Source organism: Salinarimonas soli (assembly GCF_008386575.1).
Taxonomy (GTDB): Bacteria; Pseudomonadota; Alphaproteobacteria; order Rhizobiales; family Beijerinckiaceae; genus Salinarimonas_A; species Salinarimonas_A soli.
This window is the reverse complement of sequence record NZ_VUOA01000034.1, coordinates 113,780-169,022: the sequence shown is the minus strand read 5'-3', so window position 1 is coordinate 169,022 and position 55,243 is coordinate 113,780. Positions and strand designations below refer to the sequence as shown.

Sequence of the window (55,243 nt, the reverse complement as noted above, 5' to 3'; positions counted from 1 at the left end):
ATCTCCGGGGCGCTTGCCGGCCTTGCCGGCGTGATCATCGCGGCCCGCAACGTGAACGTGAAGTGGGACTATGGCGGCTCCTACCTCCTGATCGCGATCCTGATCGCGGTGATGGCGGGCGTGAAGCCGGAGGGCGGACACGGCCGGATGATCTGCCTCCTGCTGTCGGCAACGGCCCTGCAACTTCTATCCAGCTTCCTCAACTTCCTCGACGTCTCGAACTTCTTCCGCGACCTCGCCTGGGGGCTCCTGCTGCTCTTCTTCCTTGCGATCATCCGCTACGACGCGCTCGGCGCCCTCACCTCTCGGATTGGCTGGCGCGCTCGGCCTGAGGGAGCGCCCGCCGCGGGTGATGCGGCTACGAAGGGGTGACGGCCGCAAAGGCGACCTGAGGCAGGTTCAACGATAGTCCGGCCCGTAATCCCTCCGGCGCCGCGACACCTAGCTACGAGAGGGAAACGCTTAGGGAGTGAGCATGAAAAAGTTTCTTCTTGCCGCCTCGGTCGCGGGCGTGGCCCTCGCCGGAGCCGCCGTCGAACTCTCGGCCCAGACGAAGCCGACCATCGCCACAGTGGTGAAGATCAGCGGGATCCCGTGGTTCAGCCGCATGGAGGTGGGGGTGAAGGCGTTCGGCAGCGCGAACCCGGACGTCCAAGCGTCACAAAGCGGCCCGGCGACCGCGGATGCCGCCCAACAGCTTAAGATCATTGAGGATCTCACGGCCCGCCGGGTGAACGCCCTCGCCGTCGTCCCGATGGATCCCTCCGTCGTCGAGGGCGCCCTCAAGCGCGCCATGGACCGCGGCATCATCGTGGTCACCCATGAGGCTGACAACCAGCGCAACACCAATGCGGACGTCGAGGCCTTCGACAACGCCGCGTACGGGGCTGCGTTGAACGAGCGGCTCGCGAAGTGCATGGGCGGGCAAGGCAAGTGGACCTCGTTCGTCGGCTCGCTTGGCAGCCGCACGCATATCCAGTGGGTCGATGCCGGCGCCGCGAACGCAAAGAAGTACTCGGGCATGACGCTCGTCGACGAGAAGAACGAGTCCTTCGACGACGCCAACAAGACCTACGAAAAGGCCAAGGAGATCCTGCGCAAGCACCCCGACATCCGCGGGTTCCAGGGCTCGGCGGGCAACGACGTGCTCGGCATCGGGCGCGCCATCGAAGAAGCCGGGCTCCAGGACAAGGTTTGCCTCGTCGGCACAGGCCTGCCGAACCCCTCGGCCCAGTACCTCGAATCGGGCGCGATCGACGCAATCGGCTTCTGGGATCCGCGGGATGCCGGAATGGCGATGAACAGCGTCGCCAAGATCCTGCTTGAGAAGAAGCCCCTCGCCGACGGAATGGATCTCGGGGTGAAGGGCTACGAGAAGGTCACGGTGAAGAAGGGGCCGGGCCAGGGTCAGCTCATCATCGGCAATGCGATGGTGATCGCAGACAAGGCGACCTACAAGGACCACCTCTTCTAGGATCGATCCCGGACAGGCCGGCACGGCCGGCCTGTCCCCGCATGCCGCTCGAACCCGCGGCCGTTAGGGACATCCATGGATCACATCGTCGAGAAGACCCGCTCGCGGGCGGACGGGGCCGGCGTCGCCCCTTTCCTCGCCGTCAAGGACATCCACAAGCGCTTCGGCGGGGTGCACGCCCTACGCGGTGTCTCCGTGACGATCACGCCGGGCCAAGTCTACCACCTTCTCGGCGAGAACGGCTGCGGGAAGAGCACGCTCATCAAGATCCTCTCGGGCGTGCACCGCCCAGACGAGGGCGTGATCGAGCTCGCGGGGCGGGAGCATCGGTCCCTGAGCGCGATCGAGGCCCTCGAGGCTGGCGTCGAGACCGTCTACCAGGATCTCTCCCTGCTGCCGAACCTCTCGGTGGCTGAGAACGTCGGACTGTCCCAACAGCTCGTGCGGGCGCACGGCCGGCTCGCCACGGTGCTCGACCGAGGTCTTCTGGCCGATACGGCCCGCCGGGCCTTGAGCGCCGTCAACCTGCCGACCAGCGAAGATTTCCTCTCGACCGCCGTAGGCGACCTCCCGCTCGCCATTCGCCAGCTTGTCGCAATCGCACGGGCGATCGCGGTGAAGGCTCGGCTCGTGATCATGGACGAGCCGACGACCTCGCTGACGCGGCGCGAGGTCGACAACCTCATCGACGTGGTGCGCAGCCTGCAGCAAGACGGCGTCGCGGTGCTCTTCGTCACCCACAAGCTCGACGAGTGCTACCAGATCGGCGGAGAGGCCATCATCTTCCGCGATGGCCGATGCGTCGCCCAGGGGCCGATGAGCTCGTTCTCCAAGGAGGAGCTCTCCCGCCTGATGACCGGGCGCGTCGTCGACGGGGCCCGCTACCGGCAGGCGAAGCCCGCCGGCGCGACGGTCCTTCGCGCCACCGGTCTGACCTCGGGAGAGCGCCTGCGCGAGGCTTCGTTCTCGCTTGCCGCGGGCGAGATCCTCGGCATCACGGGCCTCCTCGACTCGGGCCGCAACGAGCTTGCCCGCGTGCTCGCCGGGGTGCAGCGGAGCACCGCAGGATCGATCGAAATCGACGGCGCGGCGGCCCGGATCGAGTCCCCGCGCGACGCCCAGGCGCACGGCGTCGCCTACGTCCCCGAGGACCGGCTCACGGAGGGCCTGTTCCTCGACAAGCCGATCGAGACGAATCTCGTTGCCCTCGTCCTCGACCGGCTCAGGGGGGCCTTCGGCGGCGTCGACCGCAAGCGGGCCCGAATGCTCGGCGCGCGCTTCGTCGCGGACCTGAAGATCGCGACGCCCGACCTCGACAGGGCCGTGAGCGCGCTGTCCGGCGGCAATCAGCAGCGGGTCGTCATCGGCCGCGCGCTGAGCAATCAGCCGAGGATCCTCGTCCTGCACGGGCCGACCGTCGGGGTCGATGTGGGCTCGAAGGACAGCATCTACCGTGTGGTCCAGTCGCTCGCCGAAGATGGCATGGCCGTCGTCATCGTGAGCGACGACCTGCCCGAACTCCTGCAGAACTGCGACCGCATTCTCGTCCTGCGCGCGGGACGGGTCGTTTCGGACCTCCCGGCGGACACCGCCGACGAGGACGCCATTCTCAAGGTCATGGTCGCGACCGACGACGCCGTGGCCCATGCCGGTGAAGCCCCATGAGCACCCTCGCCAGCGCCTACACGCCCTCAACCACGGGCCATCCCGTGCGCCAGGTTCTCGCACGCCGGCCGGAGCTCTTCACGCTCATGCTGCTCGTCGCCCTGTGCGCGTTCGTGGCGGCCGCGAATCCAGACTTCCTCCGCCTCGCCACCCTTTTCGATCTCGCCCGGGCGAGCGTCGTGATCGGGCTGTTCGCGCTCGGCGTATTCGTGATCCTCGCCGCCGGCGGCATCGATGTCTCGTTCACGGCGATCGCGGCGCTCTGCATGTACGGCGTGACGAAGGGCGTCGTGGAGTTCGCCCCGGGCCTGCCGCTGCCGGTCGTGTTCACGCTCTCGATCGCGATCGGCCTAGGGTTGGGCCTGGTCAACGGCTTCCTCGTGCATCACCTGCGCGTCCCGTCGCTCATCGTCACGATTGGAACGCAATACACCTTCCGTGGCCTTCTGCTCACCTTCATCGGCACGATCTGGATCACCACCCTGCCGCCGCAGATGGACGACTTCGGCAAGGTCGCGCTCCTCACGACGACGTCGAGCCAGGGCGCGACGATCATCCTCCCGCTGTTCGTGCTCATCCTGCCCGCGGTGGCGGTCCTGACCTGGTGGATCCTCAGGCGCACCCTGCTCGGGCGGGCGATCTTCGCGGTCGGGGGCAGCCCTGCGGTCGCGGAGCGGCTCGGTTACGATCTTCGCTCGATCCACCTCTTCATCTTCGGCTATGCGGGCGCCCTGGCGGGGCTCGCCGGCATCATCCACGCCTGCAGCAACCGGCAGGCCAATCCCTTCGACCTCGTCGGCTCGGAGATCGACGTGATCGCCGCCGTGGTGCTCGGGGGAGCCCGGATCACGGGGGGCACTGGCACGGTCGTCGGGGTCGTTCTGGGGACGCTGCTCGTGGTGGTCATCAACAACGTCCTGATCATGGCCGGCGTGCCGAGCACGTGGCAGCGTGTCGTGGTCGGCGCCTTCATCCTCATCGCCGGAGCCTTCATGGTGAACCGGCGCCGGGCTTGAGCGATGCCGTCAAAGGTGGGAGAGCGATGCACATGAAGAAGTTTCTGAACAAGGCCGAGGACTTCGTCGACGAAATGCTCGACGGGATCTACGCAGCCCATCCCGACAAGCTCCGCTTCGTGGCCGACGACCGGCGCTGCCTTGTCACGGCCCGGCCGGTATCCGGGAAAGTCGGGCTCGTGACGGGAGGCGGATCCGGACACCTGCCGCTGTTCCTGGGCTATGTCGGGACCGGGCTCCTCGACGGCGCGGCGGTGGGCGGGGTGTTCCAGTCGCCCAGCGCCGATCAGGCCTTCGAGGTGACGCGGGCCGCCGACCAGGGAGCGGGCGTTCTTTACATCTACGGCAACTACACCGGCGACATCCTCACCTTCGACATGGCCGCCGAGATGGCCGACGCCGAGGGCATTCGCGTCCTCTCGCTCGTGGGCAACGACGACGTGGCCTCCTCGCCGGCAGGCGAGGAGCACAAGCGGCGGGGTGTGGCCGGGATCCTGTTCATCTACAAGGCCGCCGGTGCCGCTGCCGCCGAAGGCATGAACCTCGACGAGGTGCTGCGCGTCGCCGAGAAGGCACGGGCGAACACCCGCACCATGGGCGTGGCGCTCTCGAGTTGCATCGTTCCCGAGGTCGGCCGCGCCACGTTCTCCATCGGGGAGAGCGACATGGAGATCGGCATGGGCATCCATGGCGAGCCGGGCATCCGGCGTGGGCCGCTCCGGCCGGCCGACGAGGTCGTGGACGAGATGCTCGGACCGATTCTCGGCGAGCTCTCCCTGGCCAAGGGTGACTCGGTGGCCGTCCTCATGAACGGGCTCGGGGGAACCCCGCAAGAAGAGCTCTACATCCTCTACCGCCGGGTCGCCGGCGTGCTCGCCGAACGGGGTGTCTCCGTTCGCAAGACCTATGTCGGGGAGTTCGCGACGTCGATGGAGATGGCGGGTTTCTCCATCTCGATCATGCGCCTCGACGACGAGCTGGCGCGCCTCGTCGCGGCGCAGGCCGACTCCCCCTTCTTCGCGCAGCATCAGGGGTGAGGTCAGGCATGGATAAGGTCCGAAAGGCTGATCTCGTCGGGCTGTTCGCGCATCTGAGGGACGTGTTCACGGAACAGCGCGAGGCCCTCATCACCCTTGATGGCCGGCTCGGCGACAGCGATCTCGGCATCACGATGAACAAGGGCTTCAACGCGGCGCACGGCGCCGTGGAGGCGAACGCCGCCGACGACCTCGGCAAGACGCTGAACGGAGCGGGTCTTGCCTTCGCCAAGGCCGCTCCGTCGACGATGGGAACGCTCACCGGGACGGGCCTCATGCGGGGTGGCAAGGCGCTGCTCGGTCGCGAGAGCCTCGGGACCGGGGAGTTCGCCCTCTTCTGGCGCGCCTTCCGCGACGGTGTCGCCGAGCGCGGCAAGGCCAAGCTTGGAGACAAGACGGTGCTCGACGTGCTCGACCCGATCGCCGCCACCCTCGAAGCCGCGGCCCGGGAGGAGGCGTCCCTCTCCGCGGCCCTGGAGCTTGCCGCGCAAGCTGCCGCGACGGCGCTCGATGCAACCAAGGCGATGAAGGCCCAGCACGGGAAAGCGGCCGTCTACCAGGACGGCTCGATCGGCGTGCCGGATGCGGGCGGGACCGTAGCCCACCTCATGATCGACGCGATGCGAGCCTTCGTGACCCGATGAACCGCCCACCCGAGCGCCCGGCCGTTGTCCGACGGCCGCCCCGCATGCGGCTTGCCCGCCGCGCTGAACCCTCCAGGCCATAAGCCGAAATGTCCGCCACCCTCAAAGACGTCGCCCGGGCCGCGCAGGTCTCCCCCGCGACCGCGTCCCTGGTGCTCAACGGCAAGGGCGTGATCTCCGATGAGACCCGGGCGAGGGTGCTCGCCGAGGCGACCCGGCTCAAGTACGGGATCCGCTCCCGGCGGGCGCCCCGGAGTGGAGACGCCCGCACGCTGCTGTTCCTGAAGATCGCGAAGCACGGCCACACCGTGAACCGGGACCACAGCACCTTCATCGCCGACTACATCGACGGCATGTCCGAGGAGGCGCACCGCCGCGGCTATACCCTTGAGGTCGTGAGCCACGAGGGCAACAGCATCGAGCGGATCGCCGCCTCGCTCGGGCAGCGCTCGGCCAACGGCATCATCGTGCTCGGCACGGAGCTCTCCGAGGCGGATGTGCGACGGCTCCAGGCCACCGATCGCCCGACCGTGTTCATCGATACCCACTTCGATCGCCTCGACGCGAATTTCGTCAACATGAACAACCGCGATGCCATCCAGCTCATCGTCGCCCATCTCCACGATCGGGGCTTCCGCCGGATCGGCTTCGTCGGCAGCCCCGTCGAGACCGTGAACTTCCGGCTGCGCCTCGAGGCATTCATCGAGGGTATGCGGCTCCTGCAGCTGGCAGCGGACCCGGACGATGTCCTGATGGTGGACTCCACGTTCGAAGGCGCAGCGCGCGATATGGCGGACCACCTCCGGCGCGGCATCACGCTGCCGGAGTGCCTCGTCTGCACGAACGACATCGTCGCCTACGGGTGCATCAAGGCTCTGCGGGAGGCGAATGTCCGCCTCCCCGAGGACCTCTCCGTGGTGGGCTTCGACAATCTCCCGTTGGCCGAGGCGCTCGATCCGCCGCTGACGACCATCGACGTCTCGAAGCGCCGGATCGGATCGCTCGCCATCAGCATCCTCGACGACGAATTGCGTGCGGCCGAGCCGCAGCCCACGGTCAAAGCGCTTGTCGGCGCCAGCCTCATCGTGCGCGGCAGCGTCCTTGGACCCGGTACGCGGGCCGACCGAGCCCACCTTCTCACCGCTTGAGCCCCATTGAGGGCCGAACACCACGCTGACCCCGGTAAGGAGAACATCATGAGGAAAGCCGCCGTCCTCGGCCTCGGCATCATCGGCACCGGTCTCGTTCGCAACCTCGTCAGGTCAGGCCACGAGGTCACGGTATGGAACAGGAGCGAGCGCACCCTGCCGCGAGAGGTTGGCGCCGCTCGCCGGGCACCCACGATCCGGGACGCGGTCGCGGGCCAGGATCGGGTGCTCGTCTGCCTCACGGGACCCGACGCCCAACGTGAGGTCTACTGGGGCGAGAACGGCGTTCTCGCCTCGGTCGCTCCCGGGACGATCGTCGCCGACGTGACGACGACCGACCCTGGCGTTTCGCGCGAGGTGGCCGAGGCCATGGCCGAACGTGGTGCGAGCGCCCTGGACGCTCCCGTCTTCGGCAGCCGGAACGAGGCTTGGGAGGGCCAGCTCGACTTCTGCTGCGGCGGCTCCCGCGAGGCATTCACGGCGATGAAGCCGACACTTGAACCCTTGGCTGCGACGATCCACTACATGGGCGATCATGGATCAGGCTCCGCCATGAAGCTCGTTGGCAACCTCCTCGTGGCGGCGCAGATGGCGTCGCTCGGGGAAGCCCTGTCGCTGGCTCAGAAGGCCGGGCTGCAGTCCGAGGCGGTGATGGGAGTTTTGGAGGTGACCGATTACAGCTCGGCACTCATCCGAGGTGTCGGCAAAGCGAGCCTAGCCCGTGACTTCGCCCCCAACTTCTACCTGCGCCACATGCTCAAGGACGCTCGCTTGATCCGAGACTTCGCTCGGGACGAGTCCGTGCCCCTGCCCGTCACGTCGGTGATCGAGGCTCTATACCAGGCGGCGCTCAACGCCGGCCTGGGAGATCTCAACGCGTCGGCGCTTCATGAGATGATGTTCGCGCAGGCCGGGCTCGGATCCAAGAAGCAATAGGCAAGGGCTGCACGAGAGGATCAGGGCCGTGGACGTCTTTCTCGGGGTCGACGTGGGGACGGGAAGCGCGCGGGCGGCGCTGTTCACCGTAGACGGCCGCATGGTGGCCCACGCCGCGGAGCCGATCCGGACCTGGCGATCCGGCACCGTCGAGGTGGAGCAGTCCTCCCGCGACATTTGGCGGGCCGTCTGCGGGGCGACTCGGGCCGCCCTCTTGTCGGGCGGATCGGAGGTTCGCGTACGAGGCGTCGGCTTCACGGCAACCTGCTCCCTCGTGCTCGTGGACCGCGACGGCCATCCGGTCACGGTGAGCCAGAGCGGTGACGCGGAGCGGGACGTCGTGGTCTGGATGGACCACCGGGCGACGGCCGAGACGGATTTCGTCAACGGCACCCGGGCGGAGGTTCTGCGCTATGTCGGTGGCCGGATCTCGTCCGAGATGCAGGTTCCAAAGCTCCTCTGGCTGAAGCGGAACCTGCCGGGCTCCTGGGCCGCGACGGGCCACTTCCTCGACCTGCCGGATTTCCTGACCTGGCGGGCGACCGGGAGTCTTTCGCGCTCGATGTGCTCGCTCGCGTGCAAGTGGACCTATCTTGGGCACGAGCGCCGCTGGGACGACGGGTTCCTGCGCCAGGTCGGCCTGGAGGACCTCGTCGCGGACGGTCACGCGCGGATCGGCACGGAGGTGCGTGACATCGGAGCTGTTGCCGGACGGGTGACGGAGGCCGCCGCGCGGGAGCTTGGCATTCCGGCGGGCGTCCCGGTCGGCACGTCGATCATCGATGCCCATGCGGGAGCCCTGGGGCTTCTCGGGCTCCGAACCGACGAGGAGGCCGTGGATTTCCGGCGACGCCTCGCTCTCATCGCAGGCACCTCGAGCTGCCACCTCGCGGTGAGCGCCGAGCCGACCTTCGTGCCGGGCGTCTGGGGCCCTTATCAATCGGCGCTCCTGCCCGGAGCTTGGCTGACCGAAGGCGGGCAGACGGCGACCGGAGCCCTCGTCGACGCCGTCATCGGCTCAAGCGCGATCGGGGCGGAGCTGGCCGGGAGGGCGCAAGCAGCGGGTCTAGCGCCCCAGGCGTTGCTCAACCAGCGCTTGGAGGCTCTCGCTGGAATGGAAGGGTGCCCCGTCAGCCGGTTGACTCGCGACCTCCACGTCTATCCCGACTTCCACGGCAACCGGTCCCCGAGGGCGGATGCGTCTCTGCGCGGGATGATGAGCGGCTTGCCGCTCGTCCAGACGGAGGACGAGCTCGCGCGCCTCTATCTCGCGACCGTTCAGGCCCTTGCCTATGGCACCCGGCACATCGTGGAGACCATGAACCGGAACGGCTTCGCCATCGACATGCTTCTCGGCACCGGAGGCGGCACGAAGAACGAACTCTTCCTCCGCCAGCACGCCGACGCCCTCGGGATGAGGATCGTCCTCGGGGAGGAAGAGGAAGCGGTTCTGCTGGGCGCGGGCATCCTCGCCGCGGTCGCCGGCGGCAGCTACGCGACGCTGCCGGAGGCCATGGCTGCCATGACCCGGCCGGCCCGGGTGATCGAGCCGAACCCTGAGGACGCGCCTTTTCACGACGCCAAGTACCGCGTCTTCGGGGAGATGTATGGCGACCAAGGGAAGTACCGGAGGGCTATGGAGGCGATCTGATCCATCGAGTGTCCGAGAGCCATGATTGGCTTTGGCGAGTCGATGGAAGGATCAACGTCATCGACCATGGCACCCAGGAACTTCGGCCGGCGGAGAGCCCAACGTGGGCGCTTACTGGATCCCGTCCGAGTGGTACACCGTCGGGGTCGGCAGCGGGTCAAAAAGGCCAGTCCGATCTATGCCCGTCTCTAGCGCTCTACGTGCTTACGACAGCTCCCAGAACTAGGCCTCCATCCGGCTTACCGTTCGGCGTGACCGAACCAGCTCCGGACATCGTCATCGAGAAGTGAACAGAGCGCGTCCCAAGCCATAATGGACGGACAGTGCTGCATCTGCAAAGGCGCGGACGGTGTCAAAACGATTTCGTCGACGAATGCAACCGTTGTGCAGCCCGCACTGTCGAAATGCGACTTGAGCTCTCCAGCCCTCCCTGCTGGATGAGACGACCTGCAACGGCCAAGAGGCCCAGGTGACAATCCTCGGCATGCAGGTAGGCAGACAGCTCCTAGCGGGCGTGCAGCCGGTCGAGCCGTACCATCTTGTTGAGAACCAGAAGGGCAGCAACCGTCGCGACGATGAGGATCGCCGAGACCGCATGCACGGTGGGCTCGAGGCTGAAGGTCGACTCGGCGTAGATCCGCACCGGAAGCGTCGTCATGCGGGCCGTGGTCAGGAAGCTCGTCACCGTGACCTCGCCGAAGGACAGAAGGAAGCTCATGATGGCTGCGGCCGTGAGCCCCGGCGCCAGCCCCGGCAGGACGATGAAGACGAACCGCCGGACCGCGTCCGCCCCGAGGGTCGCCGCCGCCTCCTCCTGCGCCCGGTCGAGCTGACCGACGGAGGCATGCAGCAGGCTGATCGCAAAAGGTAGGATCAGAACCACGTGCACGGCCACCAGCCCGAGGAAGGGCGGAACGACGGTATAGATCTGCAGGAGGCGCAGCATGCCGACGCCGATCGCCACGTGCGGCAACGAAAGAGGCAGCATCCAGAAGGCCGCGAGGATCGAGAGCCCCGGGAAGGGCCGCCGTGCGAGGGCGAAAGCCGCCGGCACCGCGAGCGCCAGCGAGATCGCGGCCGAGGCGAGCGCCAACTGCACCGAGACCAGGAACGAATCGCCGTAGACCCCGCCCGTCAGGACCCGCTCATACCATTTGAAGGTGAAGGCGCGGAAACCCGCCACCGTGGCCTGCGGCACGTCGTTGAAGCTCTGGATGCACACGAGCACGAGCGGCAGCAGGAGGAGGCCCAGCGACACCACGAGGAGCAGGATGCCAAGCGGGCGTCCGACAATGTCGACCGCTCGCGCCAGCCAGGCCGGGATCGTAACCGCGCCGGCCGGCCGGCCGGTCGCCCATGGCATCAGGCGCTTCGCCAGAGTGAAGACCGCCACCGCAAACAGCGTGCTCAGCGCGGTCATGACAATCGCGAGCGCCGCCGCCAGGGGACCGTTCAGGTTTTGCAGCGCCTCCTGCCAGACCAGCATGCCCGTGGTCCAGACCTTCTTGCCGCCCAGCAGGGTCGCCGAGACGTAGGCCGTGGACGACATCAGGAACACGATCACGATGCCGGCCCGCAGGCCCGGAAGCGACAGAGGCAGGTCGACGACAAGGGTGCGCAACGTCCGCGAGGCACCGAGCGTCTCGGCCGCCTCCTGCACCTTCGGCGAGATGCCCTGCAGCACGTCGTACAGCGCCAGGACCAGAAACGGCATGAACACCTGTGCCAGGGCGAGCGCCACGGCGCCGTGGGTGTAGAGCATGGTGCGGGCCGGCGGCAGGCCAAAGAAGCCGAGCAGCTGATTGATGAGCCCGTCCGGCGCCAACAGCAGCACGATACCGAGGGATCGCACGACCACGTTGGTCAGGAGCGGGACCAGGATGACCGCAAAGGCCAGGGGGCGCCAACGAGCCGGCATCCGCGCCAGCCACAGGGCGAGGGGATAGCCTAGGATCACGGTGAGAGCCGTGACACCCGCGGCGAGGGCGAGGGTTTCGCCGACGACCCGCAGATAGAAGGAGTCGTCGAAAATCGTCTGGAACTGGGCGCCGCTCGGGACGAGGCTGAGCGGCGCGAAGGGATCCGCGAACTCCTGCAAGGACAGGAGCACCACGACGGAAAGCGGTGCCGCGAAGGCAAGGAGGAGCCACAGGGTGACCGGCGCCGCCAGCACCGGTCCGATCAGGCGCGGCGCCCGCAGGCGCAGCGGCCAGCGCAGGGCTGGGGCGGAGACCGTGTCGGCCCGCGAGGCGAGAGGTCCCATCAGCCGGCGATCTCACGGTTGAAGCGGCTCGACCAAGCCGCCTGATTGCGGGTTACCGTATCCCAATCGAAGTCGACGAGCTTGGCGACGTCCTCGCCGACGAGGAGCTTCGCCCTAAGGTCCGCCGGCAGGGTGACGTCCTTGACGGTCGGCGAGTAATAGATCTCGCGGGCATAGGCCAGCATGCAGGGCTCGGAGAGGTGCAGGTTGATCCACTCCTCGGCGAGCTTCTGATTCCTGCTTCCGGTCGTGATGCAGGCTACGTTCATCGCGACCGCCTGCCCCTCGACCGGGTTCGCGATCTCGATGTTCGGATTGCGGGTCTCGGCGTATTTGCGGGTGAAGCTGCCGAACTCGACGGACAGGTCCGCCACGCCCTGGTCGAACATCTGGAAGAGCTGATCCTGGCTCCCCTGGATCGCCGCGAAGGGGCGCAGTTCCTTGATCTTCTCGAAGGCGACTCCGATGTTCTTCTCATCGCCGCCCCAGATCTTCGCGGCCATCAGCAGAGCGGCGGTGCCTTCCGCGCCGGGATAGGACGGCCAGGCGATGCGGCCCTTCCATTCGGGGTTCCAGATGTCCTTCCAGGAGGTCACCGGCTTCGACGCCTTACGCTTGTCGTAGACGACCGTGCACGGATTGAACGCGACACCGTAGCCGCCGATCTTGGCTATGTCGTAGAGGTTCGCGGCCTGGGGCACCGCATCCGTCGGGGCCTGCGTGACCCCGTCTTTGACGGCCTGCCGGCTCTCGAAGATGTTGAGATAGATCACGTCGAAGCTTGGACGGCCGCGCTCCGCATAGGCCCGCGCGCGGCGCTCCGGCGTACCACCCAGAACGTAGGAGACCTTGCAGCCGAACTTCTCCACGAGGGGCTTTTCGACATGCTCCTTGACGATGCGCTCCTGCGCGCCGCCCCAGATGCCCACCACGAGCTCGTCGCCGGGCTTGGGCTGCGCGACCGCAGGCCGAATGAAGTGGTAGGGAGCGAGAGTGCCTGCTCCGAGGACGAGCTTGCCAAACGTGCGCCGTGTGATGGTCATGGGAGCAGTCCTTGTCTGAAGGGGTAAGCCTTGTCTCGGGCGGGTGCGGGGAGGCGTGTCTCAAGGGGCCGTGATGAAGCTCAGGCCGCCGGGCAGGGTCTCGACGCCGCAGCGGCTCCCGACGGGTGGCGGCGGCGTGTCAGAGGGGGTGAGCACGCGGACCAAGCCGGCCGGCGTCTCGACGTCGCTCTCGTAGACGTCTCCGAGATAGGCAGAGGTCGCGACGAGACCTCCGAGGGCGAGCGGGCCCGCGGCAGGTTTGTCCACGAGGCGCAGGCGCGCGGCCCGCAGGACAATGGCGGAGGCGTCGATCGGCGCACCCGTGCAGGAGAGGCCCGGGGCCTGGAAGATCCCGGCGACCGTGCGCCCGGGTATGACCGTGCGGGCCCCCAGGAACGAGGCCGTGAAAGGATGGCTCGGCTTGTCGCAAAGGTCTGCCGGCGTGCCGACCTCCGCGAGCTTGCCCTCGCTCATCACCGCGATCCGGTCCGACATGGCGAGCGCCTCCGCCTGATCGTGGGTCACGAAGAGCGTCGTGATGGCAAGCCGCTGCTGCAGGGTCCGGATCTCGGTGCGCATGTCGGCCCTTAGGTGAGCGTCGAGGTTCGAGAGCGGCTCGTCGAGGAGGAGCACGTTGGGCTCGATCACCAGCGCCCGTGCCAGGGCGACGCGCTGCTGCTGCCCGCCCGAAAGCTGGCCGGGATAGCGGTCGGCGAGATGCGAAAGGGCGACCAGTTCGAGGACCCGGTTCGCCTTGGCGGCGCGCTCGGCGGCGCCGAGATGGCGCATGCGCAGGCCGAAGCCGACATTCTCGATCACGGTCAGGTGCGGGAACAGGGCATAGGACTGGAACACCACGCCCATGCCGCGCCGATGGGTCGGCACGTGCGTGACGTCGCGCCCAGCGAGGAGGATGGCCCCGGAGACGGGCTTCACGAGCCCGGCGACCATGCGCAAGGTGGTGGTCTTGCCGCAGCCCGAGGGGCCGAGCAGGGACACGAGCTCGCCGCGATGGACGTCGAGCGTCAGCGCGTCGACAGCGGGCGCCGCGCCGTCATAGGATGCTGTGAGGTTCCGCAGGACGAGGTGAGAGGATCCAGGCGCGCTCATGCGAGCCCCCAGGCCTGCGGGTCACCGGTTCCCTGGAGGGTGTCAGGCTTTGGCATACATGGTCTCCTGCCGGATTCGGTCGAGGGGGTAGGCCGCCACGTCCCGGGCGAGACGGATCAGCGCTTGCGCGGCCCGGTCGACCAGGATGCCGCCGCGTTGCGCGTCGGCCGCCGCGGCGTTGCCGCACACGCCCGACGGATGGAGGTCTTGGGCTTGCCAGCCGAAGCCGACGCCGCCTTCCGGCGTCAGCACCGTGTCGTCCCGATCGAGTTGCACCGAGAGCGGGACGAAGTCGGCCGCGTGCTCCATATCGACGAGATTGCCGTGGAGGTGGAGCATCACGCTCGTCTCCACCTCGCCCGCATGGATGCCGTGCCGCAGTTCATCTGCGCCGAAGAGATCGCCCTTGGGAATCATCCGCGACCACATGGCGTTCACGGCAAATATGCCGTGCCGCACGCGCAACTCGCGGCAGACGATGTCGATCACCTGCGGCTGGCCGCCATGGGCGTTGAAGATGATGAGGCGGCGCCCTCCGGCCCTATGGACGCTCTCGCCAAGTTCGATCCACATCCTGGCCAGCGTCTCGTATGAAAAGGTCAGCGTGCCCGGATAGGCGAGATGCTCGTTCGACTTGCCGATGGGCATCATGGGCAGCACGAGCACGGGCAGATCCGCGTCCATCAGTTCCACGGCGCGCTGCACGATGCCGGCATTGATCGCGGCATCGACCTTCACGGGCAGATGCGGGCCGTGCTGCTCCACGGCACCGACAGGCAGGATCGTGACGACCCGCTCCATGTCGAACCCGGCGAAGTCCCGGGACGTATGATCCCACCACCAATGCGATTTGAATCTCACGAACGATCTCCGTAAACGGCGGTGGCCTGCGCGATCAGCTCCGCCTGCGGGATCTTGCCCGCAGGCATCATGGGCAGATCGGGAACGACGCGAATGTCCAAGGCCGAAGGGCCGCAGGCGAGGTCCGGCACGCTGGCGGCAAGCAGCGCTAGGCCGTCCAGCGCAGTTCCCGCATCGACGGTCGGGAAGGCAGTCGTCCTGGCGCCGGCCGCAGAGCCGAGCTCGGCAGCGCGGAAGACACTGCACTCCGTCGGCAGGATGTGCGGCGGCCGCATCAGCCGGGCATCGAAGGATCTGCTGATGGATTCCGACGTGGTCATCGCCTCCGGCCCAAGCTGTGCCGACAAACCCAAGCAGATCCTATGCCAACAGCTTCGATTGAGCGAGGGGGGCGCCGACGGGACTCCTTCGCCACCTCGATGACGAGAACAACATGATCGCCCCTCCCCATTCGCGACCGGACTGAGGGTGAGTTGTGGCTGGAGAACCCACGAACCGGAAGACCTTCGATCTCTCGCTCTAGGCCGACTCGCAGATCGGCGTCGGGAAACGCCATGAGGCAGAAGCCACGATGGGTCGCCTGCGCGGTCGCGCTCGGCATCCTCACCGACGCGGCTCCCTTGGCCGTCTCTGCTCCAGCTTGGGCGCAGGCGCTCGCCACCGCTCAGCCCGAAGACGGGAGCATGGCCTCGGAGCGCCTGGGCCGCATCCGGCCTGCTTTCGAGCGGGAGATCGGCGCGGGGAAGATCCCCGGTGCTGGGATCATGATCGCCCGCTGGGGCAAGGTTGCCCATAGCGAGTGCATCGGGGCTCGCCATGCCCAACGACGCGGTTTTTCGCGTCCACTCGATGACGAAGCCCTTCACCTCCGCAGCCGCCATGATGCTCATGGGGGAGGACCGGATCCAGCTCACCGACCCAGTCTCGAAATGTCGGCCGGAGCTGAAAACTCGGCAGGTGAGCGTCCCATCCGCGAACGAGCTGACCCGAATCGTCCATGCGGCCGCGCTGGCGGAGCGCCAGCCGACCATCCAGGACCTCCTCCGCCATACCGCCGGCTTCGCCTACGGCGAGATAACCACGAACCCGCTCGTGAAGCAGGCCTGCACCTGACCAGCCCCCAATTGGTGGTCCGAGCGGAATGTTAGTGGATTGAGGCCTGCTCGACGGTTTCGGTGGCCGGCGGAGCGGGTCGGCGTTGCGCGGCCAGCCGCAGCGTGACCCCTGGGGCAGGTGGCTGGTAGCCCAGAGCCGACTGGGGCCGGACCGTGTTGTAGTGCCGGCGCTAGGGCCTGTTAGCGCCTGATCCAGTCGAGGGCTGCGGCGAGGCCGAGGACGCCCATGAAGGATGCCGCTGTTGTCTCGCAGCGGGTCGCCACCGCGCGCCGCGCCTTCAGTCTCGCCCAGAGGCGCGCGACGAGGTTGCGATCGTTGTCGGCCCAGTCTGGGCAAGCGAGCGGGCCCTCGTTGCGCCTGGCAGGAATAGCAGGGGTCGAGCCTCGTTCACGGATGTGCTCTCGAGAGGTATGGCTCGCGTAGCTCCGGTCGGCCACGATCCGCAGCGGCACGCCCGGCACGGCGTCCAGCAGAGGGATAGCCGTTGGGAGCTCATGAGCCTGCCCCGGTGCGAGCGTGAAGGCGACCGCCGGGCCTGTGCCGTCGGCGATCACGCAAGCCTTGGTTCCAAAGCCGCCACGAGACCGGACAAGCGCTTCACGTACGTTCCGTTGCGCTTGGGGGCCCTCTTTCGGGCGGCTCCACTCGCCTTCTGGTGCGCGCGCACGCTGGTGCCGTCGAGGAACGCCATGCCAAGCGCGCCCCCTCGCTCCTGCACAAGGGCGAGCGCCGCTCCCAGACACCCAGGCGTGCCCACCGGATCTGCGGAGCCCGATCGAGCGCTCGCGCAACCGCAAGGAGGGACCATGACGACCACAGCCCCGCCGGCTGGATCGCCGGCCGACCACATCCTGCTCACGGTCATCCTGCGGCAGGACCAGTCCCGCCCCGTCACCCAGCTGGTCGAGCAAGCGCGGGCGCAGGGCTTCCACAGAAGCTTTCCACCGGAGGGCATCGAGGTCACGTTCCGGACCAACGTGATGGGATTCGGCCAGGTCCTGGTGCTGCAGGTGCCCCCAGCCCGCCTGCGCGAGGTCAGACTCTCGATCGAGCGGACGGCCTGGGGGCTGTTCAGAACGGAAGTTTGCGCCGCCTACGACTTCATGGCAGCGGCCCAGGGCCTCCGGAACCAGCCCTGAGGGCGCTGCCTGGACGTCTTGGCCGCGGGCGCGCTCGCACCGGGACAGCGACGTTCCGAAACCGGGGCGGATCCCTGGTCGTTCGCGGTGGTCGCGTAAAGGGAGCCCACGGCATGCGGTCCGGGCGCCCGGCCGGCGCGATGCCGGGGCGGTCGCGCGGGGGGCGGCACCCACCGATCAGGCCTGCACGCGGGGCGAACCGCTAACCGGGACCGCGATACACCGGGATCCCCGAGGTCGCGGCTAGCACCGTACGTCGCGGAGGTGCCACCTTCGATCGGACGAAGCCGGGACGCCGACCGCCGCGCCGAGGCTCGACGGACCTTCCTCATGCGGTCGGCTCGCCCCCGGTTCCGTTCCGTCGCCGCACCTCGGCGATCGTGCGATCCGGGAGCGGGCTGTTCCTCGTCCGGGCACCCTGTCACATTCTGGACGGGAACAGCTCGCGTTTCGGGAGGAACGGTCATGGACGATAGCGGAGGACGGAGCCGGTCAGCTCCCGAGCAGCCGGCCCCGAAGCGGTTGTACGACGCGGACCTGGTCATGAGGGGCGGCGTCACGAGCGGGATCGTCTACCCGGGCGCGGTGGCCGAGATCGCTACCAGCTTTAGGCTGCGTTCGATCGGCGGCACCTCGGCGGGGGCCATCGCGGCGGCGGTGGCGGCCGCGGCCGAGTTCGGGCGTCGAAGCGGTCGCAATCCCGATGCGTTCGAGAGGGTCGTTACGCGGGATCCCTCCGTACCTCGCCGCCCGGTCCGACGAGGGCCGGCGAACGGCGCTGCCCGACCGGGGTCCCGTGCCCCCTCCTGTGGATTTCAGGGACGCGGACCCGCCGCCCGACGAGGGCATAACGGCGGCCCGTCGTTGTACGACAGACGGGGAGGCTCCCTGCCGCCACCTCAGGAAGTGCAGGCAACCCGTCGTTCTATCTATCAAAAAGTGTTGGAGCGGGTGAAGGGAATCGAACCCTCGTCATCAGCTTGGAAGGCTGTTGCTCTACCATTGAGCTACACCCGCCCGATCCAGACGCAGGTGAAGTGGTGGGGGAAGTAGGACTCGAACCTACGAAGGCTTAGCCAGCGGATTTACAGTCCGCCCCCTTTGCCGCTCGGGACATTCCCCCATTGACGCTTCACACGTCAACGCTGCTTCATCCCGACCGCCCTGTCGGGACGTCGGGTCAGCGGGCGCTCTTATGCTGACCGCCCGCCCGGGTGTCAACCGGAAACCGTCTCGCCCGCTGACCCGCTCCCTCGGGCGTCGCACCAGGACCGCCGCTCGGCGCTCCCCGCTTGACCCGCGCCGCCGTCTGACGCACCCCACGGCGGACAGCAACGGCAAGCATGGGAGGGAGACAGGAATGGGCAAGCCGCCGTCCGGACGGCGCGGGGGCAAGGGCCCCTGGCGACCCGACCACGCCTCGCGGCCTGGCCACCGGCCCGACCGCCGCGGGCCCCGTTCCGAGCTGCCGGGCGGCGTCGCCGTGATCTATGGCTGGCACCCCGTGACGGAAGCCCTGCGCAACGGCTCGCGCACGGTGCGGCGCTTCCTCGCGACGGAGAACTCGGCGCGGCGGCTGGAGGGCGAGCTCGGAGCGCTCGACCCAGCCCCGGAGATCGTGCGCCCCGACGAGATCACCCGCCTGCTCGGGCCCGACGCCGTGCACCAGGGCCTCTACATCGAGGCCGATCCCCTCGCATCGCCCGAGCTCGACACGCTCTCCGACGACGCCCTCGTCCTCGTCCTCGACCAGATCACGGACCCGCACAATGTCGGCGCCATCGTGCGCACGGCCGCGGCCTTCGGGGTCGAGGCGATCGTGACCACGGCGCGCCACAGCCCCGCCGCCACGGGCGTCCTGGCGAAGTCGGCCTCGGGCGGCCTGGAGCACGTGCCCTTCCTCGTCGTGGGCAATCTCGGCAACGCGCTCTTGACCCTCGGCGAGCGGGGCTTCCTGCGGATCGGCCTCGATTCGGAGGGCGAGGCCGACCTCGACGCGGTCGCCGTGCGCCGGCCGGTGGCCCTCGTGCTCGGCGCCGAGGGCAAGGGCCTGCGCCAGCGCAGCCGCGAGACCTGCGACGTGGTCGCCCGGCTCGACATGCCCGGCGCCATCAAGAGCCTCAACGTCTCCAACGCCGCCGCCGTCGTGCTCTACGCCGTCACCAGGAAGCTGAAGGCGTCGTAAGGCTCAGCGACGGACGGCGCGCGGGCGGTCGCGGGGCACCCGCAGATGGACGATCTGCGGCCCGTTCTCCGACAGGAGCGGCGCGTCGACCCGCACGATGCGCGGCCCGCGCCCGGCGCGCGCATCGGGGCGGCGGGGCGTGTCGTTCAGCACGTAGAGCGTCGGCTGGCCGACGGGAGCCGGACGGATGCCGGTCGAGGCCGGGATGGTGGGCACCATGGGCTCTGGGGCGATCTCGCGCGTCTCGACGATCGTGCCCGCCCCGCCGGTCACGAAGGCCGGCGCATAGAACGACCCGTAGCTGTGACTATAGCCATAGCCATAACCCCGGCTCAGGCCGCGCGGCACGCGCTCGCGCCGCAGGACGGCGTCAGGCGGAAGACGGGGATGGGCACCGACTTGGTCGTGCCGGAGGGGACGGTTGTAGCCAAGCCCGGCGCCCGGATAACCTTCGGCGAGGGCGGCCCCCGCCCCGAGTGTCAAGCCGGTGGTGAGAAGGCAAGCGAGTACGCGTCGCATCGGCGACTCCTGTGTCGTACGGCCTCCTCCGGCTCCACCTTAAGCGGGGCCGTGGCCGCTGTCATCACAACGTGCGTGCCCACGAAAAAGCCCCGCTCGACGGCGGGGCTCCTCACGGTTCACTGATGTCGGACGGACGGTCAGCGGCAGATGCTAACCCGCCGCACGATCCAGCCCTCTCCGTCCACCCAGAGGCGCTTGCGCACCTTCGTGCAGGCGGCATCGTCCTCGGCCGCGGCGCGCGTCTCGGTCGCGGCGGTCTGGATCAGGTCGGAGGTCATCATCCGAACCGCCGGACGGGCCGGCTCGGTCTTCACGATCGGAGGCGACGCCTCGGCGGTCGGATAGGACGTGATCGCCACGAATCCACCCAGCGCGAGCGCGGCCATCCAGAGCCCCTTGCTGCGAGTTTTGTTGGTCACCGTCTTGTCCTCGAGATTGTCTGTGAGGGGCCCCGGCGGGGCCGCCTGCTTCTTGACATGACAATGCCCGAGACGCGCTTTTGTTTCGGTGCGAATCCACACCTTAACCGTCGGGATGCACGAAATTCGATATGTTTCGTTAACGCCGACAAAGACGGGCTCCCGCCTTCGTCCGGCGCCTCAACCTTGCGCCCGCGCGCCCGTGCTGTTAACCCGATGAGGCGTTCAGCCGGTTTAGCTCAGCTGGTAGAGCAACCGCCTTGTAAGCGGTAGGTCCTCGGTTCGATTCCGGGAACCGGCACCACCCTCCCCAAACGGCCCGAAGGCCCGGGCGGGCCGCATCTCGATCCCGTCGGCGCGCCTCGGTCGAACCGCCCATTGATACGCGCCGCCCGTCCGCTTAGGGTCGCGCCGGGTTTGATGAGGCGTCGAGATGCGGGTTTCGCTTCTGGTGTTGGGTGCAGCCGTGATGCTGCAGGGCTGCGTGTCGCCCACCTATGGGCCGCGGACGGCGTCGATGCAGCCGGTGTCGCTCGATTGCGGCAGCGCGTTCCTGGTGAACGTCGACGGGACGGCGAAGGACGTGCTCGTCGTACCGTATCCGGCGAGCGAGGCGCGCTACGCCGCCTGCACCCAGGGAGCCGGGGCACCCTTGGCCGACCGGGCGGTGATTGCGGCCGTCCGGCATCTGCGCACCGGCCTCAAGCAGGCATGCGCGCCCACGACCGTGACGCCGGCTGGCACGGGCGCCTTCCTCGTCGGCTATACGGGATGCCGGCCGCTGACGCCGGGCGAGCTGCCCTGACGCACGCCCTGCCATGCGCTGCGGCGGATGAGCGGGTCACAACCCGGCGACCAGACGATTCCCGGGTTGAAATGCATCGCGGCTCGTGCTGCATTTTGGAACACGGCGAAGGATGGCTCGTCGCTCCCATGGTGGAAGCGGCGTACGGCGCGCTTGAGGTCACGGGCGGCATCGATGAGACGCGGGTCGGCATCGTCACGCAGGCATTTCGGCGTCCAGTCCCTTCCGGGTCCGAGCCCGTTCGGATGGACGGGCGTGACGCTGCGCGCCGCCAACGACAACGTCGCGCAGGGGCGCCCCGGCACCGCGATGCGCCGCCTGCTCCTCGCCGCCGCGGGGTTGAGCGCCCTTGTCGTGCTCGGCGCGGCGCTGGGCGTATTCGGCCCCTGAGAGCGCAGCCCTGGCGCGCATTCTCGGCCGAACGGTCAGGAAAGGTGCGCAATCGTCACCGATCCGACGATAGTCGCATGTTCCAGCCGCGAAAATCGGCGATTTTCCCACTCGGAGCCGTTGACGTTGCGTCGCCGGAATGGCTAGCCTCCGCACCAAGAAAAAAGGCCGCACTGATGTGCGGCCCAAGTCTAGGGAGGAAACGCCCAAGGAGGGCATACAGCCTCGCGACGCCATCGCGTTGCTGCAATGCAAAAATATGAAATGCCCTCTCCTGAGGCAAGATCAAAAGGGCAGCATGGCTGCCCATTTTTTTAGCCGATGCATTCGGGCAACACAGACCCCTCCCCGGCCGGGCCCTCCTACTCCGCGACCAGCGCGACCTGAACGACGCCATTGGCGCCGATGGCACGGGCCGAGGCCTGCGACAGGTCGATGATGCGACCGTGCGCATAGGGTCCGCGATCGTTGATCCTCACCACGATCGAGCGGCCGTTCTTGCGGTTCACCACGCGCACCCGCGTACCGAAGGGAAGCGTCCGATGGGCTGCCGTGAGCGAGCCCGCGTTGAAGCGCTCGCCCGAAGCCGTCTTGCGACCGTGAAAACCGGGTCCGTACCAGGAGGCGAGCCCATGCTGCCGCGAGGACGCCGCGCGGGCGGTCTCGGAGGCATTCGCCGCCGTGAGACAAGTCGGAACCGCCGATAGCACAACCACCGCCGCAAGCCATTTCGTACGCTTCATGCCGATGCATTCCCTTGCTGTTTCGTTGGGCGGCACCATAAAGGCCGAGACGGCGAGAATGTGGCGCGGCGAAAAGTTCCGGCTTCTACGTACGTTTTTCGGGACTCATGGCTCGGCCGCACGGCAATACGAGCACTGGCATTTTTTCGTGCTGGAACTCTCCCTTTTTCAGGCCGTTTATTCGCAAACCTCTCTACTGGACATCTCCCATGCACATTCTTGAAACGACTTCCGACGACACGGCCGCGCGCGTTGAGCCCATGTCGTTCGCCAAGGCTTCGATCGGTTTCATCACGTCGACCCTCGCTGTCTCGAGCCTCATGGTCCTGCTCGGATCGCTCTGAAATCCACCTCTCGACGCACGCGAACGGCGCCCCAGCGGGCGCCGTTTTGCTGTGTGCAGCTCCCCACGCGGGCGGGGGCGAGACCGCTTCAGATTGTCGCCGTCACGCTGAAACCTTGGGACTCACACCCCGTTGTTCCCACGAGGCCATCCACGCGAGACGGGTCCGGCTCCACGCCGCCGAGACCCGCATGTTCAGGTGAAGCGATGCGGATTTTTCAAAGGAATTTCGATCCCGCTCCGAGGGACGCGCACCGGCGCGAGCGTACCCCCGAGTCCGCATTGCTGGACCGCGTCGGGCGCGACCTGAAGACCGTCTATGCCCCCGTCGTCCAGGAGCCCCTTCCGGGCCAACTTGCGAGCCTCGTGCGCCGGCTCGACGGCCGCGAGGTCGGCTAGCGCAGACGGACGTGTCGCCTGCGCCTGAAAACGGTCTAGGATCGGCGCCATCCGCACCGCCAGGATGGACGCCGTGACCGATCCAACGCTTCTCGACGGGACCGCTCTTCGCACCGCTTACCGCCTCCGGGAGCTCTCTCCCGTGGAGGTCACGTCGGCCCTCATCCGCCGCATCGAGGCGTTGGAGCCGGTCCTCAACGCCTTCATCATCGTCGACCGGGCCGGCGCGGTGCGGGCCGCGGAGGCTTCGGCCGCCCGCTGGGCCCGGGGGGAGCCGCTCTCGGCGCTCGACGGCGTTCCCGTCACGATCAAGGACAACGTGCTGTGGGCCGGTCACCCCATGCGCCGGGGCAGCCGCACGGCCCCTGAGACCCCCGCGGGCGAGAGCGCGCCGGCGGTCGAGCGGCTGCTCGCAGCGGGGGCGGTCCCGCTCGGCAAGACCACGATGCCGGAATTCGGCTGGAAGGGCATCGGCGACAGCCCCCTCACGGGGATCACCCGCAACCCCTGGAACACGAGCGTCACGACGGGGGGCTCGTCGGCGGGCGCCGCGGCAGCCGCGGCCCTCAATCTCGGCGTCGTTCATCTGGGCACCGACGGCGCGGGCTCGATCCGTATCCCGGCCTCGTTCTGCGGCGTGTTCGGCATCAAGCCGAGCTTCGGCCGTGTCCCGGCCTATCCGCCCTCCGCCTTCGCGGCCGTGTCGCATCTGGGCCCTTTGAGCCGGACGGTGCGCGATGCCGCCGTAATGGTGCAGATTCTCGCCGGCCCCGACCCGCGCGACATCACGGCCTCCCATGCCCCCCTCCCCGATCTCCTGGAGGGCCTGGAGAGCGGCATCCGCGGGCTGCGCGTCGCCTGGAGCCCGCGGCTCGGCTACGTGGAGCGCCTCGACCCCGAGGTGGAAGCCCTCACGGCCGCCGCCGCGCGGCGGTTCGAGGCGCTCGGCGCCCATGTCGAGGAGGCCGATCCCGGCTTCGCCGATCCCACTGGCATCCTCAATCCGCTTTGGTGGACGGGCGCGTGGGCGGCCCTGCGCACGATCCCTGAGGACCGCTGGGGGGAGATGGATCCGGGCTTCGTCCGGGCTGCCCTGCGGGGCCGCGAGGTGACGGGGGCGGACTTCGCGATGGCGCTCAACGCCCGCGGCCCGCTCCATGCCGCCATGGCGCGCTTCCACGAGCGCTACGACCTCCTCCTCACCCCGACCCTCGCGACCCCCGCCTTCGAGACCGGCCATGACACGCCGCCGGACGGGCGCTTCGGCGATGACTGGATCGGCTGGTCGCCCTATTCCTACCCGTTCAACCTGAGTCTCCAGCCCGCGGCGAGCGTTCCCTGCGGCTTGACCGCAGGAGGCCTGCCGGTAGGTCTTCAGATCGTCGGCCCGATGATGCGCGAGGATCTCGTCCTGCGCGCCGCCCGCGCCTTCGAGGAGGCCCATCCCTGGAGCTTCATCGACCGGCCGCGCGGGACGTGAGGCGCGGGGCGGCGCTCATCACGCGCTTGTGAGGATCGCGGCCCGGGGCCCCGCATTGATGGCGGCGGCCCGCGCCCTAGCTGGGCTGCGGCAGCATCCGCCATCACGAGGACCCGAATGACCATCAACCGCCGCACGATCCTGGCCGCCGCTCCGGCCGTCGCGCTCACCGCAGGAGCCCCCGCCATGGCCCAGCAGGCCTCCACCGCCGCTCCGCAGGCGTCCGGAGCCGGCCAGGCGCCGGGCTTCTACCGCTACAAGGTCGGCGACATCGAGGTGACCGCGATCCACGACGGCTTCGCGAGCCGGCCTCTGGAGGGCTTCGTCCGCAACGCCGAGCTGGGCGACGTCCAGAAGGCGATGCAGGAGCGCTTCCTCCCCACGGAGACCCTGCCGATCCCCTTCACCACCCTCGTGCTGCGCTCAGGGGGCCGAACGACCCTGATCGACACCGGCAACGGCGACATGGCCCCGCCGACCGCCGGCCGCTGGATGGCGAACTTCCGCGCCGCCGGCTTCGACCCGGCCAACGTCGACACGGTGGTGATCAGCCACTTCCACGGCGACCACATCAACGGCATGCGGACCAAGGACGGCAACGCCGTGTTCCCGAAGGCCGAGGTGATGGTGCCGTCGGCCGAGTGGGCGTTCTGGATGAGCGACGAGCGGATGAGCCAGGCCCCCGAGGCCATGCGCGGCGCCTTCCAGGGCGTGCGCCGGGTCTTCGCGCCGATCGCCAAGGACGTGAAGCAGTACGAGGCTGGCCGCGAGGTCGTCCCGGGCGTCACCGCCGTCGCGGCGCCGGGGCACACGCCGGGCCACACGGCCTTCGCGATCCAGTCGGGCAACGGGCGCCTCATGGTGATGTCGGACACGACGAACCACCCGGCTCTGTTCGTGCGCAACCCCGATTGGTCGGCCGTGTTCGACATGAACGCCGACGAGGCCCGCGCCACCCGGCGCCGGATGCTCGAGATGGCGGCGAGCGAGCGGATGCAGGTCTCGTTCTATCACGCGCCCTTCCCCGCCACGGGTCACATCGCGAAGTCCGGCAGCAGCTACGAGTTCGTGCCGGTCCAGTGGTCGGTCGCGCTCTGAGTGCCACCGGGGGCAGGGTCTCGGCGCCCTGCCCTGCCCCTCCGGTGACGGGGAGGATCATCCCCGTCACCGGAGGGTGGCGGCTTGGGACCGTCGGCGCTTGGCCGGATTCGGGATACAAGCCCGCCCAGAACGTCGTGTAGACGGTGGGCGCCCGCTCCATGCTATGCCTGTCCTCGAAGAGCCGTCGGCCGCGCGTCCATGCGGCCGGGGCGGAACGGTCGAGGGCGCGCCGCCGATGACGACAGCCTACAAGAGCATCGCCTTCGTCGCGAGCCCGACGCCGGAGGCGCAGGCCGCCCTCCATGCGTTCTCGCGCCGCTACGCGAACGTGCCGCCCGAGGAGGCGGACGTGGTGGTGGCGCTCGGCGGCGACGGGCTGATGCTGCAGACGCTCCACCGCTTCCTGGGCACGCCGAAGCCGATCTACGGCATGAACCGCGGCTCCGTCGGCTTCCTCATGAACGACTTCCAGGCGGAGGACCTGCCGGCGCGGCTCGCGGAGGCGCAGCGCAGCGTCGTGCACCCGCTGCTCATGGTGGCGCACGACCTCGCGGGCGAGACGCACCGGGCGCACGCCATCAACGAGGTGTCGATGCTGCGCCAGACCCACCAGGCGGCGAAGCTCTCGGTCTCGGTCGACGGCCAGGAGCGGCTGAGCGAGCTCATCGCCGACGGCGTCCTCATCGCCACCCCGGCAGGCTCGACGGCCTACAACTTCTCGGTCGGCGGGCCGATCCTTCCCTTGAGCGCCTCGCTGCTCGCCCTGACGCCGATCTCCGCCTTCCGCCCCCGGCGCTGGCGCGGCGCGCTCCTGCCCGACTATGCCCGCGTCGCCATCCAGGTCTCCGAACCGTCGCTGCGCCCGGTCAGCGCCGTCGCCGACCACACGGAATTCCGCAAGGTGACCCGGGTCGAGATCTGCATGGACCGCACGGTGGATCTCTTCCTGCTCCACGATCCGGGCCACAGCCTCGACGAGCGGATCCTGCGCGAGCAGTTCGGGAACTGACCCGATCGCGCTCCCGCGAGGGCGCGCCCTCTCGACATCCCCTGCCCGCTCGGCCAAACCTCTCCCCGTGATCGCGCTTCGGATGCTGCTCCTCGCCCTGCTCCTGGGGCTTGCCGCCTGTCAGGCGTCGGTGGATGCCGAGCAGGCGCGCGTGTGCCGCCAGGCCCTGCCGGCGCTGAACCCGGACGGCGGCCGCATCGGCGTGCAGCGCATCGCCCCCGGCACCCGGCCGCGCGAGATCCGCATCGACTACGAGGTGGTGCCCGCCACAGGGGCGCCTCGCGACCGGTTCGCCTATTGCCTGTTCGCGGCCTCCGGGCTCGACCCCTCGAAATCGGAGCTCATCGGCGTCACCACCGAGACCGGCATAGTGGCGCCGGCCACGGTCTATTTCCTGCGCCGCTTCTATCTCGGATCGCCTGAGGCGCTCGCCGCCGATCCGGGGCTCGGCGAGGGGGCGGCGGGTCTCGTCGAGCTCCCGCCCGCCCTCGCCTACGCCCTCCAGCAGGCGGTGGCGGGCCTGCCGAAGATCGCCACCTTCGGGCTTCTGGCCGGCGCCTACGCCATGGTGTTCGGGCTCGTGGGGCGCATCAACCTCGCCTTCGGCGAGCTCGCGGCGGTGGGCGCCGCGGCCACCACGAGCGGCGTCGCGATCATGACGGCGCTCGGCACCGCCGACCTGCTGGCGGGCTTAGGGCTCGGCCTCGTTCTCGCGGTCTTCGCCGCGGGGCTGCACGGGCTCGTGGGCACGGGCGTCGCCATCGGCTGGGTGAGGAGCAGCCGGGCGGCCCTGATCGCGACGGTGGGGCTCTCCATCGCTCTTATGGAATATCTGCGCCTCGTGCGCGGCCCGATCGAGGTCTGGGTGCCGCCCGTGTTCAACGAGACGATGCCGCTTGCCCGCGCCGGCTCGTTCGTGGTCACCGTCACGCCGATGTCGCTCTTCACCGGCGGCATCGGGCTCCTGGCCGCGACGCTCCTCCTGCGCCTCATGACCGGGAGCGCCTTCGGACGCCAATGGCGCGCCTACGCGGACGATCCGGGTGCCGCCGCCCTGTTCGGCATCGACGGCGGGCGCCTCCTCAACCGGACGCTCGCGCTCGCGAGCGCGCTCGCGGGCCTCGCAGGCTTCCTCACCGTAGTGCAATATGGCTCGCTCGGCTTCGCGGGCGGCTTCCAGCTCGGGTTGAAGGCGCTCGTGGGCGCGGTGCTGGGCGGCATCGGCTCGATCCCGGGAGCGTTGCTCGGCGGGCTCGCCATCGGCATCTTCGAGGTGGCATGGTCGGCCACGATGCCGATCGAGGGGCGCGACATCGCGGTCTATGCCGCTCTCATCGTCTTCCTGGTCTTCCGGCCAGGCGGCCTGCTCGGGTGGAAACATGGAAACCCTCGCCAAGTCTGACCCGCGTGCCGGGCAAGCCCACGCCATCGCGCCGGCCGACGTGCAGCGCGCCGCGGAGGTGATCCGCGGCCACGTCCTGCGCACGCCTCTCGTGCCTTCCCCTTGCCTGTCCGAGCTCACGGGCGCCGAGGTCTGGGTGAAGCACGAGAACATGCAGGCGACCGGCGCCTTCAAGGAGCGCGGCGCGGTCAACAAGCTCGCGGGCCTTGACGCGGACGAGCGCCGGCGCGGCGTCGTTGCCATGTCGGCGGGCAACCACGCCCAGGCCGTGGCCTATCACGCCCGGCGCTTCGGCGTGCCGGCCACCATCGTGATGCCCGTCACCACCCCGCTGGTGAAGGTGGAGAACACCCGCGCCCACGGGGCCCGCGTCGTCCTGCACGGCGACACCCTCGTGGAGGCTGCCGAGGAGGCTCGCCGCCTGGAGCGCGAGGGCTCTCTCGTGCTGGTCCATCCTTACGACGACCCGGCCGTGATGGCGGGCCAGGGCACCGTCGCGTTGGAGATGCTCGACGAGGTGCCCGACCTCGACTGCCTCGTGGTGCCCATCGGCGGCGGCGGGCTCATCTCCGGCATCGCGGTGGCGGCGAAGGCCCGGCGCCCAGGCATCGAGGTGATCGGCGTGGAGGCGGCCCTGTACCCGTCCTTCCACAACGCGATCCACGGCGGCGACCGCCCCATCGGCGGGCCGACGCTGGCGGAGGGCATCGCGGTGAAGACCGTGGGGCGCCTGACGCTGCCGATCGTGCGCGATCTCGTGGGCGCCATCGTGCTCGTCGACGAGCCCGCCATCGAGCGCGCCGTTCATGCCTGCGCCACGCTCCAGCGCACCATGGCGGAGGGCGCCGGCGCGGCGGGCTTGGCCGCGATGCTCGCCGAGCCGGAGCGCTTCCGGGGCAAGCGCGTCGGGCTCGTGCTGTGCGGGGGCAACATCGACGCCCGGCTTCTCGCCTCGGTGATGGTGCGCGAGCTGGAGCGCAAGAACTGCATCGCGTCGCTGCGCATCAAGGCGCAGGACCGTCCGGGGATCCTGGGGCGGGTGGCGAGCCGGCTCGGCGAGCTCGGCGCCAATATCCTGGAGGTGTCCCACAGCCGCCTCTTCCTCGACGTGCCGGCCAAGGGGGTGACCATCGACGTCACGATCGAGACCCGCGACCGGGCTCATACGGCGGAGATCTTCACCGCGCTGGCGGAGGACGGCTACGATCCCCTGCGCGTCGACGCGCAGGGCCTGTCGGAGAGCGCCTATTGAAGGCGGGGGCGTTCACAGCCCCCGCGCATAGGCCCAGGCCCCCTCGACCAGCTCCTCGAGCTCGAGCCGGCCCAGGCCGTCGGACGGCGCCGCGAGGTGCGTGACGCGGGAGGTGGCATCGGGCTTCGAGGGCACGGCGGCACGGGCGAGACGCCGGCTCACGGCGTGCTGCCAGAGGCGTTCGGGCAGGATCACCTCGAGGCCGTCATGATCGGCGTGGCGGCGGGCGAAAGTCCCGTCCGCGAACAGAGCGTCGGGCGGACCCATGGCGTCGCCTTCGCGGAGCCCCAAGGCCGTGACACGGCCGCAGCCGTCGTTGCGGGCGATCACGCCGGGGAGCGCGGCGGCGAAGTCGACGAGCTCGGCCAAGACATCGAGGTCGGGCCGGTCGGCACACGGTCGGAGCAGGCGACGGGATGCGGACAGCATGGTCTTCTCCTCTGATTCTCAGCCCCGTCCGGAAACTGACCTGCCGGACCCGCCTCGCGAGGTGCGGCTGCGCACAGGATCATCCCGCGCGGCCGGTGCAGCGCAGTGCGAACGCGATCTCGCGAGCATGCGCGTCCACGCTCTCCAGCCGCCCGCCCCGGCCCCCGTGCCCCGCCGCCATGTCGGTGTGGAGCAGGAACGGCCCTCCCCCCGTGGCGACCGCCCGCAGCCGCGCGACCCATTTTGCAGGTTCCCAATAGGTGACCCGCGGATCGGCGAGCCCCGCGATCGCGAGGATCGGAGGGTAGGCCTGCGGCCTCACGTTCTCGTAGGGCGAATAGGCAAGGATGGCCCGGAAGGCCTCCGCGTCGCGGATCGGATCGCCCCATTCGCTCCACTCGGTGGGCGTGAGCGGCAGCTCGCCGTCGAGCGTGGTGTTGAGCACGTCGACGAAGGGCACGTCGGCGATGACGCCCGCGAACAGGTCCGGCCGCAGGTTCGCGGCAGCCGCCACGAGCATCCCGCCCGCCGAGCGGCCATGCGCCACGATGCGGCGGGGTGCCGTGTAACCTCCGGCCACGAGCACTTCGGCGCAGGCGATGAAATCCGTGAAGGAGTTCGGCTTTCGCCCGAACTTACCCTTCCGGTACCAGCGCTGCCCGCGCTCGCTCCCGCCCCGGACATGGGCGATGGCGTAGACGAAGCCGCGGTCGAGGAGCGGCAGGCGCTCGGGAGCGAAGGCAGGCTGCACGCTCCAGCCATAGGAGCCGTAGCCGTAGAGAAGACAGGGCGCAGAACCGTCCCGAAGCAGGTCGCGGCGGTGGACGAGTGAGATCGGCACGCTCTCACCGTCGAGCGCCCGGGCGGTGAGGCGGGTGACGGTGTAACGCTCGGGATCGGGGGGCTCTGGCGGGCTCTCCCGCTTGACCAGGGCGCTCACCCGGGTGACCGCATCGTAGTCGTAGGTCTCGCGCGGCCGCACCGGCGTCGAGACCGCGTAGCGCAGCGTGCCGGGCTCCAGGACGGCGTCGAAGCCGAGCGAGGCCACCTCGCCGCCCACCGTGATCCGGTGCTCCTCGCCGCCGGCAAGCGGCGCCACGACGAGCCGCATGGCGGCGTCGACCCGCTCCAGGCGGGCCACGTGATCGCCTAAGCAGCGGTGCGCGGTGAGCGTCACGCCGGGGCGATGGGGCACCAGATCGCGCCAGCCCGCCGCGCCGGGCGCGTCGACGGGCGCCGTCACGAGCCGGAAGTCCTCGGCGCCGCCCGCATTGGTGCGCAGGACGAAGACGTCGCCCGCGTGGTCGAGGTCGTAGCGCAAGCCCTCCCGACGCGGCTCGACGAGGCGGGCGGGAGCGTCCGCACGGGCGAGGTCGACGACGTGGATCTCGCTCTCGTCGCTCCGCCGGGAGGAGACTATCGCGAATGCGCCCGATGACGTTTCGGAGAGCCACAGGAGCCAGGACGGGTCCTGCTCCTCGACGAGGAGCTCGTCGCTCTCGGACGAGGTGCCGAGCCAGTGGCGGCAGACGCGGGCAGGACGGTGGGCGGCGTCGAGGCGAAGATAGAGCAGCGAGCGGCCGTCCCGGCTCCAGACCGGCCGGCCCGTGGTGTCGGGAATGCGGTCGGGGAGATCGGCGCCGGTGCGAACATCGCGGACGCGGATCGTGAACAGCTCCGCGCCGCCCGTGTCCGCCCCATAGGCGAGATGCGCATGGTCGGGCGACGGACGCCAGGCGCCGAGCGCGAAGAAGGGTTGGCCGCGGGCGAGCGCCGTGCCGTCTAGGATCACCGCGTCGGGCCCGCCCGCTCGGGGCCGGCGCACGATCACGGGGTGCTCGGCGCCCTCGGGATGGACCGCCTGGTAGACGAAGGGACCGAGCGGCAGCGGCGCCGCGGTCTCGCGCGCCTCCATTCGGGCCAGGATCTCGCGCCGCAGCGTCTCGCGCAAGGGATCGAGGCCGCCGAGCAGGGCGGCGGAGTAGCGGTTCTCGGCGTCGAGATGCGCCCTGATCTCGGCGGGAAGGCTCGCTGGATCGCGCAGGACCTCGCGCCAATTCGCGGCCCGCAGCCATGCGTAATCGTCGACGAGCGCGGTGCCGTGCACCGTCCGGCGGCTCGGCTCCCGGCGCGCCGGCGGCGGGGCGATCTCGATGGGGCCGCTCACGGCGCGCGCCCGCGCATGAGGGCGAAGACCGGGCCGGCGCCGACCATGACGAGGAAGACGCGAACGACGTGGTGGGCCGCCACGAAGGCGACCTCGATCTGGAGCGCGAGGGCGATGAGGCTCATCTCGGCGAGACCTCCGGGGGAATAGGCGAGCATCAGGGGGACGACGCCGTGGGCGGACACGCGGCTCACCGCGAAGGCGAAGAGCACGGTCGTGGCGAGCAGGATGAGGGTCGAGCCGATCGAAAGCCACAGGATGCGCAGGATCTCGCCGGGCGGCGTGCCGAGGAAGCGGCAGCCGATGGTGGTGCCGAGCACCAGCTGCGCCACGTTCAGCACCTCGCGCGGCGGCACGAAGTCGGTGAGGCCCAGCACGTGGACGGTGGCGCTGACCAGCATGGGCCCGAGGAGATAGGCCGCAGGCAGACGCAGGGCGCGGCCCGCCACCGCGCCGACGAGGGCGGTGACGAGAAGCCAGAGCTCGTTGACGAAGGGCGTATCGAGGACGGACATGCCGGCCTGCGCCCGCGCGCCGAGCGTCACGCCGCCGATCGTCTGGACCACGAAAGGCAGGGTCAGGACGATGAGGAGTATGCGGGCGGAGTGGATGAGCGCGATGGTGCGCGCGTCGCCGCCCTTGTCCTCGCCCACCATCACCATCTCGACGAGGCCGCCGGGCATGCCAGCGAAATAGGCCGTCACGGGGTCGAGGCGGGCGACGCGGCGGAAATAGGCGACGCAGGCCAGGCCGCAGGTCGCGATGAAGGCCACGAGACCGAGGAGGGTCGGCAGCCAGCCCGGCAATTGGCCGATGATGGCAGGCGAGAACCCTGCCCCCAGCATCACCCCGATCACCATGGTCATGGGCGGGCGCACCACGGTCGGCGCCGCGATGGGCGCCTTGAGAAGGGCAGCCAGCGTGCAGGCCGTCATCGAGCCGAGCATCCAGGGCAGCGGCAGGCGCAGCCACGCGAAGAGCCAGCCGCCCGCCGCACCGATGAGGAGCGCGCCGATGAAGCGCCTATAAGGGAACCGCCCGGGCGCGAGCTCGCCGAGCCCCGCGCGGAGATCGTCGAGGAGAGCGCGCATGCCCCGCGATCATGGGCGATTCGGGCGCCCCGCGGGAATCTTTCCCGCGCGGGAGCCCTCGAACGGGCCTGGCGCCCGGGATCAGGCCGCTTCGGCCCGGGTGATGCGGGCGTGGGCCGCCGCCATGGCGAGCACGATCATCGCGAGACCCTGGTGGGCGAGGCCCGCCCAGAGCGGCACGACGAGGACGAGAGTCGCCACGCCGAGCGCGGCCTGCGCCAGCACCAGACCCGCGAGCCCGCGGCTGCGCCGGGCCATGCCGGAGGCGGGTGCCGCGCGGGTCACGGCGAAGGCGTGCCAGAGCGCCAGCGCCACCAGGGCATAGGCGACGAAGCGGTGGTTGAACTGAACGAGGGCGACGTTGTCGACGAAGTTCTCGATGAAGGGGCTCACCGCGAACAGGGTCGAGGCGTCCGGCACCACGCGGCCGTCCATGAGCGGCCAGGTGTTGAAGGTGAGGCCCGCCTTCGAGCCGGCCACGAGGCCGCCGAGCGCGATCTGGGCCAGGACGGCGGCAACGAGCAGCGTCGTTCCCCGGGAGAACCCGCGTGCCGCGGCATCACGGGCGCGCTGCTTCAGGCCCGAGGCGATCCACACGAGGCTCGCCAGGATCACGCTCGCGACCGTCAGATGAAGCATCAGCTTGATCGGCGCGACGGCGGTCATGCCGGGCTTGAGGCCCGACGCCACCATGATCCAGCCGATCCCGGCCTGGAGACCGCCGAGAGCGCCGACGGCGAGGAGCGTCAGCGCGAGGCGCCCCCGCACCTGCCCTTTGGCCCAGAACCAGACGAAGGGCACGAAGAAGGCGAGGCCGATGAACCGCCCGAGCTGGCGGTGGCCCCATTCCCACCAATAGATCGACTGGAACTCGGCGAGCGACATGCCCTTGTTCAGGAGCTGGTACTGGTCGATCTGCCGGTACTTGTCGAACTCCGCGAGCCAGGCGCCCTCCGACAGCGGCGGGATCGCGCCGGTCACGGGACGCCATTCCGTGATCGAGAGGCCCGATCCCGTGAGCCGCGTCGCGCCGCCGACGAGGACCATCGCCACCACGAGGGCCGCGAGCCCGTAGAGCCAGGTGCGGACGGCGGCCGGGTTCTGCGTGCCGGCGCGCTCGACGGCGGGGAGGTCCCGCCCGGTGATTGCCACGGACATGATGTCGCTTTCAGCCCCTTGCGCCCTTGATCGCCGGGCGTCGGCCGTCACATAGGAGCGGCGGCGCGAAACGGCAACGAAGCCCTTCGCCGCACCTGATCGCCCCCGGAGTCCCCATGAAGCGCCGCACGCGAAAGCTCATCGGAACCGTCGTGATGCTCGCCTTCGTGATGCTGTACGGGCCGCTCGCCATGGCGCTGGCCGAGAGCCGCATCCTCGACGCCCCGAAGCTCGTTCAGACGGTCCTCTACCTCGTCCTCGGCCTGGCCTGGGTGCTGCCGATGTTCCCGCTGATCAAGTGGATGCAGCGGCCCGATCCCGACGAGGCGTGAGGGTCCGGTCCCGCACGATCGTTCCTCCGCCCTCATGCTGAGGAGCTCGCGAAGCGGGCGTCTCGAAGCATGCATCACGCTCCACCGCCGTCCGGAGATCCCTGGAGCGCCCTTCGAGGCCCGCCTTCGGCGGGCGCCTCAGGACGAGGTTGGAGGGTTCAGGGAGCTCCCGATGCCGGCTCATCCTCTTGTGATCCGCCTCAAACCTGCCGCAAGTTGCGTCTCTTTCGCGGGCGAACGCGCCGCGCCGCACGGGCCGGCGCGGATTTCGTGCTAGCCTGCTCCCGCAACGACCCGACGGACCCCATGCGACATCTCCTGGCCGCTCTCCTGATCCTTCTGCCCGCCTCGGCCTTCGCTCAAGGGGCGCCGCGCTCGATCGCCGATTGCGAGCGGATCAAGGTCGACATGGCCTACAACCAGTGCCTCGCCGAGTTCGGCCCGAAGCGCGGCGAGCGCCCCCCGCGCGGCGCGCAGGTCTCGGAGTCGGGCGAGGAGGCGGCGCCCGCCGCGGTGCGCTCGTCCCGGCGCGGCCGGGCGTCCTATCAGCGGGGCCGGCGCGGCCGCAAGGCGGCGAGCTTCACGGTCGGCGGCCGCAAGAGCTACACGGGCTACACGCGCAAGAAGCGGCGCCGCTAACTGACGTTGAGGCGCCGCCCGCGGTTCCACAGCCAGAACGGCACGCCCGAGAGCAACACCCGGAGGTCGCCCTCGGTCTGATGCAGGCCGTTGAGCGACACGCGCGGCAGGGCATGAAGGTGCGCGGCGTGCTCCGGGAAGACGTGCCCCGGCCGCGTCGTGACGGCGGTGACGAAACCCGCCTCCCGCGCCAGCGCGAAATCGCGCGGCCCGGCCGATCCGGGGTCGCCCACCGGATAGGCGAAGTGGCGCACGGGCCGGCCGATCCGCGCCTCGACGGCGATCCCCGACGCCGCGATCTCGCGCCGCGCCTCGCTCTCGTCGAGGGTCGCGAGACGCGGGTGTGTCAAGGTGTGAGCCCCGATCGTCACCCCCGGCTCGCGGGACAAGGCGGCGATCTCCTCGAAGGTGAGGCAGTCGGCCTGGACCAAAGCCCCCGCGTCGACGCCCGCCTCCCGGCAGAGCCCCGCGATCGCCGCGCGCAGGGCGTCCTCGGGCAGGGTGCGCAGCGGCCAGTACACGGCCTCGTACGCAGCGGCCTTGGCGGCGTCCGTGCCGGCCGGGAGGTCGAGGCGGCGGCCGCCGACGGTCAGCACGACCCTGTCGAGCCGGCGGATCGCCTCCTCCAGCTCCAGCCACCACAGCCGCCCGCGCCCCTCGGCATAATCGGCCGTGACATAGAACGCCGCCGGCGCGCCGTGGCGGCGCAGCACGGGCAGGGCGTGCTCCACGTTGTCGCGATAGCCGTCGTCGAAGGTGAGCGCCGCGAAGGGCCGCCCCCCGCGAGCCAGCCGGTCGGGCACCTCGTCCATGGAGACGAGCTCGAAGCCCTGCCGCGCCAGGAGCGTCAGGGCGCGGTCGAGGAAATCCGGGGTGATCTCGAGCAGACGGTTCGGCGCGAAACCGGTCTCGCGCCACGGGCGTACATGGTGCCCCGTGAGGATCACGCCGCGGCCGCGAAGGAGCGGCGCGAGCGCCCGGTCGGCCCCGCTCGATCCGATCGCGGTGAGCGCCGCCCCGATCGCGCGGCGTCGCAAGCCCATGTTGCATTCCTTTAGCAGCGACTTAACGGAAGAGCCTTATGGCAGAGAACACTTAAAGGTGCGTTCGACGCATGCGAGCTGGCGGGACTGCGGGATGAGGGCGATGGATCTGGGTTACGCGGGCGGGCCCGTCACGGACGCCGGCAGGGTCGCGCGCCCGGCTCTCGATCTCATGGTGGCCCAGGACGGCGCCCTCATCGAGGGCTGGTGGAAGGCGTTCGAGGGCGAGGCGGCGGGCTCGGCCTACCAGCGCTTCGACTGGGCAGACGCGTATCTCGGCACCCTCGGGCAGGTCGAGGGCGCCGCCCCGCGCATCGTGGTCGGGCGGGACGCCGGGGGCGCGACGGCGTTCATCCTGCCGCTCGTCCTCTGCCACCGGGGGCCGCTGCGGCTCGCGCTTCCCGTAGGCGGCGCCCACGCCAACTACCACGCGGCGCTGTGGCGCCGGGGCGCCCCGCTCGGCGACCCGCGGGCGCTGCTCGCCGCCATCGGCCGCCTCGTCGGCGCCGACGCCGTCGCTCTTGCCGCGATGCCGCGTAGTTGGAACGGCGAACCCAATCCCCTCGTGCCCGCCGGCGCCCCGGCCGCCGCGAGCAACGCCTACCGCCTCGATCTGTCCGGATCAGGCGAGGATGTCCTGAAGCGCGTGCTCAGCCGCGAAGCTCGCAAGAAGCTGCGCCAGAAGGAAGCCCGGCTCGCGGAGCTCGGCCCCGTCGAGCTGCGCCAGGCCGCGACGCCGGAGGAGGTCGAGGCGGTGCTCGCCACGTTCTTCGCCCACAAGGCCGAGCGCCGCCGCACGATCGGGCTGCCCAACCCCTTCGAGGACGCACCCGCCCGCGCCTTCCTGCGCCGGGCCTGCCTCGCAGGGCTCGATCGCGGCGCGCCAGCCGTGGAGCTCTATTCGCTATGCGCCGGAGAGCGGATCGTCGCGACGTTCGCGGGGGCCGCCGACGAGACGCGCCTGTCTGGCATGGTCCTGTCCTTCGACGCGGGCGATTCCGAGATCGCGCGGCGCAGCCCCGGCGACCTTCTCGTCGCCCGCCTCGTCGCCGAGCAATGTCGGCGCGGCCGCAAGGTGCTCGACCTAGGGGTCGGCGAGGCACGCTACAAGAGCACCTTCTGCGACGGCGTCGACGAGATCGCCGACGTCCTGGTGCCCGTCACCCCGCTCGGCCATGCCTACGGGCTCGCGGCCGCGGCGCGCCGGCTCGCCAAGCGGTCCGTCAAGCGCACGCCCTGGGCCTGGTCGCTCGTGACCCGCCTGCGGCGCGGCACGGCCGCGGGCCGCGATTGAGCGCCCGCAGGCGATGTCCCCAAGGAATCCGGGGGTAACCGGCGCATTCGCGCCGGGCGCCCCGTTGCGGACGGGCGGCCGCATCTCTACCTGAGCGGCTATGGACAACAACACGGCCCAGCCCATGGAGCTCCTCAAGCTCATCGCCCTCGACGACGAGGATCTCGCCGTGGTGTCGGCCCACATGCAGGACGCCGTCGTCCGCCTGGAGGACATCGCGTTCCTGCCTGGGGAGCACCGCTTCGCCCTCGTGGCCCGACGCTTCGACTGGGAGGGCGCCAACGGCGAGCCGCCCCGTCGGCGCCTCACGGGCTTGCATTTCGACAGGGTGCTGCGTGCGCGCTGCCGCGGCATCGACCCCGCCCGGCGCGACGAGACCCTCAACCTGCTCGCCATCGCCTTCGAGGAGATGGAGACCCCGTCGGGCCTCGTGACGCTCCACTTCTCCGACGACCGCGCGGTCCAGCTGGAGGTGGAGTGCATCGAGGCTGGCATGAAGGATCTCGGCCCCGTCTGGGAGGCCGAAGGCCGCCCGGATCACGCGACAACGGACGAGCGCGCCTGATGCCGCTTCGCCTCGATGCGCGCGATGCCGGCTTCCCGGCCGCCTTTCGCAGCCTGCTCGGGATGAAGCGGGAGGTCTCGGAGGAGGTGGACGACGCCGTCAAGGCGATCGTCTCCGCCGTGATCGCGGGCGGCGACGCCGCCGTCATCGACTATACGAGCCGCTTCGACGGCCTGTCGCTTACGCCGGACCGGCTGCGGGTCTCGGACGAGGAGATCGACGCCGCCCTGGACCGCTGCGATGCCGAGGCGCTCGCCGCGCTTCGGGTCGCCCGCGAGCGGATCGAGACCTATCACCGAGGCCAGAAACCCACCGACTGGTCCGCCACCGACGCGCTCGGCGTCACGGCGGGCTGGCGCTGGACGGCGCTCGAGTCGGTCGGCTTGTACGTGCCCGGCGGCACCGCGAGCTACCCCTCGTCGGTTCTCATGAACGCCGTGCCCGCGAAGGTCGCGGGCGTGCCGCGCATCGTGATGGTGGCGCCGACCCCTCGCGGCGAGACCAACCCGCTCGTGCTCGCGGCGGCGCGCCTTGCGGGCGTGGACGAGGTCTACCGGATCGGCGGCGCGCAGGCGGTCGCCGCCCTCGCCTACGGCACCGACACGATCGCGCCCGTGGCGAAGATCGTGGGCCCCGGCAACGCCTACGTGGCGGCGGCCAAGCGGCGGGTCTTCGGACAGGTGGGCATCGACATGATCGCGGGCCCCTCCGAGGTGCTGATCCTCGCCGACCGGGACGCCAACCCGGATTGGGTCGCGGCCGATCTCCTGGCCCAGGCCGAGCACGACACGGCCGCCCAGTCGATCCTCGTTACCGACGACCCGGCGCTCGCGGACGCGGTCGAGGCCGCGGTGGAGCGCCATCTCGCGACGCTGCCGCGGGCGGAGATCGCGGCGGCGAGCTGGCGCGATTTCGGCGCGATCATCCTCGTACCCGATCTCGCCTCCAGCATCCCCCTCGTCGACGCGATCGCGCCCGAGCACCTCGAGATCGAGGCGGCGGACGCGGACGGGCTCGCGGCGCGGGTGCGCAACGCGGGCTCGATCTTCCTGGGCTCCCATACGCCCGAGGCCATCGGCGACTATGTGGGCGGGCCCAACCACGTCCTGCCCACGGCCCGCTCGGCCCGGTTCTCGTCGGGGCTCGGGGTGCTTGACTTCATGAAGCGAACCTCGATCCTGAAATGCGACCCGGCGGCCTTGAGGGCGCTGGGGCCCTCGGCCATCGCGCTCGGCCGGGCGGAGGGGCTCGAAGGCCACGCCCGCTCGGTCGCGATCCGCCTCAACCTGTAACGGCCCGATGACCGACAACCGCCACCGCCTGGTCGCCGTCACGCTCGACGAGGAGTCCATCGGCCGCGGCACCCCGGACCAGGAGCACGAGCGCGCGGTCGCGATCTACGACATCCTGGAGACCAACGCCTTCCGCATCCCCGACGAGGACCGCGGGCCCTACGCCCTGCACCTCGCGCTGCGGGACGGGCGCCTCGCCTTCTGCATCCGCTCGCCGGACGGCGACACGCTGATGACGCATCACCTCTCGCTGTCGCCCCTGCGCCGGGTGATCCGCGACTACGAGATGATCTGCGACAGCTATTTCAAGGCGATCCGCTCCGCCTCCCCCGCCCAGATCGAGGCCATCGACATGGGCCGGCGCGGCCTGCACGACGAGGCGGCGAACGTGCTCATGGAGCGCCTCGACGGCAAGGTCGCGGTGGACTTCGACACGGCGCGTCGCCTCTTCACGCTCATCTACGCCCTTCACTGGCGGGGCTGAGGCGCATGGCGGCGCCGGGCAAGCGCGTCCAGTCCGTCCTGTTCGTGTGCGGCTACAACTCGATTCGCTCGCCCATGGCGGAGGCCCTGGCCCGGCACTATTTCGGCAAGTCGACCTATGTGCAGTCGGCGGGCGTGCGCAAAGGCGAGACGGACCCGTTCATGGTGTCGGCGCTCGACGAGATCGGGATCAGCGCCGCCAAGCACAAGCCGCGCACCCTCGTCGAGCTGGAGGAGTGGGAGGGCCTGAACTTCGACCTCATCGTCTCCCTCTCGCCCGAGGCGCACCACGCGGCCCTGGAGCTCACCCGCACGCTCGCGGCGGAAGTCGAGTACTGGCCGACTCCGGACCCCACGGTCGTCCAGGGCACCCGCGAGCAGATGCTGGACGCCTATCGCGACGTGCGCGACGGGCTCGCCTACCGGATCCGGGTGAAGCTGAAGGACTAGGCGTCCCCTACTCCTCCGCCGCCTCGATCTCCCCGCTCACCGTCAGCCATTCCTCCTCGGTCTTCGCCAGCGCGTCCGCGGCCTCGGCCCGCATGCGGGAGAGCTCGGCGGCCTTGGTCGGGTTCTGCTGGAAGGCTGTGCCGTCGCCGAGCGCCGCGTCGACCTTCGCGATCACCTCGCCGAGCTTCGTCATGCGCGCCTCGATGCCCGTGAGGCGCTTGCGCAAGGGGGCGAGCGCGGCCCGGCGCTCGGCGGCGGCGCGGCGGTCGTCCGTGCGGGTCGCCTTCTCGGCCTCGGCGCGGGTGGCGGCTTTCCCGTCGAGGCTGCCGGAGAGGACGAAGCGGCGGTAATCGTCCATGTCGCCGTCGAAGGGCTTCACGGAGCCGTTCGACACGAGCCAGAGCCGGTCGGCGCAGGCCTCGATGAGGAATCGGTCGTGGCTCACCAGGATCACCGCGCCCTCGTAGTCGTTGATCGCCTCCATGAGGGCGGCGCGGCTGTCGATGTCGAGGTGGTTGGTGGGCTCGTCAAGGATGAGGAGGTGGGGCCCGCCGAAGGCCGCGAGCCCCATGAGGAGGCGCGCCTTCTCGCCGCCCGAGAGGTTCGACACGGGCGTGTCGGCCTTCTGGCCGGGGAAGCCGAGCTGGGCGCAGCGGGCGCGCACCTTCGCCTCGGGCACGTCGGGCATCCGCTCGCGCACGTGCTCCACGGGGGTCGCGCCGGGGCGCAATTCGTCGAGCTGGTGCTGGGCGAAATAGGCGACGTCGAGCTTGCCCGAGCGGCGCACCTCGCCTTTGAGCGGCGGCAGGCGCCCGCCGATGAGCTTGCAGAAGGTGGACTTGCCGTTGCCGTTGGAGCCGAGCAGCGCGATGCGGTCGTCGGGCAGGAGCGTCAGGTTGATCCGGTCGAGCACCACCCGCTCGCCGTAGCCCGCGGCGCCCGACTCGATGGCGACGAGGGGCGGGGCAAGCGCCCGCTCGGGGCTCGGCAGGTTGAAGGGCAGCACCTCGTCCTCGACGAGCGCCGCGATGGGCTGGAGCTTCTCGAGGCGCTTCACGCGGGATTGCGCCTGGCGCGCCTTGGAGGCCTTGGCGCGGAAGCGGTCGACGAAGGCCTGGAGGTGCTTGCGCTCGTTCTCCTGCTTCACCCGCGCCTTGGCCTGGAGCGCCTGCTTCTCGGCGCGCTGGCGCTCGAAGGAGGAATAGCCGCCGCGGTAGAGCGTGAGCTTCGCCTCGTCGAGGTGGAGGATGTGGTCGACGCAGGTGTCGAGCAGGTCGCGGTCGTGGCTGATGACCACCACCGTGTGGGGGTAGCGCGCGAGGTAGTCGTAGAGCCAGAGCGTACCCTCGATGTCGAGATAGTTCGTGGGTTCGTCGAGGAGCAGGAGGTCGGGCTCGGCGAAGAGCACGGCGGCGAGCGCCACGCGCATGCGCCAGCCGCCCGAGAAATCCGCGCACGGCCGCCCCTGCGCCGCCTCGTCGAAGCCGAGGCCGTGCAGGATCGCGGCGGCGCGGGCGGGCGCCGAATGGGCGCCGATGTCGGCGAGCCGGGTCTCGATCTCGGCCCGTCGCAGGCCGTCCGCGTGCTCCGCCTCGCGCAGCAAGTCGGCGCGCTCGCGGTCGGCGGCGAGCACGACCTCGACGAGGGTCTCGGGACCGGCGGGTGCCTCCTGGGCCACGGCGCCGATGCGCACGCCCCGGGGCAGGCTCACCGTGCCGGTCTCCGGCGAGATCTCGCCGAGCAGCATGCGGAACAGGGTGGTCTTGCCGGTGCCGTTGCGGCCGACGAGGCCGACGCGGGCGCCCGCCGGAAGCGAGAAGCCCGCCTTCTCGATGAGGAGGCGGGGGCCGATGCGGTAGGTGAGATCGTTGACGCTGAGCATGGCCTCTCAATGCCCCGCCGTTTCGCGGTGGACAACCCGGGTGATCGAACAGGGCTAAGCCTTTAGGGCCGGGTGCGGCCTCGCACGGCGGCCCTGCCCGATTTCGGTCAAGCTTCGGACATGGGCTCGCCGTCGCGGACGCGATGATGGCCCCTGTCACACCCCTCCCGATTCGCCCTCGCGGCGAGAGATCCGATGTCCTCCCACCTCCACCGCCTCTCCCTCCTGGCGCTCCTGCTCGCCCTCGGCTCCCTCGTGCTCGGCATCGCGGCGGCCGTGGAGGCGCTCGCGCACCATCCGGGGAGCCACGCGGTCCGCAAGGGCGGCGCGGTCGCCCTGGAGGCCGTCGCGACCGTGTCGGACGGCTGCACCACGATCGGGTCCGTGGCGCTCGGCGCACCCGCGGGCATCGCGGCACCGGCCGCGGCCGAGCCGGTCACCGTGCGGTTGGCTCGGCCCGAGGGCGCCGTCTGCACCCAGGCGCTCGGCACGGCGCGCCGGGAGATCGACCTCATGGTCCCGGCCGGTCGGGCCATCCTGCATCTCTTCGTCGTCGGCCCGGACGGGGCCGTCGTCTCCACCGAGCGGGTTCCGATCAAGCCCTGAGGGCGGCCGGCGCCGCGGACTGGGCTGCGGCGCTCGATCGCGGCGGTTGAAATCAGGCCGACCTGCCCTGCCCGCCCCTTGACCGGCGGTCAAGCTCGCGCGACACAGGATGGGCATAGGACCGTCCATGGCACGTCTGGCTGGCATTCCCTTCTTCAAGGACCCGGGCATCGACCTCTCGAGCTTCGAGAGCCGCTGCCGCTGGCGCCGCTTCGACACGGACGAGATCCTCGTCGACTTCGACGAGGAATCCACCGACGTCTACTTCCTTGTGGCGGGCGACGTCCGCATCCTCATCCGCACCCCCGCCGGCAAGGAGGTCATCCTCGGCGAGATGCGGGCGGGGCAATATTTCGGCGAGCTGTCGGCCATCGACGGCGTGCGCCGCTCGGCGAACGTCACGGCACTCACGCGCGGCGAGCTCTGCGTGATGCCGGCGGGCGTCTTCCGCGAGCTCGTCAACGCCTCGCCCGTGGTCAACGACCGGCTTCTGCGCCTGCTCACGGCCCGCGTGCGCGAGCTCAACGGCCGCCTCATGGAGCAGGCGGTCCTCGACCTGCGCCACCGGCTCTATGCCGAGCTCCTGCGCATGTCCGTGCCCCGGGCGCAGGGCGGCGTGGAGCGGGTCGTCACGCCCCCGCCCTACCACCACATCTTGGCCGCCCGCATCGGCTGCCGCCGCGAGCAGGTCACCCGCGAGTTCACGAGCATGACCCAGGAGGGCCTGATCGAGCGCACCCGCGGCGCCCTCGTGCTCAAGCGCCCCGACGTGCTCCAGGAGCGCGTCCAGGAGGCGATGCGCGAGGACGCGTGAGGGCGTCCAGCCCCGTGCGCCGTTCCCTGCCTTCGCCTGGACGGAGACGGGTTTGAGCCGCTGCGCGGCCGGTCTATGCTGGCCTGGATCCCGGATCGGCGATCCGTTCCGGCTTTCGCCTCCGCTCCTCTTGTCCGGGAATGTGGGGGTGAGGCTCTGGAGACCTCCGGACCGCCCTCCCCTACTTTCCCGGACAAGCCCCACGCGGTGGGGCGCGGATCCGGGATCCAGCGCAAGAACCCGCGCCGCAGGCGCTCGATCCCGACGGAGCCGCATGCCGCATCCCCGAGCAGCCCCCCATGCACTGGTCCGATGAAGCCCTCGTGCTCGGCGCCCGGCGGCATGGCGAATCCGGCGTCGTGCTGGAGCTGATGACGCGGGAGCACGGGCGCCATCTCGGCCTCGTCCATGGCGGGCGCTCGCACAAGCTCCAGCCGGTCCTCCAGCCCGGCAACTCCGTCCATGCCACCTGGCGGGCGCGCCTCGACGAGCAGCTGGGCACCTACACGATCGAGCCCGCCACCTCGCGCGCCGCGCGGCTGATGACGTCGCCTCTCGCGCTCTACGGCATCGCGACGCTCACCGCCCTCCTGCGGCTTCTGCCCGAACGCGATCCCCATCCCGACCTCCACGCCATGGCCGAGGCGCTCGCCGACCACCTCGACGAGCCGGATCTCGCGGGCCCCCTCTTCGTTCGCTTCGAGCTGGCGCTCCTCACCGAGCTCGGCTTCGGCCTCGACCTCGCCTCCTGCGCCGCCACGGGCGCGACGCGCGACCTTGCCTTCGTGTCGCCGAAGAGCGGGCGCGCCGTCAGCGCCGCCGCGGGCGAGCCCTACCGGGACCGCCTCCTGCCACTGCCGGGCTTCCTCATCGGCCAGCCCCGGGGCAACCGCCCCTCCCCGCAGGAGCTCGACCATGGTTTCGCGCTCACGGGCTACTTCCTCGACCGCTCCCTCTACGACCCGCAGGGACAGCACCTGCCCGACGAGCGCGCGCGCTTCGTCGCACTCGCGATCAAGCAGGCCGAATGATTTGTTCCCGTTTTGTCTTCGCGCTATGATCCGGGCAACCAATTCCTGATATCCCGCCGCTTGCGCGATTCGCGCCGCGGGATCCGATTCGCCTCCAAGGAGACCCCATGGGCAAGCCGGTCGAACCGCCGTCATCGGACGGCGTCGAGAGCATCAACCTGAAGGACGCGCTCGAGGAGCGCTACCTCGCCTATGCCCTCTCGACGATCATGCACCGGGCGCTGCCGGACGCCCGCGACGGCCTCAAGCCCGTCCACCGCCGCATCCTGCACGGCATGAACCTGCTCCGCCTCAACCCGGGCGGACCGTTCAAGAAGTCCGCCAAGGTGGTGGGCGACGTCATGGGCTCGTTCCACCCGCACGGGGACCAGGCGATCTACGACGCCATGGTGCGGCTCGCGCAGGATTTCGCCTCGCGCTACCCGCTCGTGGACGGCCAAGGCAATTTCGGCAACATCGACGGCGACTCGGCCGCCGCGTACCGTTACACGGAGGCCCGCCTCACCGAGGTGGCGCGCCTGATGCTCGCTGGCATCGACGAGGACGCGGTCGACTTCCGGGCCAACTACGACGGCACCACGCAGGAGCCCGTGGTGCTCCCCGCCGCCTTCCCGAACCTGCTCGCCAACGGCGCGCAGGGCATCGCGGTGGGCATGGCGACCTCGATCCCGCCGCACAACGCGTCGGAGCTGTGCGACGCGGCGCTCTACCTCATCGCCCACCCGACCTCCACCTCCGACCAGCTCCTGCACTTCGTGCCGGGCCCCGACTTCCCGACAGGCGGCATCATCGTCGATTCCAAGGAGGCGATCGCCGAGGCCTACCGCACCGGGCGCGGCTCGTTCCGCACCCGCGCGCGCTGGACCAAGGAGGACACCGGGCGGGGCACCTGGTCGATCGTCGTCGACCAGATTCCCTACGGCGTGCCGAAATCCCGGCTCATCGAGAAGATCGCCGAGCTCCTTCAGGAGAAGAAGCTGCCGCTCCTCGCCGATGTGCGCGACGAGTCGGCCGAGGACGTGCGCGTGGTGCTGGAGCCGCGCTCGCGCACGGTGGACCCGACCATCCTCATGGAGTCGCTGTTCAGGCTGACCGAGCTGGAGAGCCGCTTCCCCCTGAACCTGAACGTGCTCGTGGGCGGCACCGTCCCGCGGGTCATCGGCCTCGCCGAGTGCCTCAAGGAGTGGATCGACCACCGCCGCGAGGTGCTGATCCGCCGCTCGCGCTTCCGGCTGGGCCAGATCGACCGGCGGCTGGAGATCCTGCGCGGCCTCCTCATCGTCTATCTGGACCTCGACATGGTCATCAAGATCATCCGCGAGGAGGACGAGCCGAAGGCCGAGCTCATGCGTCATTTCGAGCTCACCGAGATCCAGGCCAACGCCATCCTGGACACGCGCCTGCGCAGCTTGCGCAAGCTCGAGGAGATGGAGCTCAAGCGCGAGCTCGACACGCTCACGATCGAGAAGACCGAGATCGAGGGCCTGCTCGAGTCCGAGCCCAAGCAGTGGAAGAAGGTCGCCTCCGAGATCCGCGAGGTGCGCAAAACTTTCGGCCCCGAGACCCCGCTCGGCCGCCGCCGGACGACCTTCGCCGACGCCCCCGTGACCTCGGACATCGACTTCGCCGAGGCGCTGGTGGAGCGCGAGCCCGTCACCGTGATCGTGTCCGAGAAGGGCTGGATCCGGGCCATGAAGGGCCACGTGGCGGACTTGTCGGGCGTCTCGTTCAAGGGCGACGACAACCTCAAGGTCTCGTTCTTCGCCGAGACCACGTCGAAGATCCTGGTGCTCGCGAGCAACGGCAAGGTCTTCACGATCGAGGCCTCGAAGCTTCCCGGCGGCCGCGGCTTCGGCGACCCGATCCGTCTGCTCGTCGACCTCGACGAGGGTGCCGACGTGGTGCAGGCATTCCCGTTCCGGGGCGGCGTCAAGCTCCTCCTCGTCAGCTCCGACGGGCGCGGCTTCGTCACCACCTCGGACGACCTCGTGGCCACGACCCGCAAGGGCAAGCAGGTCCTCACGCTGGATGCGCCCGCGCGTGCCGTGATGTGCCTGGAGACCCAGGGCGACCACGTGGCCGTCATCGGCGAGAACCGCAAGCTCGTGGTGTTCCCGCTCTCCGAGCTGCCGGAGATGACCCGCGGCAAGGGCGTGCGCCTCCAGCGCTACCGCGACGGCGGCGTCGCCGACGTGAAGGTCTTCCCCGTCGAGGGCGGCCTCACCTGGCGCGACACCTCGGGCCGCACCTGGACCGTCGCGAGGCCCGATCTCGACGAGTGGATCTGCCACCGCGCCGAAGCCGGCCGCCTCCCGCCCAAGGGCTTCCCGAAGAACAACCGCTTCGGGTGAGTGGACCGGCGGGGGCCGGCCTACGGCTCGGGCACGGGACCGCTCGCTCGTTCTGTCGCGCGGCGAGGCTTTCGCATCGCCGACCCCCCTCTGCCCCTGGCGGGGCATCTCTCCCGCAATGGGGGAGAGGACGCGCACGCCCGTCTCGCCAGAACTCCAGAGGTCCGTTTCGCCGAGACCGGTGATCCATCTCTCCCCCCTTCCGTGGGAGAGATGGCGTGGGGGGTGGCGCGACAGCGCCGCCGCCACGGAACGACCGGGTGAGACCGAGGGGTCGCTATCTCGCGGGCGTCTTCCGACGCGGGCTCAACGGCGGCCCCCTTCCCTCATGCCCTGATCCGCTCCACCGCCGCCCCGCACCGTCCGAGCTTCGACTCCAGCGCCTCGAAGCCGCGGTCGAGGTGGTAGACGCGGTTGATGGTGGTCTCGCCCTCGGCAACCAGCCCCGCGATCACGAGGGAGGCGGAGGCGCGCAGGTCGGTCGCCATCACGGGCGCCCCTTTGAGCGTATCGACCCCCGTCACCACCGCCGTGTCGCCCTGGAGGCCGATGCGGGCGCCCAGGCGCGCCAGCTCCTGCACGTGCATGAACCGGTTCTCGAAGATGGTCTCGCGGATGCGCGAGGTGCCCTTGGCCCGGGTCATCAGGGCCATGAACTGGGCCTGGAGGTCCGTGGGAAAGCCCGGGAACGGGTCCGTCGTCACGTCGACCGCCTCAAGGGGCTGGCCATTGCGGCGCACGCGGATGCCGCCGTTCACGCCCGTCACCTCCGTGCCGGTCTGGCGCAGGGTGTCGAGGGCCGATTCCAGGAGCTGCGGGCGGGTGCCGGTGAGCGTCACGTCGCCCCCGGTCATGGCGGCCGCCATGGCGTAGGTGCCGGTCTCGATGCGGTCGGGCACCACCTCGTGGCTCGCGCCGTGCAGGCGCGCCACGCCCTCGATCACGATGCGGGACTCGCCCGCCCCCGTGATCCGGGCGCCCATCTTGTTGAGGCACTCGGCGAGGTCGATCACCTCCGGCTCGCGGGCGGCGTTGTCGATGATCGTGGTGCCGTTGGCCAGGGTCGCCGCCATGAGCGCCGTGTGGGTGCCGCTCACGGTCACCTTCGGGAAATCGATATGGCCGCCGCGCAGGCCCTTGGGCGCCCGTGCGATCACGTAGCCCGCATCGACGTCGATCTCGGCCCCGAGCTTCTCCAGCGCGAAGAGCAGGAGGTCGACGGGCCGGGTGCCGATGGCGCAGCCGCCGGGCATCGAGACGCGGGCCTCGCCTAGGCGCGCCACGAGCGGCCCGATCACCCAGAAGCTCGCCCGCATCCGCGAGACGAGCTCGTAGGGCGCCGTGGTGTCGATGATCGTGCGGGCGGAGAGCCGCATGGTCTGGCCCGTCTCCGCCGTCTCGCCCGGCCGCTTGCCGGCGATCGTGTGGTCGACGCCGTGATTGCCGAGGATGCGCAGGAGGAGCCCGACATCGGCGAGGCGCGGCATGTTGCCGAGCTCCAGCGTCTCGTCGGTGAGCAGGCTCGCCGTCATCAGGGGCAGCGCGGCGTTCTTCGCGCCCGAGATCGGGATCGTGCCCTCGAGCGGGGCGCCGCCCCGGATCAGAATGCGGTCCATCGTCGGTCCTCAGGGTTCTGGTTTATGGGATCGGCCCGTCGAGCGCGGGCCGTTGGAAGGGGAATGGCGATGCCTCAACGCTCCGGCGTCGCGGCGGGATCCGCCGCGGGCTCGGCGGCGTCGGCACGATCGTCCGGTTTGGTTTCCGCGGTGCGGGCGCGGGCCTGCGCCTTGCGACGCTTCAGGTTCTCCCTGAGGGCGGCCTTCAGCCGGTCGGCTCGCTCGTTCATCGCCTCACTGTCCTCGCGACGCATCGTCGCCGCGGCCCTCCGGCATTGGCGGAAAGAGCGGCAACTGATTAAAAGTTGGCCTCGGAGACCTTATTTGATCGGCATCGAGGCGCAAAGGCGCCGACACGGTCATGCAGGGCCATCCGGCTCGCCAGCCGTCGCACTCATCCCCCGGTGAGGTCAATGGACTACACGCCTTTCTTCCAAGCCGCCCTCGATCGCTTGCAGGCCGAGCGCCGCTACCGCGTCTTCGCCGATCTCGAACGCGTGGCTGGCCGCTTTCCGACCGCGATCTGGCATGGTCCGGCAGGCCCCCGCGAGATCGTGGTGTGGTGCTCCAACGACTATCTCGGCATGGGGCAGCACCCCGACGTGATCGGTGCGATGACGCACACGGCCGAGCGCATGGGCACGGGTGCCGGCGGCACCCGCAACATTTCCGGGACGAGCCACCCCGTCGTGGAGCTGGAGGCCGAGCTCGCCGACCTGCACGGCAAGGAGGCCTCGCTCGTCCTCACCTCGGGCTACGTCTCGAACCAGACCGGGATCGCAACGCTTGCCCGGCTCATCCCGAACTGCCTCATCGTCTCCGACGAGCTCAACCACAACTCCATGATCGAGGGGGTGCGCGGGTCGGGCTGCGAGAAGGTGATCTTCCGCCACAACGACCTGGCGCATCTGGAGGAGCTTCTCGCCGCCGCGCCCGAGGGCCGGCCGAAGCTCGTCATGTTCGAGAGCGTCTATTCCATGGACGGCGACGTGGCGCCGATCCACGCCATCTGCGACCTTGCCGAGCGCTACGGCGCCATGACCTATCTCGACGAGGTCCACGCGGTGGGCATGTACGGCCCGCGCGGCGGCGGCATCGCCGAGCGCGAGGCGGCCATGGACCGGGTCGACGTGATCGAGGGGACGCTTGCCAAGGCGTTCGGGGTGCTCGGCGGCTACATCGCTGGCAAGGAGGCCGTCATCGACGCCGTGCGCTCCTTCGCGCCGGGCTTCATCTTCACCACCGCCCTGCCTCCGGCGATCGCCGCCGCGGCGGCGGCCTCGGTTCGCCATCTCAAGCGCTCGGGCGCGGAGCGGGCCGGCCAGGCCCGCCAGGTGGCGCGCACCAAGGCGGCGCTCGCGGCCGCAGGCCTGCCGCTCCTCGACACGCCGACCCACATCGTACCCGTGATGGTGGGCGACGCCGAGGCCTGCAAGGCGGCGAGCGATCGGCTGCTGGCCCGCCACGGCATCTACATCCAGCCTATCAATTTCCCCACCGTGCCGCGCGGCACCGAACGGCTCCGCATCACGCCCACGCCGCTGCACACCGACGCCCACGTCGCGGCCCTTGCCGAGGCCCTCGTCGAGACCTGGACCACGCTCGGCCTGCCCCTCGAGCGGCTCGCGCAGGCGGCGGAGTGAATTCCCGTCCGGAGCGGGTTGCAATGCCCGCCCCGATCCTCTATCCACCCCCCGTCCGACGCGACGCGCTGCCGTAGCTCAGTGGTAGAGCACTCCCTTGGTAAGGGAGAGGTCGAGAGTTCAATCCTCTCCGGCAGCACCATATTTCTCAGACACTTAGCGCTATCGACAGCTTCCGTAGCTTAGTTGAGGGCAGCACCTGGGGAGCACAGCTGCCCGGCATCAACAAGCGCGGTAATGGCTGGCTCACCGCTTCACCATGATCCCACGTTGTACTTGTGGCCATCGGTAACCTTCCGTTAAGCTTTGCCGTATCCCGCCACCCGGATCCGGTCCGCTTCCGACGGAATTTCCATGTTCATTCGTTCGATCATCGCCCTGCTGGCGGCCATGAGCGTGTCGGCCGCGCTCGCCCAAACGTCGGCTGAAGAGCAGCAGCGCCGGCGGGCTCACCTGCCTAGCATCAGAGCGGCAACCGACTGCATTGCTCGCGAAGCGCTGCGCGAGCCGCTGGCCGTCGATGCCGTTCAGCAGAACAGGCTACACGAGATCCTCCGCGACCCGATGCTTCGATGCACCGGGCCGATCGGCTTCATGATCTCGGAACATGATCGCCTCTACGGCTGGGGCACGGGGCGCGCGTTCTTCGACGGGCCCTATCTGCAAGATGTGACCCGTGCGGTGCTGGCTAGGATCAAGCCGGACGTCGATCGACGCGTGACGGAAGCCGGGCGTCTCGAGGCGGAGCGCCAGGCGCAGGTCGCCCGCGCAGAGGCCGAGCGCCGGCAGCGGCTCCAGATAGCTGAGCAGGCGCGCAATCTTCTCCGTGATCGCATGTACGAGTGCACCACCAGGCAACTCGTGGATCTCGTGTCATCCTCCGAGAACGCCAACGTGCTCGCGACCGCGGCCATGACGATATGCCGACGCGAGGTCGACCAAGCGCTTGATGCAGCCCTCGAGGCGTTCACCGTCGAGAATGGCGGGAGCGGCTCGGCCGATCTTGCGCAATTCAGAAATCGGCTGCGCGACGTCGTCCGCGAGAATGTGGTGACCAACGCTGTTCAGGCGCGTGCCGCGAGCTCATCGACGCCCACTCAGCCACGCTCAATGGCTCCAGCGACGCAGCCTGCGAACGCCAACGCAAGCGGCACGGGTCAGACCGCTGTCCGGGACTGCCTTCGAAGCGCCAGCAAGCTTCGGGAGGGAAAACTCGTGGCCCAAGACGAACTCGTCAAGACGATGCTCGAGTTGTGCCGCCCTGAGATCGAGACGGCAGCGCGGAACGTCTTCGCGGCTGACCCGGTCATCACCCTGGACAAGGCGCGGGAGAACACGCTCACGCAGGCCGTAACCGAAGCCAGGACCCTCGCCGGGGTCACTCCGTGAACCGAGCTGCGATCGGCGCGCTTGCGCTCCTGCTGGCCTCTATCAACGCGCCAACGGCCACGCCAGCGCCCGCTCCGCAACCGACCATGCTGACACCCGAGCAGGCCTGCTCCGGCTGCGGCTGTCGCGGCGGCCCGGGCTACCGCGGGCCCAGCGGCCGGTGCGTCGGTTGGGCCGACATAGGCCGGACGTGCGGCACCCCACCAACGACGCGCTGCCGGGCCGAGGGGCCGAACGCGGGCGCGAGCGAAGCCGCTGAGCACGGTGTGAGGGCGCTCAACGCGCGCCGGCCGCGTGAGCAACGGCAAGCCTTCTGAAAGAGGCCGGCGAGCGGTCACACGCGTACCGCCATCTGTCAAAGGACCACCGAGCGAGTTACGCGCTAATCGCTGCAAACATGGAACACGCCGAAGCCAAGCATGAAGGTCTTCCTAGAAAGCGCGAATTCAGGCATCTCGTCGATCCGAGCCCGCAAATATCTACCGCCCTTCCGTACTAACGGCAGCATCATTCTATCAGTGGCTAGTCGAGGGGGTGCCGTCATTTTGGATCTCCTCGTCAGTAACTGCGAGTATGGCGCGCAAGTACACCACACCGACGGCGATTACCAGCCCAGCACCGATCAGCGCCGCTTGCGCGAACTCCGGATCGACGATTATCGAGCGTACTAAATTGCCAACTCCTCCCGATCGCTCGGCGAGTTCCCGGATTGCGGGCGGGCGAATGGCACGGATGGCGGCGTCGCTGTCGGCCATCCATTTCCAAGCGCCGAATACCGTCAGCGAGCAGAGCAGCCAGTATGTTGCAGCTTCGACGAAGCCGATGGCTATCTGAAATATGAATCGCAGCATGTCGCCTTCCTGACCTGCCTACCCCTATGGGTTGCAACTTCAGCTTTGGATAGTGCAGACATCGAATGCCTCGGGCGAAAGGAGGCATTCGTTGCAGTGGGGCACCACAGGTAGCCCGCCTGTCTACCGCCTCCTTCGATCGACTCCTGTGGCCCGACCGGGGTACGCTTCATCGCGATGTCAGACGATCCTCCGGACGATCCACCTCGCTACCTCTACAAGTTCAGATCGCTAGCCGCTGAGAACCCACGCAAGTTCACTCGGGCGATCATCGTCGACGGCGTGCTCTGGCACGCTCAGCCGAGCAGCTTCAACGATCCCTTCGACTGCCTCCCCGTGATCACCGGTCCCGAGGGCGAGGAGAAGCTACGATATCTGAAGAGACTTCACGCCGAGCACCGAGCGCATGAGCCGCGGGCGGTGCGACGCCGGCGGATCAAGCAGATGATGCAGCGGCCACTAAGTGAGTTTCTCACCACCGCTGTCTTGCCGGCTGCCGTCGATCGCGTGGGCGTGGTTTCGCTCTCGGCTGGGTACGAGCAGGTGTTGATGTGGACCCACTATGCCGACGAACATCGGGGCATTTGTCTGCGCTTCTCGACCAAGGGAGCGCCCTTCAAGGATGCGTACCAGGTCATCTACTCGGCCGAGCGGCCGGTGCTCAACGTGGCTCGCGACGGCGGCGTCGAGTACTTCGAGAAGGCCCTCCTCACGAAGGCGGACTTCTGGCGCTACGAGCAGGAGTACCGGACGGTGAACCGGACCCCCGGTGCACAGCCCTACGACCAGGCGCTTCTCACAGGCGTAATCCTGGGTGCTCGGATCACCAGTGAGGATCGCGCGGCCGTGCTCGATTGGCTGCATGACCGGCCGGATGTCGAAATCATCCAAGCTGTCATTCACCCCGGCCTCTTCCGCTTATCGTTCGAGACCGTTCGAGCAACCACCTAATCGTGCTACGGCAGGGTCCAGGATCGGAGGCGGGGCTATCGCTTCCTCCCCCTCTCCCGCGCTTCCTGCCGAGCCTGGCGCGCCACCATGGCATCGAGGCGCTCGGCGGCATGCGCCCGGGTGAAGCCGGCACGCGCGATCTCGTTCAGGAGTCCCACCCGCAGCGTCTCCCAGGCAGCGGGGTTCCGGTCGAGGGCACGCAGCACCACCCGCAGGGCCGCGGCCGCGACGTCGTCGCGCTCGGGGATCCCGTCCACCTTCAGGCGCTCGCGGTAGTCGGCTTGGTATCGGCGCTGGGCACGCTTGCGGGCCCGGTACTGGCGCAGCTCGCTCGGATCGTAGACATCGGTCATGGCATGGATCTCCTGGTCCCCATGCCTCCCCATCATGGGAGCCGGCCAGCAAGGCACAACGAGTGTCGGCTTCACGGTGATCTCACCCGGTTTCCCCCTGGTACCTTATAGGGGGCGCGGGGTGAGGTGACGGGGTGAGCAAACGGGGACGCTGGAGGAGCGCCAGCCGTTCATAAACGAGCGCGAAACCTGCTCCCGTCTATCCTCGCGTGAGTCGCGAGGAAGAGTGGGGGTGATTCGCGCCCGTCGCCCCGCCTCTCAAGCCGCGACGCTCGCCCGTGGCGCGGCGGTGGGCGGCGCGATAGACCTTCATCGCTCGAGCAAAGACCCGAGGCGACGTTCGTGGGGAGCTGACCAACATGCCGGATGTGCCAGAGAGCTTGGACCCGGAAGAGCAGCTGTCCATTGATCTGCCGATAAGCCCCGAGCAGGTTGCCCTGGCCGAGGCGCAGATCGTCGAACAGACGAAACGCATCGAGTTCTATGTCACCGACTACTCGGTGGAGCTTCTGGCGGACAAGATGGCCAACGGCGACTTCCAGATCCCCGGCTACCAGCGCGAGGACACCTGGGAGCCGGAGCGCAAGTCGCGTTTCCTCGAGTCGATCCTCATGGGGCTGCCGATCCCGTTCCTGTTCTTCTGGGAGCACCCGGACACAGGCAGGCTCGAGATCGTCGACGGCTCGCAGAGGCTTCGGACTATCCACGACTTCATCAAGGGCGATCTGCGCCTAGGGGATCTCGACGAGCTCTCCATGGCGAGCGGCCTCCGGTACAGGGACCTTCCCGAGTCCCGCCAGCGCAAGATCAAGAACCGTTCGATCCGCGGCATTATCCTGAACGAACATGCCGACGAGGAGGCACGCTTCGACCTGTTTGAGCGCATCAACACCGGGAGCCTGATCGCGAACAAGGCGGAAGTGCGTCGAGGCGCCCTAGTTGGGCCCTTCCTCGAGCTCGTGATCGAGCTCGCGAAGGACTCCGTCTTCGTTGACCTCGCGCCGGTGCCGCCCCGCAAGCTGAACCTCCGGGAGCGGGAGGAGTTCGTGACCCGCTTCTTCGCCTACGGCCACGGCCTGGAGGGCTACCGGGACCGGGTGGCTCAGTTTCTCTACAACTATGCCAAGAAGGCGAATGCGCGCCTCACCGAGGATCCTGCACAGGCCCAGGTTCTGCGGGAGGACTTCGCACGCACGATGGCGTTCGTCGCGAGGACGTTCCCCTATGGCTTCCGAAGGCAGCCCGCCGGCACCGACACGCCTCGGACCAGGTTCGAGGCGATCGCCGTCGGCAGCTATCTCGCGCTCCAGGAGAGGCCGGATCTCGAGGTCGATCCGGCGGGGGTGCGTCAGTGGCTCGAAGATGACGCCTTCAAGAAGATCGTAGGATCAGATGGAGCCAACGCGATTTCCCGCCTGAAGGGGCGCATCAACTTCGTCCGCAAGCGCCTTCTGGAGGCGTGACGTGCACACGTTCGTGGTCACCTTCCAGGATCGGCTCGCCGAGATCGACGACTACCTGCTTCTGCTCGACGCTATAGAAGACGCGGCGAGGGAAGGGCCACCGCGTCTCGGCGCGGCTGGTCCGGCCATCACGGCGACCCAACAGAAGATGCTCCTTTCGAGCGTCTATCTTCAGCTCTACAACTTGGTGGAGTCGA

At 69.4% G+C, this 55,243-nt stretch carries 55 protein-coding genes, 4 tRNA genes and 2 pseudogenes (2 of these 61 cut by a window edge); 40 read left to right on the top strand and 21 right to left on the bottom strand.

Annotated elements, in window-relative coordinates:
• The 9 genes from F0L46_RS19260 to F0L46_RS19220 all read left to right on the top strand — a co-directional run.
• On the top strand, positions 1-372 hold the end of the coding sequence (locus tag F0L46_RS19260; RefSeq protein WP_149820557.1) for an ABC transporter permease. It extends 669 nt beyond the left edge of the window; 372 of the gene's 1,041 nt are visible here — the last part of the coding sequence; its start codon lies beyond the left edge, outside the window; its stop codon occupies positions 370-372.
• Between the two features lie 97 nt (positions 373-469).
• Positions 470-1,474 carry a substrate-binding domain-containing protein gene (locus F0L46_RS19255; protein ID WP_438646694.1) on the top strand — a complete coding sequence of 335 codons (1,005 nt, stop codon included), beginning with the start codon at positions 470-472 and terminating at the stop codon, positions 1,472-1,474.
• A gap of 75 nt (positions 1,475-1,549) precedes the next feature.
• Positions 1,550-3,139, top strand: a complete 1,590-nt coding sequence (locus F0L46_RS19250; RefSeq protein WP_149820553.1) for a sugar ABC transporter ATP-binding protein — start codon at positions 1,550-1,552, stop codon at positions 3,137-3,139.
• Positions 3,136-4,155, top strand: coding sequence for an ABC transporter permease (locus F0L46_RS19245; protein ID WP_149820551.1), 1,020 nt, complete (start codon positions 3,136-3,138; stop codon positions 4,153-4,155). The genes F0L46_RS19250 and F0L46_RS19245 overlap by 4 nt, the downstream gene beginning before the upstream one ends.
• Positions 4,156-4,187: 32 nt before the next feature.
• Positions 4,188-5,192: a dihydroxyacetone kinase subunit DhaK gene (locus tag F0L46_RS19240; RefSeq protein WP_149820549.1), complete on the top strand. Its 1,005-nt coding sequence runs from the start codon at positions 4,188-4,190 to the stop codon at positions 5,190-5,192.
• Positions 5,193-5,200: 8 nt separating this feature from the next.
• The gene (locus tag F0L46_RS19235; RefSeq protein WP_149820547.1) at positions 5,201-5,836 is read left to right on the top strand and encodes a dihydroxyacetone kinase subunit L; all 636 of its coding nucleotides are present in this window, start codon (positions 5,201-5,203) and stop codon (positions 5,834-5,836) included.
• Between the two features lie 89 nt (positions 5,837-5,925).
• Positions 5,926-6,984, top strand: a complete 1,059-nt coding sequence (locus F0L46_RS19230) for a LacI family DNA-binding transcriptional regulator (RefSeq protein WP_149820545.1) — start codon at positions 5,926-5,928, stop codon at positions 6,982-6,984.
• 6 nt (positions 6,985-6,990) lie between these two features.
• Complete coding sequence (locus F0L46_RS19225; protein ID WP_149820543.1) at positions 6,991-7,920, top strand: NAD(P)-dependent oxidoreductase; 930 nt, start codon at positions 6,991-6,993, stop codon at positions 7,918-7,920.
• Positions 7,921-7,948: 28 nt separating this feature from the next.
• Positions 7,949-9,571, top strand: a complete 1,623-nt coding sequence (locus F0L46_RS19220) for an FGGY-family carbohydrate kinase (RefSeq protein ID WP_149820541.1) — start codon at positions 7,949-7,951, stop codon at positions 9,569-9,571.
• A gap of 505 nt (positions 9,572-10,076) precedes the next feature.
• On the opposite strand, the gene F0L46_RS19215 is transcribed toward F0L46_RS19220, so the two are convergent.
• Genes F0L46_RS19215 through F0L46_RS19195 form a run of 5 tightly spaced genes read right to left on the bottom strand, consistent with a single transcriptional unit; the run spans position 10,077 to position 15,168 of the window.
• Entirely contained in the window at positions 10,077-11,834 is a 1,758-nt protein-coding gene (locus F0L46_RS19215; protein WP_188312045.1) for an ABC transporter permease subunit, read from the bottom strand.
• The gene (locus F0L46_RS19210; protein ID WP_149820539.1) at positions 11,834-12,877 is read right to left on the bottom strand and encodes an ABC transporter substrate-binding protein; all 1,044 of its coding nucleotides are present in this window, start codon (positions 12,875-12,877) and stop codon (positions 11,834-11,836) included. The genes F0L46_RS19215 and F0L46_RS19210 overlap by 1 nt, the downstream gene beginning before the upstream one ends.
• A 60-nt stretch (positions 12,878-12,937) precedes the next feature.
• Entirely contained in the window at positions 12,938-13,987 is a 1,050-nt protein-coding gene (locus tag F0L46_RS19205) for an ABC transporter ATP-binding protein (RefSeq protein ID WP_149820537.1), read from the bottom strand.
• Between the two features lie 42 nt (positions 13,988-14,029).
• Positions 14,030-14,848 (bottom strand): creatininase family protein, encoded by an 819-nt coding sequence (locus tag F0L46_RS19200; RefSeq protein ID WP_149820536.1) that lies wholly within the window; start codon positions 14,846-14,848, stop codon positions 14,030-14,032.
• A complete protein-coding gene (locus F0L46_RS19195) occupies positions 14,845-15,168 on the bottom strand; it encodes a hypothetical protein (RefSeq protein WP_149820534.1) in 324 nt (107 codons plus the stop codon). Before F0L46_RS19195 ends, F0L46_RS19200 begins: the two co-directional genes overlap by 4 nt.
• A gap of 496 nt (positions 15,169-15,664) precedes the next feature.
• Between F0L46_RS19195 and F0L46_RS19190 the strand changes: the two genes are divergently transcribed.
• Positions 15,665-15,961, top strand: a complete 297-nt coding sequence (locus F0L46_RS19190) for a serine hydrolase (protein ID WP_149820532.1) — start codon at positions 15,665-15,667, stop codon at positions 15,959-15,961.
• A gap of 182 nt (positions 15,962-16,143) precedes the next feature.
• On the opposite strand, the pseudogene F0L46_RS26935 reads toward F0L46_RS19190, so the two are convergent.
• Positions 16,144-16,726 (bottom strand): annotated as a pseudogene (locus F0L46_RS26935) (IS5 family transposase); the annotation flags it as partial.
• A gap of 44 nt (positions 16,727-16,770) precedes the next feature.
• Here F0L46_RS26935 and F0L46_RS26270 point away from each other — a divergent pair.
• Together F0L46_RS26270 and F0L46_RS27195 are read left to right on the top strand one after the other, a co-directional pair.
• Positions 16,771-17,103, top strand: a complete 333-nt coding sequence (locus tag F0L46_RS26270) for a hypothetical protein (RefSeq protein WP_188312043.1) — start codon at positions 16,771-16,773, stop codon at positions 17,101-17,103.
• A gap of 330 nt (positions 17,104-17,433) precedes the next feature.
• Positions 17,434-17,784 (top strand): annotated as a pseudogene (locus F0L46_RS27195) (hypothetical protein); the annotation flags it as partial.
• Between the two features lie 262 nt (positions 17,785-18,046).
• On the opposite strand, the gene F0L46_RS19175 reads toward F0L46_RS27195, so the two are convergent.
• Together F0L46_RS19175 and F0L46_RS19170 are read right to left on the bottom strand one after the other, a co-directional pair.
• A tRNA-Gly gene (locus F0L46_RS19175) sits at positions 18,047-18,120 on the bottom strand.
• Between the two features lie 21 nt (positions 18,121-18,141).
• Positions 18,142-18,226 (bottom strand) — tRNA-Tyr (locus F0L46_RS19170).
• Positions 18,227-18,463: 237 nt separating this feature from the next.
• Here F0L46_RS19170 and F0L46_RS19165 point away from each other — a divergent pair.
• Positions 18,464-19,288, top strand: a complete 825-nt coding sequence (locus tag F0L46_RS19165) for a TrmH family RNA methyltransferase (RefSeq protein ID WP_149820528.1) — start codon at positions 18,464-18,466, stop codon at positions 19,286-19,288.
• Between the two features lie 3 nt (positions 19,289-19,291).
• Here the strand turns inward: F0L46_RS19165 and F0L46_RS19160 are convergent, their stop codons facing one another.
• The gene (locus F0L46_RS19160) at positions 19,292-19,807 is read right to left on the bottom strand and encodes a hypothetical protein (RefSeq protein ID WP_149820526.1); all 516 of its coding nucleotides are present in this window, start codon (positions 19,805-19,807) and stop codon (positions 19,292-19,294) included.
• Between the two features lie 140 nt (positions 19,808-19,947).
• Positions 19,948-20,229: a hypothetical protein gene (locus F0L46_RS19155; RefSeq protein WP_240540065.1), complete on the bottom strand. Its 282-nt coding sequence runs from the start codon at positions 20,227-20,229 to the stop codon at positions 19,948-19,950.
• Positions 20,230-20,457: 228 nt separating this feature from the next.
• Here F0L46_RS19155 and F0L46_RS19150 point away from each other — a divergent pair.
• The 3 genes from F0L46_RS19150 (at position 20,458) to F0L46_RS27105 (ending at position 21,424) form a co-directional block, all read left to right on the top strand.
• Positions 20,458-20,533: transfer RNA gene (locus F0L46_RS19150), tRNA-Thr, on the top strand.
• Between the two features lie 129 nt (positions 20,534-20,662).
• A complete protein-coding gene (locus tag F0L46_RS19145) occupies positions 20,663-21,034 on the top strand; it encodes a hypothetical protein (protein WP_149820524.1) in 372 nt (123 codons plus the stop codon).
• Between the two features lie 255 nt (positions 21,035-21,289).
• Complete coding sequence (locus F0L46_RS27105; RefSeq protein WP_276315610.1) at positions 21,290-21,424, top strand: hypothetical protein; 135 nt, start codon at positions 21,290-21,292, stop codon at positions 21,422-21,424.
• A 362-nt stretch (positions 21,425-21,786) separates the two neighbouring features.
• On the opposite strand, the gene F0L46_RS19140 is transcribed toward F0L46_RS27105, so the two are convergent.
• Complete coding sequence (locus tag F0L46_RS19140; RefSeq protein WP_149820522.1) at positions 21,787-22,167, bottom strand: septal ring lytic transglycosylase RlpA family protein; 381 nt, start codon at positions 22,165-22,167, stop codon at positions 21,787-21,789.
• 209 nt (positions 22,168-22,376) lie between these two features.
• On the opposite strand from F0L46_RS19140, the gene F0L46_RS27100 reads away from it, so the two are divergent.
• From F0L46_RS27100 to F0L46_RS19115, 7 genes are all read left to right on the top strand, one after another.
• Entirely contained in the window at positions 22,377-22,511 is a 135-nt protein-coding gene (locus tag F0L46_RS27100) for a hypothetical protein (protein WP_276315609.1), read from the top strand.
• A gap of 281 nt (positions 22,512-22,792) precedes the next feature.
• Positions 22,793-22,909, top strand: a complete 117-nt coding sequence (locus F0L46_RS27095) for a NepR family anti-sigma factor (RefSeq protein ID WP_188312042.1) — start codon at positions 22,793-22,795, stop codon at positions 22,907-22,909.
• Between the two features lie 64 nt (positions 22,910-22,973).
• Positions 22,974-24,389: an amidase gene (locus tag F0L46_RS19135; protein ID WP_149820520.1), complete on the top strand. Its 1,416-nt coding sequence runs from the start codon at positions 22,974-22,976 to the stop codon at positions 24,387-24,389.
• 117 nt (positions 24,390-24,506) lie between these two features.
• Positions 24,507-25,487, top strand: coding sequence for an MBL fold metallo-hydrolase (locus F0L46_RS19130; RefSeq protein WP_149820519.1), 981 nt, complete (start codon positions 24,507-24,509; stop codon positions 25,485-25,487).
• 238 nt (positions 25,488-25,725) lie between these two features.
• Positions 25,726-26,499, top strand: coding sequence for an NAD kinase (locus F0L46_RS19125; RefSeq protein ID WP_149820517.1), 774 nt, complete (start codon positions 25,726-25,728; stop codon positions 26,497-26,499).
• Positions 26,500-26,566: 67 nt separating this feature from the next.
• A complete protein-coding gene (locus tag F0L46_RS19120; RefSeq protein WP_149820515.1) occupies positions 26,567-27,901 on the top strand; it encodes a branched-chain amino acid ABC transporter permease in 1,335 nt (444 codons plus the stop codon).
• Positions 27,879-29,153 carry a threonine ammonia-lyase gene (locus F0L46_RS19115; protein ID WP_149820513.1) on the top strand — a complete coding sequence of 425 codons (1,275 nt, stop codon included), beginning with the start codon at positions 27,879-27,881 and terminating at the stop codon, positions 29,151-29,153. The genes F0L46_RS19120 and F0L46_RS19115 overlap by 23 nt, the downstream gene beginning before the upstream one ends.
• 12 nt (positions 29,154-29,165) lie before the next feature.
• Here F0L46_RS19115 and F0L46_RS19110 read toward each other — a convergent pair whose 3' ends face one another.
• The 4 genes from F0L46_RS19110 to F0L46_RS19095 all read right to left on the bottom strand — a co-directional run bounded on the left by F0L46_RS19110 (position 29,166) and on the right by F0L46_RS19095 (position 33,998).
• The gene (locus F0L46_RS19110; protein WP_149820511.1) at positions 29,166-29,582 is read right to left on the bottom strand and encodes a hypothetical protein; all 417 of its coding nucleotides are present in this window, start codon (positions 29,580-29,582) and stop codon (positions 29,166-29,168) included.
• 79 nt (positions 29,583-29,661) lie between these two features.
• A complete protein-coding gene (locus F0L46_RS19105) occupies positions 29,662-31,749 on the bottom strand; it encodes a S9 family peptidase (protein ID WP_149820509.1) in 2,088 nt (695 codons plus the stop codon).
• A complete protein-coding gene (locus F0L46_RS19100) occupies positions 31,746-32,840 on the bottom strand; it encodes an AbrB family transcriptional regulator (RefSeq protein ID WP_149820507.1) in 1,095 nt (364 codons plus the stop codon). Before F0L46_RS19100 ends, F0L46_RS19105 begins: the two co-directional genes overlap by 4 nt.
• A gap of 81 nt (positions 32,841-32,921) precedes the next feature.
• Positions 32,922-33,998 (bottom strand): COX15/CtaA family protein, encoded by a 1,077-nt coding sequence (locus F0L46_RS19095; protein ID WP_149820505.1) that lies wholly within the window; start codon positions 33,996-33,998, stop codon positions 32,922-32,924.
• A 116-nt stretch (positions 33,999-34,114) separates the two neighbouring features.
• Between F0L46_RS19095 and F0L46_RS19090 the strand changes: the two genes are divergently transcribed.
• Together F0L46_RS19090 and F0L46_RS19085 are read left to right on the top strand one after the other, a co-directional pair.
• Complete coding sequence (locus tag F0L46_RS19090) at positions 34,115-34,330, top strand: DUF2842 domain-containing protein (protein WP_149820503.1); 216 nt, start codon at positions 34,115-34,117, stop codon at positions 34,328-34,330.
• A 306-nt stretch (positions 34,331-34,636) separates the two neighbouring features.
• On the top strand, positions 34,637-34,969 hold the full coding sequence (locus F0L46_RS19085; protein ID WP_149820501.1) for a hypothetical protein: 333 nt from the start codon (positions 34,637-34,639) through the stop codon (positions 34,967-34,969).
• Here the strand turns inward: F0L46_RS19085 and F0L46_RS19080 are convergent.
• Entirely contained in the window at positions 34,966-36,012 is a 1,047-nt protein-coding gene (locus F0L46_RS19080) for a polysaccharide deacetylase family protein (RefSeq protein WP_149820499.1), read from the bottom strand. The genes F0L46_RS19085 and F0L46_RS19080 overlap by 4 nt on opposite strands.
• A 103-nt stretch (positions 36,013-36,115) precedes the next feature.
• Here F0L46_RS19080 and F0L46_RS19075 point away from each other — a divergent pair, with 103 nt between their 5' ends.
• From F0L46_RS19075 to F0L46_RS19055, 5 genes are all read left to right on the top strand, one after another.
• Positions 36,116-37,306 (top strand): GNAT family N-acetyltransferase, encoded by a 1,191-nt coding sequence (locus F0L46_RS19075; RefSeq protein WP_149820497.1) that lies wholly within the window; start codon positions 36,116-36,118, stop codon positions 37,304-37,306.
• 124 nt (positions 37,307-37,430) lie between these two features.
• Complete coding sequence (locus tag F0L46_RS19070) at positions 37,431-37,871, top strand: DUF2948 family protein (protein WP_149820637.1); 441 nt, start codon at positions 37,431-37,433, stop codon at positions 37,869-37,871.
• The gene (gene hisD, locus F0L46_RS19065; RefSeq protein WP_149820495.1) at positions 37,871-39,163 is read left to right on the top strand and encodes a histidinol dehydrogenase; all 1,293 of its coding nucleotides are present in this window, start codon (positions 37,871-37,873) and stop codon (positions 39,161-39,163) included. Before F0L46_RS19070 ends, hisD begins: the two co-directional genes overlap by 1 nt.
• Positions 39,164-39,170: 7 nt before the next feature.
• A complete protein-coding gene (locus F0L46_RS19060; protein ID WP_149820493.1) occupies positions 39,171-39,647 on the top strand; it encodes a UPF0262 family protein in 477 nt (158 codons plus the stop codon).
• Between the two features lie 5 nt (positions 39,648-39,652).
• The gene (locus F0L46_RS19055) at positions 39,653-40,096 is read left to right on the top strand and encodes an arsenate-mycothiol transferase ArsC (RefSeq protein WP_149820491.1); all 444 of its coding nucleotides are present in this window, start codon (positions 39,653-39,655) and stop codon (positions 40,094-40,096) included.
• Between the two features lie 7 nt (positions 40,097-40,103).
• Here the strand turns inward: F0L46_RS19055 and F0L46_RS19050 are convergent, their stop codons facing one another.
• Entirely contained in the window at positions 40,104-41,978 is a 1,875-nt protein-coding gene (locus tag F0L46_RS19050; protein WP_149820489.1) for an ABC-F family ATP-binding cassette domain-containing protein, read from the bottom strand.
• Between the two features lie 195 nt (positions 41,979-42,173).
• On the opposite strand from F0L46_RS19050, the gene F0L46_RS19045 reads away from it, so the two are divergent.
• From F0L46_RS19045 to parC, 4 genes are all read left to right on the top strand, one after another.
• The gene (locus F0L46_RS19045; protein ID WP_149820487.1) at positions 42,174-42,584 is read left to right on the top strand and encodes a hypothetical protein; all 411 of its coding nucleotides are present in this window, start codon (positions 42,174-42,176) and stop codon (positions 42,582-42,584) included.
• 127 nt (positions 42,585-42,711) lie between these two features.
• Positions 42,712-43,398, top strand: a complete 687-nt coding sequence (locus tag F0L46_RS19040; RefSeq protein ID WP_149820485.1) for a Crp/Fnr family transcriptional regulator — start codon at positions 42,712-42,714, stop codon at positions 43,396-43,398.
• A 299-nt stretch (positions 43,399-43,697) separates the two neighbouring features.
• Positions 43,698-44,429, top strand: coding sequence for a DNA repair protein RecO (gene recO / locus F0L46_RS19035; RefSeq protein ID WP_149820483.1), 732 nt, complete (start codon positions 43,698-43,700; stop codon positions 44,427-44,429).
• A gap of 107 nt (positions 44,430-44,536) precedes the next feature.
• A complete protein-coding gene (gene parC, locus F0L46_RS19030) occupies positions 44,537-46,780 on the top strand; it encodes a DNA topoisomerase IV subunit A (RefSeq protein ID WP_149820481.1) in 2,244 nt (747 codons plus the stop codon).
• A gap of 326 nt (positions 46,781-47,106) precedes the next feature.
• Here parC and murA read toward each other — a convergent pair whose 3' ends face one another.
• Both murA and F0L46_RS19020 read right to left on the bottom strand, forming a co-directional pair.
• Positions 47,107-48,396: a UDP-N-acetylglucosamine 1-carboxyvinyltransferase gene (gene murA, locus F0L46_RS19025; protein WP_149820479.1), complete on the bottom strand. Its 1,290-nt coding sequence runs from the start codon at positions 48,394-48,396 to the stop codon at positions 47,107-47,109.
• Positions 48,397-48,470: 74 nt separating this feature from the next.
• Positions 48,471-48,650, bottom strand: coding sequence for a hypothetical protein (locus F0L46_RS19020; RefSeq protein WP_149820478.1), 180 nt, complete (start codon positions 48,648-48,650; stop codon positions 48,471-48,473).
• Between the two features lie 159 nt (positions 48,651-48,809).
• Between F0L46_RS19020 and hemA the strand changes: the two genes are divergently transcribed.
• From hemA to F0L46_RS19005, 3 genes are all read left to right on the top strand, one after another.
• Positions 48,810-50,039 (top strand): 5-aminolevulinate synthase, encoded by a 1,230-nt coding sequence (gene hemA, locus F0L46_RS19015; protein WP_149820476.1) that lies wholly within the window; start codon positions 48,810-48,812, stop codon positions 50,037-50,039.
• A 67-nt stretch (positions 50,040-50,106) separates the two neighbouring features.
• Positions 50,107-50,181 (top strand) — tRNA-Thr (locus tag F0L46_RS19010).
• Positions 50,182-50,393: 212 nt separating this feature from the next.
• Positions 50,394-51,428, top strand: a complete 1,035-nt coding sequence (locus tag F0L46_RS19005) for a hypothetical protein (RefSeq protein ID WP_149820474.1) — start codon at positions 50,394-50,396, stop codon at positions 51,426-51,428.
• 515 nt (positions 51,429-51,943) lie between these two features.
• On the opposite strand, the gene F0L46_RS18995 is transcribed toward F0L46_RS19005, so the two are convergent.
• Positions 51,944-52,279 (bottom strand): hypothetical protein, encoded by a 336-nt coding sequence (locus F0L46_RS18995; protein ID WP_149820470.1) that lies wholly within the window; start codon positions 52,277-52,279, stop codon positions 51,944-51,946.
• Between the two features lie 177 nt (positions 52,280-52,456).
• On the opposite strand from F0L46_RS18995, the gene F0L46_RS18990 reads away from it, so the two are divergent.
• On the top strand, positions 52,457-53,230 hold the full coding sequence (locus F0L46_RS18990) for a DUF2971 domain-containing protein (protein WP_149820468.1): 774 nt from the start codon (positions 52,457-52,459) through the stop codon (positions 53,228-53,230).
• Between the two features lie 35 nt (positions 53,231-53,265).
• On the opposite strand, the gene F0L46_RS18985 is transcribed toward F0L46_RS18990, so the two are convergent.
• Positions 53,266-53,583 (bottom strand): hypothetical protein, encoded by a 318-nt coding sequence (locus F0L46_RS18985; protein ID WP_149820466.1) that lies wholly within the window; start codon positions 53,581-53,583, stop codon positions 53,266-53,268.
• Between the two features lie 380 nt (positions 53,584-53,963).
• Between F0L46_RS18985 and F0L46_RS18980 the strand changes: the two genes are divergently transcribed.
• Together F0L46_RS18980 and F0L46_RS18975 are read left to right on the top strand one after the other, a co-directional pair.
• Positions 53,964-55,046: a GmrSD restriction endonuclease domain-containing protein gene (locus F0L46_RS18980; RefSeq protein WP_210247663.1), complete on the top strand. Its 1,083-nt coding sequence runs from the start codon at positions 53,964-53,966 to the stop codon at positions 55,044-55,046.
• Between the two features lies 1 nt (position 55,047).
• Positions 55,048-55,243 carry the 5' end (the start) of an MAE_28990/MAE_18760 family HEPN-like nuclease gene (locus tag F0L46_RS18975; RefSeq protein ID WP_149820462.1) on the top strand. 539 nt of this gene lie beyond the right edge of the window, so only the first 196 of its 735 coding nucleotides appear in the window; it begins with the start codon at positions 55,048-55,050; its stop codon lies off the right edge, out of view.

Coding starts and splice junctions, on each gene's coding strand:
- F0L46_RS19250 (WP_149820553.1), top strand. CDS start 1,550: ATGGATCACATCGTCGAGAAGACCCGCTCGCGGGCGGACGGGGCCGGC.
- F0L46_RS19245 (WP_149820551.1), top strand. CDS start 3,136: ATGAGCACCCTCGCCAGCGCCTACACGCCCTCAACCACGGGCCATCCC.
- F0L46_RS19240 (WP_149820549.1), top strand. CDS start 4,188: ATGAAGAAGTTTCTGAACAAGGCCGAGGACTTCGTCGACGAAATGCTC.
- F0L46_RS19235 (WP_149820547.1), top strand. CDS start 5,201: ATGGATAAGGTCCGAAAGGCTGATCTCGTCGGGCTGTTCGCGCATCTG.
- F0L46_RS19230 (WP_149820545.1), top strand. CDS start 5,926: ATGTCCGCCACCCTCAAAGACGTCGCCCGGGCCGCGCAGGTCTCCCCC.
- F0L46_RS19215 (WP_188312045.1), bottom strand. CDS start 11,834: ATGGGACCTCTCGCCTCGCGGGCCGACACGGTCTCCGCCCCAGCCCTG.
- F0L46_RS19210 (WP_149820539.1), bottom strand. CDS start 12,877: ATGACCATCACACGGCGCACGTTTGGCAAGCTCGTCCTCGGAGCAGGC.
- F0L46_RS19205 (WP_149820537.1), bottom strand. CDS start 13,987: ATGAGCGCGCCTGGATCCTCTCACCTCGTCCTGCGGAACCTCACAGCA.
- F0L46_RS19195 (WP_149820534.1), bottom strand. CDS start 15,168: ATGACCACGTCGGAATCCATCAGCAGATCCTTCGATGCCCGGCTGATG.
- F0L46_RS19190 (WP_149820532.1), top strand. CDS start 15,665: ATGCCCAACGACGCGGTTTTTCGCGTCCACTCGATGACGAAGCCCTTC.
- F0L46_RS26270 (WP_188312043.1), top strand. CDS start 16,771: ATGACGACCACAGCCCCGCCGGCTGGATCGCCGGCCGACCACATCCTG.
- F0L46_RS19165 (WP_149820528.1), top strand. CDS start 18,464: ATGGGCAAGCCGCCGTCCGGACGGCGCGGGGGCAAGGGCCCCTGGCGA.
- F0L46_RS19160 (WP_149820526.1), bottom strand. CDS start 19,807: ATGCGACGCGTACTCGCTTGCCTTCTCACCACCGGCTTGACACTCGGG.
- F0L46_RS19145 (WP_149820524.1), top strand. CDS start 20,663: ATGCGGGTTTCGCTTCTGGTGTTGGGTGCAGCCGTGATGCTGCAGGGC.
- F0L46_RS19140 (WP_149820522.1), bottom strand. CDS start 22,167: ATGAAGCGTACGAAATGGCTTGCGGCGGTGGTTGTGCTATCGGCGGTT.
- F0L46_RS27100 (WP_276315609.1), top strand. CDS start 22,377: ATGCACATTCTTGAAACGACTTCCGACGACACGGCCGCGCGCGTTGAG.
- F0L46_RS19135 (WP_149820520.1), top strand. CDS start 22,974: ATGGACGCCGTGACCGATCCAACGCTTCTCGACGGGACCGCTCTTCGC.
- F0L46_RS19130 (WP_149820519.1), top strand. CDS start 24,507: ATGACCATCAACCGCCGCACGATCCTGGCCGCCGCTCCGGCCGTCGCG.
- F0L46_RS19125 (WP_149820517.1), top strand. CDS start 25,726: ATGACGACAGCCTACAAGAGCATCGCCTTCGTCGCGAGCCCGACGCCG.
- F0L46_RS19115 (WP_149820513.1), top strand. CDS start 27,879: ATGGAAACCCTCGCCAAGTCTGACCCGCGTGCCGGGCAAGCCCACGCC.
- F0L46_RS19110 (WP_149820511.1), bottom strand. CDS start 29,582: ATGCTGTCCGCATCCCGTCGCCTGCTCCGACCGTGTGCCGACCGGCCC.
- F0L46_RS19100 (WP_149820507.1), bottom strand. CDS start 32,840: ATGCGCGCTCTCCTCGACGATCTCCGCGCGGGGCTCGGCGAGCTCGCG.
- F0L46_RS19095 (WP_149820505.1), bottom strand. CDS start 33,998: ATGTCCGTGGCAATCACCGGGCGGGACCTCCCCGCCGTCGAGCGCGCC.
- F0L46_RS19090 (WP_149820503.1), top strand. CDS start 34,115: ATGAAGCGCCGCACGCGAAAGCTCATCGGAACCGTCGTGATGCTCGCC.
- F0L46_RS19085 (WP_149820501.1), top strand. CDS start 34,637: ATGCGACATCTCCTGGCCGCTCTCCTGATCCTTCTGCCCGCCTCGGCC.
- F0L46_RS19080 (WP_149820499.1), bottom strand. CDS start 36,012: ATGGGCTTGCGACGCCGCGCGATCGGGGCGGCGCTCACCGCGATCGGA.
- F0L46_RS19075 (WP_149820497.1), top strand. CDS start 36,116: ATGGATCTGGGTTACGCGGGCGGGCCCGTCACGGACGCCGGCAGGGTC.
- F0L46_RS19070 (WP_149820637.1), top strand. CDS start 37,431: ATGGAGCTCCTCAAGCTCATCGCCCTCGACGACGAGGATCTCGCCGTG.
- hisD (WP_149820495.1), top strand. CDS start 37,871: ATGCCGCTTCGCCTCGATGCGCGCGATGCCGGCTTCCCGGCCGCCTTT.
- F0L46_RS19060 (WP_149820493.1), top strand. CDS start 39,171: ATGACCGACAACCGCCACCGCCTGGTCGCCGTCACGCTCGACGAGGAG.
- F0L46_RS19055 (WP_149820491.1), top strand. CDS start 39,653: ATGGCGGCGCCGGGCAAGCGCGTCCAGTCCGTCCTGTTCGTGTGCGGC.
- F0L46_RS19050 (WP_149820489.1), bottom strand. CDS start 41,978: ATGCTCAGCGTCAACGATCTCACCTACCGCATCGGCCCCCGCCTCCTC.
- F0L46_RS19045 (WP_149820487.1), top strand. CDS start 42,174: ATGTCCTCCCACCTCCACCGCCTCTCCCTCCTGGCGCTCCTGCTCGCC.
- F0L46_RS19040 (WP_149820485.1), top strand. CDS start 42,712: ATGGCACGTCTGGCTGGCATTCCCTTCTTCAAGGACCCGGGCATCGAC.
- recO (WP_149820483.1), top strand. CDS start 43,698: ATGCACTGGTCCGATGAAGCCCTCGTGCTCGGCGCCCGGCGGCATGGC.
- parC (WP_149820481.1), top strand. CDS start 44,537: ATGGGCAAGCCGGTCGAACCGCCGTCATCGGACGGCGTCGAGAGCATC.
- murA (WP_149820479.1), bottom strand. CDS start 48,396: ATGGACCGCATTCTGATCCGGGGCGGCGCCCCGCTCGAGGGCACGATC.
- F0L46_RS19020 (WP_149820478.1), bottom strand. CDS start 48,650: ATGCGTCGCGAGGACAGTGAGGCGATGAACGAGCGAGCCGACCGGCTG.
- hemA (WP_149820476.1), top strand. CDS start 48,810: ATGGACTACACGCCTTTCTTCCAAGCCGCCCTCGATCGCTTGCAGGCC.
- F0L46_RS19005 (WP_149820474.1), top strand. CDS start 50,394: ATGTTCATTCGTTCGATCATCGCCCTGCTGGCGGCCATGAGCGTGTCG.
- F0L46_RS18995 (WP_149820470.1), bottom strand. CDS start 52,279: ATGCTGCGATTCATATTTCAGATAGCCATCGGCTTCGTCGAAGCTGCA.
- F0L46_RS18990 (WP_149820468.1), top strand. CDS start 52,457: ATGTCAGACGATCCTCCGGACGATCCACCTCGCTACCTCTACAAGTTC.
- F0L46_RS18985 (WP_149820466.1), bottom strand. CDS start 53,583: ATGACCGATGTCTACGATCCGAGCGAGCTGCGCCAGTACCGGGCCCGC.